Genomic DNA, 52,099 nt, shown 5'->3' with positions numbered 1-52,099 from the left:
CTTCGCAACCTCAGCTTCCTCGGTTCAGACCAGATGGACAACCTCCTGACAGACCACAGCTAGCGCGGCTTTTCCCCGGGGCCGTGTGCGTGGATCGCCAGCGCATGCACCGAGCCGGCGAGTTCCTGCGCCAGCGTCGCATTTATCATGCGATGGCGTTCGATCCGGCTCTTCCCTTCGAAGGCCGGAGACACAATATATACCCTGAAATGTGTCTCCCCGCCTGGCCTGTGGCCGGCGTGGCCCTCATGCAGATGTGACTCATCGACCACGTCGAGGCTTTCGGGCAAGAAAGCTTCACGCAACTTGTTTATGATAGCGTCTTTGGTGCTCATGGCGGCGGAGTTAGTTTCGCGGCGGCTTTTCGTCAATGGTACAAGCGGGAAACGAGGTCTGCGCAATGTCAAGACTTGAAGATTTGTGCATTGCGTAGTCAAAGAGATCATGCCGATCGATTCATCAAAATTCTTCGACTCCATTCGCATCAAGCCGACCAAGGTGAGTGCGAAGCGCCAGGCGCAGGCCGGCGAGCAGGCCGTGACCTGCGAGTGGGCGGGTTGCCAGAACAAGGGCGCGCACCGCGCCCCGAAGGGCCGCGAGAATTCGCGCGAGTATTGGCACTTCTGTCTCGATCACGTCCGCGAGTACAACCAGTCCTACAATTTCTTCCAGGGCATGAATCCTGACGACGTCGCGCGCTACCAGAAGGACGCGCTGACCGGCCATCGTCCGACCTGGAAGATGGGTGCCAACAACGGCAAGAAGGAGAGCGGTCTCGATGCCGCCTCCGATCCGTTCCACGTGTTCTCCGAGCTCAATGGCCGCGGCCGCTGGCGCCCCGGGCCGGGCGGCGCGGAGCCCAAGCCCGAGACCCGCAAGGTCATGAACGCCGAGCGCAAGGCGCTGCTGGTGATGGGCCTAGGCGCCGGGGCGACGCTGGAAGACGTCAAGTCGAAGTACAAGGCGCTGGTGAAGCAGCACCATCCCGACGCCAATGGTGGCGACCGCTCCACCGAAGATCGCCTGATCGAGATCATCAAGGCGTATAATTATCTGAAGACCGTGGTGCGCGAGGCCTGAGCTCTCGCTCTCGTCGCCCTTGCGAACGCAGGGGCCCATAACCTCCGTCTGCTATTGTCTGCACAAGGTGTCTGACCGACGGCCCTATTGATGGGCTGCGGCGTATGGGTCCCTGCGTTCGCAGGGACGACAGCGGAGAGCGTGGCTCCGCCGTCGTCCAACGGCGCAATTTTGTAGCCCGGATGAAGCGAAGCGTAATCCGGGACCCCTCTGACCGCGGTCACACCGTTCCCCGGATTTCGCTGCGCTCCATCCGGGCTACGGTTCGCGGTTAGCTCTCAACCCTTCGGCGCTGCGCCGACATACGAAGAACTCGGCCGGATCAGCCGCCCGGTGCGGCGCTGCTCCAGCGCGTGCGCGGTCCAGCCGGCGGCGCGGGCCACGGCGAAGATCGGCGTGAACGCCTGCCGCGGGATCTTGAGCCCATCGAGCAGGATCGCGGTGAAGAACTCGACATTGGTCTCGAGCGGCCGCTCCGGATTCTTCTTCCGCAACGCCTCGCGGATATAGGCTTCGACCTCGCCGGCAAACGGCAGGTCGGCGCCACTGGCCTCCAGGCGCTCGATCGCGACCTTCAGCACGTCGGCGCGCGGGTCGCGCACCCGATAGACGCGGTGGCCGAAGCCCATCAGCCGTTCGCCATGCGCCAGCGCGCCGTCGACCCAGGGCCTGATCCGCTCGCGGGTGCCGATCGCATCCAGCATCTCGAGCACCGGCTCGGGCGCGCCGCCATGCAGCGGACCGGTCAATGCGCAATAGCCACCGGTGATGGCCGCGAACAAATCGGCTTGGGTCGAGGCGATCACCCGCGTGGTGAAGGTCGACGCGTTCATGCCGTGGTCGCAGACCGTGACGAGATAGGCGTCGAGCGCGGCGACCTCGCGCGGCGCAGCCCTGCGGCCCAGCAGCATATGCAGCGTGTCGGCGGCGTGGCTGACATTCGGGTCCGGCGCGATCGGCGCCTGTCCCTTGGCTTGCTGCACCAGGGCGCCGGCGATCACCGGGAAGGCGCCGACAATGGTCGCCTCGTGTTCCAGCCCGTTCTCGCCGCGCAGGCCTGCGATCGCGGCCCGGAAGCCGTCGACGATCGACATGCCGCGCGTTGCCGGCAGCAGGTCGGCCAGCCGTGCGAAGGCGCGTTCGCGGGCAGCGCCGAGGCTGGCGCGGACGTTGGCTTCGCTCAGCGTCTTGCCGGTGGCGCCGTTCCACAGCCGCGCCGTGACGCCCTCGAAGCTCGACTTGCCGGCGAGGTTGGCGACGTGCTCGCCGGCGATGATGAGTTCGCCGCGCTCGCCGTCGACATGGCTCAACACGGTCTCGGCGGCGGGAACGCCGTCCAGACCGATCTGGCTCTTGGTGAGAATCATGTTCATGGCCCGATCTCCTTGCTTCACCTCTTCAAGGTCGGGCCTCTCGACGAGTTGATCAATCTTGATTATATAAATCAATATGAAAAAATCCGCCGAGCTTTACCTCTCCGCCCGGGAGGCCGCCGCCGAGCTCGCGATCTCGCCGGCGACCCTCTATGCCTATGTCAGCCGTGGCCTGATCCGCTCCGAGCCGTCGCCGGATTCGCGCAGCCACCGCTACCGCGCCGAGGACATCAGGGGTCTGAAGGAGCGCCGCGTGCCGTCACCGGAGCCGCGCGGCTTCCGCAATTTCGATGCGGATTTGCCGGTGATGGATTCGGCGATCTCGACCATCACCGAGCAGGGTCCGATCTATCGCGGCGTCAACTGCGTCGATCTCTCCCAGCGCGACACGCTGGAGCACACCGCGACGCTGCTGTGGGATGTCACCGGCGTCGATCCGTTTGCGCCGGACAATTGCCCGCATGTCTCCGATGAAATGCGTGCGATCGCCGAGGCCGCGCGGCGCGCCCAGCCGATCGACCGCACGGTCGCGGTGCTGGCGCTGGCGGCGAGTGCCGATCCCGGCGCCTTCACCCGCGCGCCCGATGGCCGCGCGATGGTCGGCGGGCGCATCTTGCGGCTGCTGGTCGCGACCATGCTGAACGCCGTGCCGTCGGCAGAGCCGCTCCACGAGCAGGTGGCGCGGGTCTGGACGCCCGACAACAAGCATGCGCCCGACCTGATTCGCCGCGCGCTGGTGCTGCTCGCCGATCACGAATTGAATGCCTCCACCTTCACCGCGCGCTGCGCGGCATCGACCGGCCTCAATCTGTACGACGCCGTGATTGCGGGTCTCGTCGCGTTGAAAGGCCCGATGCATGGCGGCGCCGGCGTGCTCGCCTCGCGCCTGGTCAAGACGATGATCGACAATGACGTTGCGCCTGTGGTGCGCGAGCGGGTCGCGCTCGGCGAGCGCTTCGCCGGCTTCGGTCACGGCGTCTACAAGAAGGGCGATCCGCGCGCGATCTCATTGCTCGAGGTGCTGACGCGGGCCGGCGCGCCGCGCAAATTCACCAGGGAAGTGCCGGACAGAATCGCGGAGGCGACCGGCGAATTCGTCAATATCGATTACGCACTGGCGGTGCTGGTGCATGCGCTGCGGATGCCCGCAGGCAGCGAGCTTGCGCTGTTCGCGATGGCGCGCAGCGTCGGCTGGATCGCGCATGCCAGCGAGCAGCTTCAGCTCGGCAAATTGATTCGGCCTCGTGCGCGCTATGTCGGCCCGGCGCCCGGGCGGGCCGGCACGACCAACAGCATTTAGGTCTTATTCTGCTGGCTTGGACGGCTCGATCAGGCCGCCGCCATGGCGGCGGCGGATGGTCCAGATCGCCAGCGCCACGATGACCGCGCCGCCCGCCACCGCGAACATCCATAGATGCTTGCCGACATGTTGATGATGCGGCAGGCCGGCATAGTCGTGCAGCGCGGTGACGGCGAGCACCCCGGGCAGCACGTGCGCCGGCGCCCAGAGCAGGATCGCGGGGATGTTGACCGCGTAGAAGCGCACCGGCGGCATGTCGAGCGCGCCGGCGGTGATCGGCACGAAGGCGCGAATCGGCGGCACGAAGCGGGCGAAGAACACCGCGAGCACGCCCCAGCGGTTGAAGAAGGCCACGCTCTGCGCGACCACGCGCGGGTAGTTGGAGAGCGGCCAGGCCGACAGTATCTCGCGCTGGCTGCGGTGGCCGATCAGATAGGCAGTGCCGTCGCCGAGCATGGCGCCGGCGGCCGCCGCGGCGAGCACCGGCGCGAGCTTCAATTCGCCGCCCGGGACCAGCGCGCTCAGCGCCAGGATAATGGTCGAGCCCGGCACCAGCGAGCCGACCACCGGGACGGCTTCCAGCAGGGCGGCCAGAAACAGCGTCAGGTAAGCGAGCCAGGCATGGGCCGAAACGAATGCGATCAATGGGTCAAGGAATGAAGTCACAGAATCCCTGGGTGGCGATGAAACAGGTCCGAGAGCTAACAACTCCGCGCCGGGTTGAAAAGTGCCCGGCCCGGATAGGCCGCCGTGGCGCTGCGGCGAAAGTACGGCGGGATTTGCAGAGCAGCCTTCCAAAAACCGAGTTTCGCGCCTATCTTTATGAAACAACGACGGAACTTTGATTTGCCCGTGGGCTTCTGCCGGCCGATGCTCTCTGCTAGGCTTGTGCGTAGCACCCCATCCGCAGCCAAATGACCTTAAATCTGGTTTCGGGAATGCCCGGGACCTCGGAGGATGAATGACGACCGCCGTCCAGACCAAAGAGCAAGAACCCGTCGGCTTGCCCGACATGAAGGTTTCGGTTCGGCAGGTCTTCGGGATCGATAGCGATCTGGAAGTTCCCGCCTATTCCGAAGTCGATCCGCATGTGCCGGAAGTCGACAGCGACTATCGCTTCGACCGCGCCACCACGCTCGCGATCCTCGCCGGCTTTGCCAAGAACCGCCGTGTGATGGTCACCGGCTATCACGGCACCGGCAAGTCGACTCACATCGAGCAGGTTGCGGCCCGCCTCAACTGGCCCTGCGTGCGCGTCAACCTCGACAGCCACATCAGCCGTATCGATCTCGTCGGCAAGGATGCCATCGTGGTCAAGGAAGGCAAGCAGGTCACTGAATTCCGTGACGGCATCCTGCCCTGGGCGCTGCAGCACAACATCGCGCTGGTGTTCGACGAATACGACGCCGGCCGTCCGGACGTGATGTTCGTGATTCAGCGCGTGCTGGAAGTCTCCGGGCGCCTGACGCTGCTCGACCAGAACAAGGTGATCAAGCCGCATCCGGCGTTCCGCCTGTTCTCGACCGCGAACACGGTCGGCCTCGGCGATACCTCGGGCCTCTATCACGGCACCCAGCAGATCAACCAGGGCCAGATGGACCGCTGGTCGATCGTCACCACGCTGAACTACCTCGCCCATGACGAGGAAGTCGAGATCGTGCTGGCCAAGGCGCGCCACTACCGCACGCAGGAAGGCCGCGACATCGTTAACAAGATGGTGCGGCTGGCGGATCTCACCCGCAACGCGTTCGCCAATGGCGACCTGTCGACGGTGATGAGCCCGCGCACGGTGATCACCTGGGCCGAGAACGCGGACATCTTCAACGACATCGGCTTCGCGTTCCGCGTCACCTTCCTCAACAAGTGTGACGAGCTGGAGCGGCCGCTTGTCGCCGAGTTCTACCAGCGCTGCTTTAACGTCGAGCTGCCGGAATCCTCGGTCAACGTGGCGCTCAGCTAGTCCATGCCGAAAATCTCCGTCGAGCGCACAGTCACACAGACGAAGAAGGCGGTGCTCGGCGGATTGCTCCGCTACAACAACGAGAAGATGGGGAAGCAGAAGTACAAGCGCTTCGCCATCTCGCTGCGGCAAGGCGACGAGATCGTCGGCGGCATCGTCGGCGAGGTCTGGACCGCGGTGTTGTTCATCCAGCTGTTCTGGATGGAGCAGAAGTTTCGCAACAAGGGCTTTGGCGCGAAGCTGATCAAGGCGATCGAAGACGAGGCGCGGCGCTTCGGAGCCACGCAATCCTATCTGGATACGATGAGCTTCCAGGCGCCGGGCTTCTACCGCGCCAATGGATATAAAGAGTTCGGTTCGATTGAGGGGTATCCCGGCGGCGTCACGCGCCACTGGTTTACGAAATCGCTATGACAACCTCCAATATCAAATTCCGTCCCGGGTCGAAGGAAGCGCCGACCGAGCCGTTCAAGCGCTCGGTGTCGGCGTGCCTGAAGGCGATCGCCAAGAAGCCGGAGCTCGAGATCTCTTTCGCCGCCGAGCGGCCCGGGCTTGCGCCCGGCAAGGCGCGGCTGCCGGAGCCGGCGCGCAAGATGACCAAGCGCGATGCGGCGATCGTGCGCGGCCACGCCGATTCGATCGCGCTCAAGATCGCCTGTCACGACCCCAAGGTGCATCGCAAGCTGATGCCGGGCAATCCGCAGGCGCGCGGCGTGTTCGAGGCGGTCGAGCAAGCCCGCGTCGAGGCGATCGGCTCGCGGCGGATGGCCGGCGTCGCCAAGAACCTCACCGCGATGCTCGACGATCATTTCCACCGCGGCAAGTATGACGAGATCACCGACCGCGCCGATGCGCCGCTGTCGGATGCGCTGGCGATGCTGGTGCGCGAGCGTCTCACCGGCATGGCGCCGCCCGCGGCCGCCAAGAAGATGGTCGATCTCTGGCGTCCGACGCTGGAGGACAAGATCGGCTCGCGGCTCGACCAGCTCAGCCGTTTCACCGAGGACCAGACGAGGTTCGGCGATCTCGTCCACGATCTGCTGTCGGCGCTCGATCTCGGCGACGACCGCAACATGGATTCCGACGACGACGAGGATCAGGACGAGAACCAGGACGGCGAGAGCGATCAGTCCGGCGCAGAGGGCTCGCCCGATTCGGACGCCGCGCAGGAGATGAGCGCCGATCAGGCCCAGACCACCGCGGACGAGATGAGCGAAAGCGCGATGGAGAGCGCGCAGGCCTCCACGTCAGACACGTTCGACGACGGCGAGCTCGGCGACGACGAGACGCCGGGCGAGGCGACGCGGCCGAATTCGCGCGGCCAGAACGAGCCGCGCGGCCCGGAATATCATGCGTTTGCGCCGAAGTTCGACGAGGTGATCGCGGCCGAGGACCTCTGCGACCACGACGAGCTCGAGCGCTTGCGCTCCTATCTCGACAAGCAGCTCGCGCATCTGCAGGGCATCGTGGCGCGGCTCGCCAACCGCCTGCAGCGCCGTCTGATGGCACAGCAGAACCGCGCCTGGGATTTCGACCTCGAGGAAGGCATCCTCGATCCGGCGCGGCTGTCGCGTGTCGTCACCGATCCCTATCATCCGCTGTCCTTCATGCACGAGAAGGAGGCGACCTTCCGCGACACCGTGGTGACGCTGCTGCTGGATAACTCCGGCTCGATGCGCGGCCGTCCGATCACGGTTGCCGCCACCTGCGCCGACATCCTGGCGCGGACGCTGGAGCGTTGCGGCGTCAAGGTCGAGATCCTCGGCTTCACCACCCGCGCCTGGAAGGGCGGACAGTCGCGCGAGGCGTGGCTTGCCGCCGGCAAGCCGGCCAATCCCGGCCGCCTCAACGATCTCAGGCACATCATCTACAAGTCGGCGGATGCCCCGTGGCGTCGTGCGCGGAAAAATCTCGGCCTGATGATGCGCGAGGGTCTCCTGAAGGAGAACATCGACGGCGAGGCGCTCGACTGGGCGCACAAGCGCCTGCTCGCGCGTCCCGAGCAGCGCCGCATTCTGATGATGATCTCCGACGGTGCGCCGGTCGACGACTCCACGCTGTCGGTCAATGCCGGCAACTATCTCGAGCGGCATCTGCGCCACATCATCGAGGAGATCGAGACCCGCTCGCCGGTCGAGCTGATCGCGATCGGCATCGGTCACGACGTGACGCGCTACTATCGCCGCGCCGTCACCATCGTGGATGCCGAAGAGCTTGGCGGTGCCATCACCGAAAAGCTCGCCGAGCTGTTCAGCGAGACCCACGGCTCGACGCCCGCACCGGGCACCCGACGCCGCCTCCACTCGTGAGACATGCGCTCACCCGTTAGCCGCCGCCATTTCCTGAGAGATGTGGCGGCGGGGCTGTCGGCCGCAGCATTGCCGCATCTCGCGCAGGCACAGGGCGCGAGCCAGCCGGCGCTGACGCCGGGACCGCCGGGCAGGCCGGGCCGTCACCGCGTCGATGAACCCGCCGCGGTCGAGGTCAACGCACGGCCGCTGCCGTCCTTCGACATCCGCGATCGCGCGCGGGTGCGGTTCGGTTCGCTGGAATACCGCAGCGGCCTGATCCTGACCTCGTCGTTCGCCGGCTTTGGCGGCCTCTCGGCGCTGCGGCTCGATCCCAAAGGCGAACGCTTCATCGCGGTCAGCGACCAGGGCACCTGGTTCACCGGCCGTATCCTCTATCGCGGCCGCGACATGATCGGGCTCGACGATGTCGAGGCGGCGCCGCTGCTCGGGGCCGACGGCCGGCCGATCACCGCGACCCGCGGCTGGTATGATTCTGAATCGCTCGCGCTCGACGGCTCCATTGCCTATGTCGGGCTCGAGCGGGTCAACCAGGTGCTGCGCTACGATTTTTCCAAGGGCTTCACCCGCTCGCGCGGCGAGGTGGTGCCGCTGCCGCCGGCGGCGCGCAAGCTGCCCATCAACAAGGGGCTCGAGGCGCTGGTCTTCGTGCCCAAAGTGATGGCCAAGGATCTGCCCAAGGGCAGGCGCTGGCCGGCACGCTGATTGCGATGTCGGAACGCGGGCTCGATGCGAGCGGCAATTTGATTGCCTTCCTGGTCGGCGGCAAGACGCCGGGCCAGTTCAGCGTCCGCCGCACCGAGAATTTCGACATCAGTGACGCGGTCCTGCTGCCGTCGGGCGATCTGTTGATCCTGGAGCGGAAATTCTCCTGGCTCGGCGGCGTCGGCATCCGCATCCGCCGCCTCGCGCTGTCCGACATGGCGCCCGGCGCCGTCGTCGACGGCCCGGCGATCTTCAATGCCGATCTCGGCAACGAGATCGACAACATGGAAGGCATCGATGCCCATGTCACCGCGGAGGGCGAGACCGTGCTGACCATGATCTCCGACGACAATTTCTCCCTGATCCAGCGCAATCTGCTGCTGCAATTCACGCTGGTCGAGTGAGGCTCACCTTCCCCCTCCAGGGGAGGGTGAACGGACGTCGTATCCGCATTGCTGATCTGCGCTCGGCCTGCGCGGCGTCCCCGCCTGTTGGTGATCGCAGCCGCGGTCTCTATCTTAAGCGCGCCCTTTCCCCGATCCGGATATCCCGCATGAGCACCCTGTTTTCCCCGATCGAACTGCGTGGCCTGAAACTCGCCAATCGCATCATGGTCGCACCGATGTGCCAGTATTCGGCCAATGACGGCTCCGCCAATGATTGGCATTTCACCCACATCAACACGCTGGCGCTGTCGGGCGCCGCGATGTTCTGCATCGAGGCCACCCATGTCGAGGATATCGGGCGGATCACGCCGGGCTGCCTCGGCCTCTACAGCGATGCCAATGAGGCAGCGCTGAAGCCGATCCTGGCCTCGGTGCGCAAGCACTCCAAGGCGGCGGTCGCGATGCAGCTCGCCCATGCCGGCCGCAAGGCCTCGAGCCAGCGTCCCTGGGAGGGCGGGCAGTTGATCCCAATTGCCGAAGGCGGCTGGCAGACGGTTGGACCTTCAGCTGTGCCGCACAAGGACGGCGAGGCTGCGCCGGTGGCGCTCGATGACGCGGGCCTGGCGCGCATCCGCGAGGCCTTTGTCGCCGCGGCGAAGCGCGCCGACCGGCTCGGCATCGACGCGCTCGAGCTGCACGCCGCGCACGGCTATTTGCTGCACCAGTTCCTGTCGCCGCTCGCCAACAAGCGCACCGACCGCTATGGCGGCTCGCTCGAGAACCGGATGCGTTTTCCGCTCGAAGTGTTCGACGCCGTGCGTGCTGTATTTCCGGACCGCAAGCCAGTCGGCGTCCGGGTGTCGGCGACCGACTGGGTCGAGGGTGGTTGGGACGTCGCGCAGACCATCGAGTTTACCAAGGAGCTGAAGAAGCGCGGCGTCGACTGGATGGATGTCTCCTCCGGTGGCGTCTCGGCGCTGCAGAAGATCCCGCTCGGGCCGGGCTATCAGGTGCCGGCGGCGCAGGCGGTGAAGGAGGCGACCGGCGTCACCACGATGGCGGTCGGCCTGATCACCGAAGCGAAGCAGGCGGAGGAGATCGTCGCGTCAGGGAAGGCCGACATGGTCGCGCTCGCCCGCGGCATGCTCTACGACCCGCGCTGGGGCTGGCACGCCGCCGCCGAGCTCGGCGGCGAGGTGAGCGCGCCGCCGCAATATTGGCGCTCGCAGCCCTCGACCCAGAAAGCGCTGTTCGGCAAGACCACGTTCGGCGCGCGGTAGGGATATATCGACCGCCAGGACCGCGATGTGACGAACATCGCGACGGCGTCATCGCGTTCGCAACTGGTGTCGCGATCGATCTCGCGGCAGCTCTTCGATGCGGGATGCTGTTCGACGCGAGGGCACGGATCGAGGCAGGCTAAAACGATCGATGCCGGCAGTGCTCTGCCGCAACGCGTTGAACCGGAACAATTGCCTTGCGGCATGGCCCCGTGCTAGAGGTCCGCTTGCATCAAGAGTTGGGGCGACGCCCAACGCCAACCTGCCAATCCGGGCAAGGTGGCACTCCCTTCAGGGAGGATGTGGCCGAGCCGGCAACCAAGCGGACCCCAGCCACCAGCGTCGTTCTCAAAGAAAGGAACGACGCGTCATGCCGATCAAGATCCCCGACGACCTCCCTGCTCGTGGAACGCTGGAAGCAGAAGGCGTCGTGGTCATGCGCGAGGCTGACGCGATACGGCAGGACATCCGTCCCTTGCGGATTGGGCTGCTCAATCTCATGCCGAACAAGATCAGCACCGAGACGCAAATCGCTCGCTTGCTGGGAGCCACCCCACTTCAGATAGAGCTGACGCTGGTACGGATCACCGATCATGTGGCGCGTCACACATCCGCCGACCATCTGGCGGCTTTCTATCGGCCATGGAGCGAAGTCAGCGCCGAGCGCTTCGATGGCTTCATCATCACAGGCGCGCCGGTCGAACGCCTGCCGTTCGAAGAGGTTCGCTACTGGCCCGAGTTGCGCATGATCTTCGAGTGGACGCAAACCCACGTCCACAGCTGCTTGACCATCTGCTGGGCCGCTCAGGCGGCTCTCCATCACTTCCACGCCGTGCCGAAGCACGAACTTCCCCGCAAGGCCTTCGGGATTTTCCAGCACCGCAACCTGATCCCGGCGTCGCCGTATCTGAGAGGTTTTTCAGACAGGTTCGACGTTCCCGTCTCGCGCTGGACGGAGGTCAGGATTTCAGACATTCCGGAAGGCAGCGGCCTGCACGTCCTGGCTGCTAGCGACGAGACCGGCCTTTGCCTCGTGAACGATCCGCATCGCCGTTCGCTTCATATCTTCAATCATTTCGAATACGAAGCCGACACTCTCGCGGACGAATATGCTCGCGATGGTAACGCTCAGCTGCCTACCAACTATTTCCCCGGTGACGATCCTTCGCGATGCTCGGAGAACGTCTGGCGCAGTCACGCCCACCTTCTGTTCGGCAACTGGATCAACGAAATTTACCAAACCACGCCCTTCGATGCCGCCGCGATCGGCCGCGCCTCGCCGGTGGTGTCCTAGCTCGTTACCTTTCACGACGTCGTCACGCCGGGTCTTCCTGTGCGCTGGAGCGAAGCCCCATCGCGACTATGCTGAAGGGGGCGCCCGACATGTGATTCCGGACCGGCCGTAGGTGACAAAACCATTGTTCTGCCGCAGCCAGGACAGGTACTCTTCGAGCGCGTGCGCAAGATACGCATCGAAACAAAGAGAGGAAACCCATGGAACTCGGATACTTCGCGATGCCGTCGCATCCGCCGGAGTGCGGACTGAAAGAGGGCCACGATTGGGACCTGCAGGTGCTGCGCTGGCTCGACGAGCTCGGCTATCAGGAGGCCTGGATCGGCGAGCACCACACCGCGCCCTGGGAGCCGCATCCGTCGCCTGATCTCTTGGTGGCGCAGGCGCTGCTGCAGACCAAGAACATCCGCATCGGCCCCGGTGGTTTCCTGCTGCCGTATCATCACCCGGCCGAGCTCGCGAACCGCGTTGCGATGCTCGATCACATCTCGAACGGCCGCTTGAACTTCGGCGTCGCCGCGTCGGGTCTGCCGAGCGACTGGGCGATGTTCAATGTCGACGGCATGTCCGGCCAGAACCGCGACATGACCCGCGAAGCGCTCGAGATTATCCTGAAGATGTGGACCGAGCCGGCACCCTGGACCCATAAAGGCAAGTTCTGGACGGTCACCAAGCCGGACACGATGTTCGATTTCCTGAAACCGCACATCAAGCCTCAGCAAGCGCCGCATCCGCCGATCGGCGTCGCCGGCCTGTCGAAGAACTCGGACACGCTGAAGCTCGCCGGCGAGCGCGGCTTCATTCCGATGAGCCTCAATCTCAATCCGGCCTATGTCGGCAGCCACTGGGACTCGGTCGAGGCCGGCGCCGCCAGGACCGGCCGCAAGCCGAGCCGCAAGGATTGGCGGATGGTGCGTGAGGTGTTCGTCGCCGACACCGACGCGGAGGCCTGGAAGCTGTCGACCGGCGACATGATGGGCCGGATGATGGGCGAGTATTTCCTGCCGCTGCTCGGCCACTTCGGCTTCAAGGATTATCTGAAGGCATCACCCGACGTGCCCGACAGCGATGTCACGGTGGAGTATTGCGCCCGCAACAACTGGATCGTCGGCTCGCCTGCGACCGTCACCGAGAAGATCGAGCAGATCTATCAGGAGGTCGGCGGCTTCGGCGTGCTCTTGGTGTTCGGCTTCGACTACAAGCACAAGCCCGAGGCCTGGCACAATTCGCTGCGGCTCTTGAAGCAGGAAGTGCTGCCGCGGCTGAAGCATCTCGACGCCTCGGTCGGCCGCGCGGCGTAGGAGGATGAGATCACGTGGGGCAGCGCAACGCTGCCCCACATTTCACGTCGTGACCCCGCCCGATGATCTTCGGACTCGGCATTGAAAGACGCTCGCTGAAATGCATGAGGCGGACGACGCAGCGTAGCAGCAGCCGGATCGATTGCTACCTTTGATCGATCAATAATCATTCCATGCCGCGATAGGTGTGAACTGGCGCACAAAAGCGTCACGAGGTCGCGGCCATTTGAGACGTGACGACTTTCGCGACGTGTCGAAAAGGCCTAGCTTGATTGGCGGCGCAATTCATTGATGAGGCATAGCGATGCGCAGCCGCGTCAGAAAATTTGCCCATGTCCTGGAGCGCTTCGGCCTTGCCCTGGCGGGCGCCGCAAGCGGCCTGTTCGTCGCCATCCATGTCGGCTCGAGCGTGTCGGCGCTGACCTCGCAGGCGTTCTTGCTGATCATGATGCTGGGCGGCGCGATCGGCTTCTATCTCGGCATCGACACGCCGCCAAAGCTCTTCCACCCGAAGGATGTCGCCTCGACGCGCAAGATCGACGCGGCGGAGCTGCTCAGCGCGATCGGCACCTTCCTCGCGACCATGGTGGCGTTCTTCTCGGTCGGTGTCGTGGTGCTGCGCAGCGAGCCGGACATCGCCTGGACCGCGGCGATCATGGCCGGTTGGGTGCTCGGCGTCGCCATGCAGATCGTCGCCGGCACGATCGCGCGCACCCGGATATGATTACACATCTCGTGTGATGCCCAATCCCGCGAGGTGCGTGTCGACGAACTGCGCGAGCCGCTCGCGCAGCTTTTCCGGCGGCACCGCGACCATGCGCTCCTCGAGGCCCAGCGAGATGATGCCGTGGACCGCGGAGAACATCATCCGCGACAGCAGCGCGACGTCGTCGGGATCGCGATCGGGCAATAGCCGCACCAGCGGCGCATGCATCAGCGCGAACGCATCCATCACCATCGCCAGGATATCCTCCGGAAACGGCCGGTCGTCCTCCATCCGGTGCTCGAACAGCGAGCGCAGCAGATTGGCGTGCTCGGTGGCGAAGCCGAGATAGGCCTCCGCGAGCCCGTGCAGCTGGCGCAGGGGATCGCCGGCCGGCACTGCCTTGAGTCGCGCGGTCAGGGCCTGAACGGTCTCCCGGTTCACGGTCAGGATCAGGCCGTCGAAGTCGCCGAACTCATTATAGACGCTGCCGATGGAGCAGCCGGTGGCCTCGGCGACGTCGCGAACCTTCAATGATCTCAAGCCTTTAGTTGCGATATGCCGACGCGCGATCTCGATCAGCAGAGCTCGGCGCTGAAGTTTTTTCCGGTCCCGTCGCGATTCTTCTTGAACAATGTTCATTTTCAAGCTACTAATTTGAGCGTTGCTCAAGTTGGCATAGGAGGCCACTCACATGCAGACCCTAGCACTTCAATTGACCACCACCTTCGTCGATGACGCGATCGAGCTCGTGAAGGGCTTTGGCCGCGCCATCCTCTCACTGGCGATGGAGCCGATCGAGCGGATCGCCCGTGCCTGCGACGTCGCAGGCGTGCTGGAGCAGCGGTGCGCCGATCGGCGCGCCAGGCGCCCGGCGGCACAGCGTGGCGGCCGCTGCAAGTCACGCAACTGCCGCTGGTCGCCGTTCGGCGGCCTGAGTGAACTGACCTGAAGCGCTCACCCCGCAATTGTCGCCGAAACCTCAACAAAGCGCTCACCATGTCCCCGCGACCCGATCTTGAGATCAATCAACCCAAGGTCTGGATAAGGTCTCGTACATCTCTGGCGGGCAATGTCTCCGCGGCCCGGCGCTTGCGGATGTGCGCCGGTTCGAACCGAACCATTGCGGAAAAGACTAAAGGCTGCGGGATATCAGTCATTTTCACCACGCCCACCATTCTCTGCCCCACGAATTCGCAGACCTGCCAGCGCCCTGCGCGCTAACCCAAGGAACCGGTCATGATCAAGGAATTGATGACGTCCCGCCGCTTCGCGCCGCTGTTCTGGTCGCAGTTCTGCTCGGCATTGAACGATAACGTGCTGAAGAACGCGCTGGTCATCATGCTGCTGTATGGCGTCGCCAATGAGCAGGGGCCGGCATTGGTCCAGCTCGCGGGTGCGATCTTCATCGCTCCGTTCTTCGTGCTGTCGGCGCTCGGCGGCGAGCTCGCCGACCGCTATGTCAAATCGGTCGTCGCGCGCCGGCTGAAGTTCTTCGAGATCTTCGCCGCGGCGTTTGCTGCCGCCGGCTTCTTCACCCATTCGATCCCGCTGCTGTTCATCGCGCTGGCGCTGTTCGGCATCGTGGCCGCGCTGTTCGGCCCGGTGAAATATGCTGTGCTGCCCGACCAACTGTCGGTGTCCGAGCTCGCGACCGGCAACGCGCTGGTCGAGGGTGCGACCTTCATGGCGATCCTGATCGGCACCATCGCGGGTGGCATGTTCGTCGCCGGCGCCAGCCACATGGGCTGGATCTGCGCCGCCGTGGTCGGCCTGTCGGTGCTGTCGTGGGGATTTGCATCGCGCATTCCCCTGACGCAGCCCTCCGCGCCCGATCTGCCGATCACCAAGAATCCCTGGACCTCGACCGTGCGCCTGCTGAAGTCGCTCTATGCCGAGCCGCGGTTGTGGGACGGCATGGTGATCGTGTCCTGGTTCTGGATGGTCGGTGCGATCGTGCTGTCGCTGCTGCCCGCGCTGATCAAGGAAGGCGTCGGCGGCACCGAGGGCGTGGTCACGCTGTGCCTGGCCGTGTTTGCGATCGGCATCGCCGCGGGTTCGCTGTTCGCCGCGCAGCTCAGTCATGTCCGCCCGAATCTCGCACTGGTGCCGATCGGCGCCATCGTGATGGGCATGGTCGGCCTCGACCTCGCCTGGGCGATTGCCACCACCTCGCTCGGCAAGGACGTCACCGCGGCCGCGTTCGCGACCTCGTTCGGTGGCTTCCGCATGCTGGCCGACTTCTTCCTGTTCGCGTTCGGCGGCGGCCTGTTCGTGGTGCCGTCGTTCGCCGCCGTGCAGGCCTGGACCGCGCCCTCCGAGCGCGCCCGCATCATCGCTGCCGGCAACATCCTGCAGGCCGGCTTCATGGTCGCCGGAGCGGTGTTCGTCGGCGCGCTGCAGGCTACCGGACTGCCGATCGCCTGGATCTTCTTCGGCCTTGCGATCGCGAGCTTCGGCGCCGTCTGGTTCGTGTTGACCAAGTGGGGCAAGGAGGGCGTGCGCGATTTCGGCGCGCTGCTGTTCCGCGCGCTGTTCCGTCTCGAGGTGCGCGGCATGGAGAACCTGCCGCCCGCCGGCACGCGGATGCTGATCGCGCCCAACCATGTCAGCCTGGTCGACGGTCCGCTGCTGCACGCCATGCTGCCGATCGACGCCAGCTTCGCCGTCGACACCGGCATCTCCAAGGCGTGGTGGGCCAAGCCGTTCCTGAAGATGATCAAGCACTACACGATGGATCCGTCCAAGCCGCTGGCCGCGCGCGACCTGATCAAGCTGGTCGCCGCCGGCGAGCCGGTCGTGATCTTCCCGGAAGGCCGCATCACGGTCTCCGGTTCGCTGATGAAGGTCTATGACGGCACAGCGATGATCGCCGACAAGGCCGATGCTGTGGTCGTCCCGGTCCGCATCGAGGGCGCGCAGCGTTCGCATCTCAGCTATCTCAAGAATGGCGAGACCAAGCGCTCCTGGTTCCCCAAGGTGACGATCTCGATCCTGCCGCCGGTGAAGCTGCCGGTCGACCAGGCGCTGAAGGGCAAAGCGCGCCGCAACGCCGCCGGCGCCGCGCTGCAGGACGTCATGATCAACGCCATGGTCCAGAACGCGATGCTCGACCAGACCCTGTTCGAGGGCCTCGGCCATGCCTATCGCGACCGCGACACCGGCAAGCCGATCATCGAGGACGCGCTCGGCACCAAGCTGACCTATCGCAAGCTGATCCTCGGCGCGCAGGTGCTGAGCCGCAAGCTCGAGCAGGGCACCGCTGTCGGTGAGAATGTCGGCGTGCTGCTGCCGAATTCGGCCGGCGTCGCCGTGGTGTTCATGGCGCTGCAGACCATCGGCCGCGTGCCGGCGATGCTCAACTTCTCGGCAGGTCCGGTCAACGTGCTGGCCGCGATGAAGGCGGCGCAGGTCAAGACCGTGCTGACCTCGCAGGCCTTTATCGAGAAGGGCAAGCTCGACAAGCTGATCGCGGCAATGGCCGGCCAGGCGCGCGTCATCTATCTCGAGGACGTCAGGGCCGGCATCAGCCTCACTGACAAGATCGCGGGTTTCCGCGCCGGCATCGCGCCGCGCGTTGCCCGCAACGCCAATGATCCCGCAGTCATCCTGTTCACCTCGGGTTCGGAAGGCACGCCGAAGGGTGTCGTGCTGTCCCACCGCAACATCCTCGCCAACGCGGCGCAGGCGCTGGCGCGGGTCGACGCCAACGCCAACGACAAGGTGTTCAACGTCCTGCCGGTGTTCCACTCGTTTGGTTTGACCGGTGGCATGATGATGCCGATTCTTGGCGGCATTCCGATCTTTATGTATCCGTCGCCGCTGCATTACCGGATCGTGCCCGAGCTGATCTACCAGACCGGCGCCACCATCCTGTTCGGCACCGATACCTTCCTCACCGGCTACGCCCGCTCGGCGCACGCCTATGACTTCCGCACGCTGCGGCTCGTCATCGCCGGCGCGGAAGCGGTGAAGGAGCGCACGCGGCAGGTCTACATGGAGCGCTACGGCATCCGTATCCTCGAAGGCTACGGCGTTACCGAGACCGCGCCGGTGCTGGCGATGAACACGCCGATGGCGAACCGCCAGGGCACCGTCGGCCGGATCTCGCCGCTGATGGAGTACCGCCTCGATCCGGTGCCCGGCATCGAGGAAGGCGGCCGCCTGTCGGTGAAGGGCCCGAACGTGATGCTCGGTTACCTCCGTGCGGAAAATCCCGGCGTACTCGAGCCGCTGCCGGAAGGCTGGCACGACACCGGCGACATTGTCACCGTCGATGCGCAAGGCTTCATCGCGATCAAGGGCCGCGCCAAGCGCTTTGCCAAGATCGCCGGCGAAATGGTTTCGCTGTCGGCGGTGGAGACGATGGCGACCGCGCTGTGGCCGCAGGCGATGTCGGTCGCGGTCACGCTGCCCGATCAGCGCAAGGGCGAGCGCATCGTGCTGCTCACCACGCAGAGGGATGCCGACCGCGCCGCCATGCAGCGCCAGGCCAAGAGCGTTGGTGCCTCCGAGCTAGCGGTCCCCGCCGACATCCGCATCGTCGACAAGGTGCCGCTGCTCGGCACCGGCAAGACCGACTATGTCGGCGCCACCGCGCTCGCCAAGGAACTCGCCGCCGCGCCTGCGCCGCAGGGCGAGCCCGCCGGCGAGGAGGGCGAGGCGGAGACGCTGCAGCAACACGTTGCATGAGTCCCGGCATGAGTCTTGGCATGAGTCTCGGCATGATGGTTGTGCTTTTCGGGAGCTTGTTGTCAGATAGACGGCAACTGCTCCCGAGAAAGCATGATCATGCTGGACAAACTGAACCCGGCTACGGCGGACGCGCCTGAACTCATCGCCGAGCGCTGGATCGGCGCGCTCGATGCGGCGCTTGCCGACCGCTCCGCTGAGGCTCTTTCCGCGTTGTTCGCGCCCGAGAGCCACTGGCGGAATATCTTCGGCATCTCCTGGCATTTTGCGACATTCAGCGGGCAACAGCGCGTCGTCGCCGAGCTGCTGGAGCGCGCTGCCGCGGTCAACGCGCGCGGATTTTGCCTTGATGGCCGTGCCTTGATACCGCGACGCGCCGTGGTAGCGGGGCGCGATGTGATCGAGGCCGTCTTCACCTTCGACACGTCGAATGGGCCGGGCACCGGCGCGGTCCGCCTGCTGCACGATGCGAGCGGAAATTCCGTGGCATGGACGTTCTCGGCGATGCTCGATTTCGATCGCATCTGCGACGCGCGCGCCGATCACGCCGGCGAAGAAACCCATGCGCGCGATTTCGCCGCACCCGACTGGCTGGAACAGCGCCAGGCCTCGCGCGCCTATGCCGACCGCGAGCCTTATGTGCTTGTTGTCGGCGGCGGCCATGCCGGCATCGCGGCTGCCGTCGAGTGCAAGCGGATCGGCCTCGACGCGCTGATCGTCGATCGCGAGCAGCGCATCGGCGACAATTGGCGGCTGCGCTATCGCGGCCTCAAGCTGCACAACAAAACGCCGGTCAACCTGTTTCGTTACCTGCCGTTCCCGCCGACCTTCCCGGACTACATCCCGAAGGACAAGATCGCGAACTGGCTGGAAAGCTATGTCGACATCATGGAGCTCGACTTCTGGACCGAGACGTCGTTCGAAGGCGCGCGCTATGACGACACGGCGCAACGCTGGACGGTGACGCTGCAACGAAGCGACGGTTCGCGCACGCTGCATCCGAAACACATCGTGCTCGCAACCAGCGTTAGCGGCACGCCGAACATCCCAACCATCCCCGGCATCGAGCGCTTCGACGGCAAGGTGCTGCATTCCAGTCAGTTCGCGGCGGGACGGGAATGGGCTGGGCGCTCGGTGATCGTGTTCGGCACCGGCACCAGCGCGCATGACATCTGCCAGGAGCTGCATGCGGCCGGCGCCGACGTCACCATGATCCAGCGCAGCCCGACCATGGTGGTCAATGTCGAGCCGGCACAGCTCTATGACAAGACCTATCTCGGCGACGGTCCGCCGATCGAGGTGCGCGACGTCCTCAATTCCGGCGTGCCGCTGCCGGTGATGAAGGTCGCGCACAAGATCATCACCGACGAGGTGAAGCGGCTCGATGCGGAGCTGCTGTCGCGGCTGGAGCGTGCCGGCTTCCGCCTCGAATTCGGCGAGGACGGCACCGGCTGGCCGCTCAAGTTCCGCTCGCGCGGCGGCGGCTACTATTTCAATGTCGGCTGCTCCGAGCTGATCGCCGACGGCAAGGTCCGCCTGATCCAGGCCGCCGACATCACTGATATCACCGCAACCGGCCTCGCGCTGAAGGACGGCACCTCGCTCGCCGCCGAACTGTTCGTGCTCGCCACCGGCTACAAGGGCCCCGACCACCTGGTCGGCAGACTGTTCGGCGAGGACGTCGCCGCGCGTGTCGGCCGTGTCTGGGGCTTCGACGATGCGACGCAGGAGCTGCGCAACATGTGGACGCGCACGCCGCAGCCCGGCCTCTGGTTCACCGGCGGCGCGTTCTCGCAGGCCCGCATCTACAGCCGCTTCATCGCGCTGCAGATCGCCGCGATCGAGGCCGGCACGCTTTCCAAGCACCTGACCTGAACTGCAAGCACTGACCTGAAGGACTCCCATGCCGCTCCCGCTCGATGCCATCATTGCCAACATCATCCCGCTGCTGCCGCTGCGCGATCCCGCCACCATGACGCCGCAGAGTGCGCGCGATTCGCTGCGCGCGCTGGCCGAGGCGCGCAAGGCGGTGCCGCCGCCGCCGGTCGATGTTGCCAGCGACATCGAGGTGCAGGGCGCCGGCGGCAAGCTCGCCGCGCGGCTCTATCGCAACGGCCGCGGCACGGCGCCGACCGTGATCTTCTTCCACGGCGGCGGCTGGGTCGCCGGCGATCTCGAGACCCATGACCGCCAGGCCCGCAACCTCGTGATCGAGACCGGCGCGGTGGTGATCTCGGTCGATTACCGCCGCCCGCCGGAGACGCGTTTTCCCGGTGCGTTCGAAGATGCGTTCGCCGCGGTCCGCGATGTGGTCGCGCGCATCGGCGAATTCGGCGGCGATCTCTCGCGCGTCGGTGTCGCCGGCGATTCCGCGGGCGGCAATCTCGCCGCCACCACGGCGCTCGCCTGCCGCGACACCGGCATCGCGCTCGCCGGGCAGCTGCTGGTCTATCCGGTCACCGACGTGGTCGGCAATTTCGCCGACGCCGTAGAGAACGCAAAATTCCCGTCGCGCGCCGAGAATGCGGAGGGCTACTTCCTGTCGCGCGCGGTGATGGAATGGTTCTGCGGACATTATCTCGCGAACCCTGCGCAGGGTGCCGACTGGCGCGTCTCGCCGCTGCGCGCGACGAGCCTCAAGGGTGCCGCGCCGGCGGTGGTCACCACAGCCTGGTTCGACCCGCTGCGCGACGAGGGCCATGCCTACGCCAAGGCGTTGCAGGCGGCCGGCGTGCCGGTGACGTATCACGCGGGCGAGGGGCTGATACACGGCTATTTCGGCCTCGGCGATGCCTCGGACGCCGCGCGCGCTGAGGCGCAGCGCGCGCGGGCTGATTTCCGGGTGCTGCTGGAGCGGGGGGTGTAACTCCTCCCTCACCTCCTCTGGACTCGCGGCGCGTTACCAAAATATCGAAAACAACCCCATGCAAAGGGCCGGCGGGGCAGGCGTCCGACCAGGCGGTTTGACACGTCGGGCAACTCACGGGTATATTTCTAATATTCCGAAATCGAGTTGGGGGGAGAGTCTAATTTCTCCCCGTCGTCCTGGCCAAGCCAACGGGTCGCGCGGACGCGCGCCCGATGACAGGCTCCGCGCGAGCTGGGACCCATAACCACAGGGCGTAGTTGTGGTGCGCCGCTGTGGCCCCAGCTCGCGCTATCCCTACGTCCTGGGGTAATGGGTCCCGGCCTTCGCCGGGACGACGATGTGGATGGTTTCGCGTTCTAAAACTTCCTCCTCAACAAGTCCCCCTCACTTCCCCCTCAATCATTCCCGATCGTGTCGCCGAACAGCTGCCAGGTTTCGCCGTTGAACTTCTGCAGCCGCATCGCTTCGACCGGGAAATAGTCGGTCGGGGAGGTCTTCACCTTGATACCGGGCAGGAACATCGGCAGCGCGATGTCGAGGTTGGCGGCCTGCTTCATGATGTTCTCATGGGTGAGGTCGTCGCCGCATTGCTTCAGCACCTGCACCGTCGCCTCCGCCACCACATAGCCGTAGACGATCAGCTGGTCCTGCAGATTGCCGTCCGGAAAGTAGCTCTTCATGAAGTCCTGCCAGGCGATCACGTCCGGATCCGTCTTCCATTGCGGATCGTTCGGATCCTTCAGCGAGTAGGACGAGATGATGTCCTTGGAGTATTCGAAGCCGGCCGGCTTCAGCACCGAGGACACCGACGTCGAGGTCGCGGCGAGGAAGAACAGGTCGGGCTTCCAGCCGATCTCGCCGATCTTCTTGATCGCCTGCGCCGCCTGTTTCGGGATCGCGTGCATGAACAGCACGTTGGCGCCGGAGGCTTTCAGCTTCACGATCTGGCTGTCGACGGTCGGGTCGGTCGATTCATAGGTCGTCTCCGCCACCACCATCTTCGCGGTGTTCTCTGCGCCCAGTCCCTTCTTGAAGCCGTTGCCGTAATCCTTGCCGGCGTCGTCGTTCTGATAAAACAGCGCGATCTTGGCGTCGGGCTTCTGGGTCAGCACATATTTGGCATAGACCGCGGTCTCGGCCTGGTATGACGGCTGGAAGCCGATCGACCATGGATAATGCGCGTAATCGCCCCACAGCGTGGCGCCGGCGCCGACGAACAGCTGCGGCACTTTCTTGTCGTTGAGATATTTGCGCACGGCAAGGCCCGTCGGCGTGCCCAGCGGATTGAGGATCGCGGCGACCTCTTCCTGCTCCACCAGCTTGCGGGTCTGCTCCACCGTCTTCGGCGGCGAGTAGCCGTCGTCGAGCGTGATCAGGTTGATCTTGCGCCCGTTCACGCCGCCCTTGTCGTTGATCATCTTGAAATAGGCGGCCTGCGTCTTCGCGATCACGCTGTAGGCCGACGCCGCGCCGGAGAACGGCGAGGTCTGTCCGAGCTTGATTTCGGTGTCGCTGGCGCCCGCGCCGTATTTCTTCTCGGCGGCGTGCACCTGCGTTGCGAGCGCAAGCGTGAGCGCTGCCGTGATGGCCTTCCAGATCATCGTGAGCCTCCCTGTGGCTTTTTTGTTTTGTTCGCGAGGGAGAGCTTACGCAGGTCGGGGGAGGCAGGCTTGCGACGAGGCGCCGGGGCAGGAATGCGAAAATGCGGCCGGGTGTAACTATCTACCGTCGTCCCTGCGAAAGCAGGGACCCATTACCACTAAAATGTGCCGTTCTATGGAATGTTGCCCCAGCGTCGCATCACATAAACAGCCGGGGGAATGGGTCCCGGCTCCCGTGCGGAATTGCGCACTCGGCCGGGACGACCATGAGGAGATAGCGCCCGCTCAGCGGTAGCGCACGCTGCCGGTGGTGACCGGATCGGTCGGCAGCACGGTGGCGCCGGCGCGGTTGGCGGCGGCGGAGGTGATCATGCCGGGCTCGCCCTTCAGCACATTGCGGGGCGGGTTGAATTCGAGGATGACGAGGGCGGCGGTCGCCAGCACCGCCACGGCGGCGGTTGCGAGCGCAGGCACCAGTCTTCCGCGCGTATCGGCTGCGCGAACTTGCATTGATCAATTCCTTTATCGGGATCGTTCTTTGGACGTGACATAAGAACGGCCAGGCTTCTTCCCAAGAGTGCGGCGCACATGCCTCACAATCAGTTGTACCGGCCGTGATGTCCCTCACGGTATTCGAGCCGCGCGGCTGAGCCGCGTCGAATCGCAATCGTGTCGGACGGCTTGTTTGCACACTAATATCTGGAAGAGATCGTGGCGTTTTGCATGCGCCTCATGCGCTCGTGATGATGCGGAGTGATGTTGTGATTAACGTCCCGCCTTCGCCAAGGCTTCGGCGCGACAAGGCCGCGCGAGGAGCCCGATTTGCCTTTATTTATAGGGTTTCTTTGTTGGCCGAGGCTCGTGCGTTAAGCGTTTCTTCACGGACGAACAGCGCCTCTGCACAGATTCGCTCCGCGGCAAGCGATGACACCGCTGTCATTGGTAGGCGCTGTCATTACGAACTCGCCGCGCGCATGCGAAATGATGGATGATTTTTCTTCAAAAATCATCATGCAAAGAAGAATCCACTCGCATCGTCACGGACGCGCCTCGTTCGGATCGATTCGCCTGTCAGACAGAAGGAGGGGTATGCGCTCGTGTTCTCAGTAGAGACGTGACGCTTCATCCAAGCTCGGAGTTATATCAATGAATATTCACATCTGCTTTAAGGCCAACGTTCGCAAGTTCAATCGAGCCGTCAATCCTCCGCCAAAACATAAGCCGGACTGCTTCGCCTGATTTTGTGATGTGCAGGCGCCAGCCAATGGCTCCATCTTGGCGTACGACATCTTCCCGTCGACCAGCACTGGATAGTTTGTACATCTTCTTCGGCTCTTCTGTTGGAGAGCCCGCGATTAGGCGCGCGATAGTATTGAACGTGGTTTGACCATATTTCTCGGACGGGGCCGACTGGCATGATCGCATCGTGTTCAGGAAGGATGGTCCCATCCGAAATTTTTCGCAGTTCTCCTTAGGCGCATGGCAACCCGATGCTCGCCGAATGGAGCGAGCTTTGACTGCGATTGCGGCCATCAGTTCCGTTTCATCTTCAGCGATTTGCCAAAGTTGGTCTGCGTCCAGTTGTTCAGCAAATGATGCCGCAGTTCGGCATACGCCAATAACACAGGCGAACGCGTGCCGCGTAGTTTCACCAAGGAATGGCGGCGTTATGTGCGAGAGGTTGGCTGAGAATTCGATTTCATCATCGGCATAGTAATCGGCCACAAGCCCTCTAATACTCGATTTTCCTACCACGTCGGTGACTAGGGCGACATGCGCCAGCGTTAGCTCCAAACCTTCCTTTAGAGGCGCTTCGACCCGTCTGGCCAGTAGATCAGGGTTCGTTGCGACAGACTCTGGAATTAAAAAATCGACGCCTGAGATACTTTCAAGCCGATTTGCCCTTTGGAGAATATTTTGAACGGAGCGTCGAATGTCCTCGGCCGTATAAACATGTGAAAGGCCACTAGCAGCGAGCGATTGGCTGATCGAATAGGAGCCAGGATATAACCCCGCTGCCGCTAAGTAACTCTCGGTCTCGCTCAAGAGGCAAATTCCTAATTCCTCATCTCTTAGCGCTCCAGAGAGTTGGACGATGGCCTCAATAGACTTCGCTATCGATTGCTCTTCCTTGGCCAAGGCAGGTGCGGCAAGCACCGCTGGCTCAAGCGCAAGCGTCGCTTTCATTAGTCGGAACCCTTCTTTCTCTCTTGGGCTCGCTTGATGGAAGCGGCGGCTAGAATATTTTCGGCTTCCATTTGAGATTGGTCAAAGAAGTCTGAGGGCCAGTCGAGGATTGCGCCGTATCTTGTGATGTCCACGGGCCTGCAATCGGTTGAATCGCCGCGTCTTTCGACAAAGTAGAGTTTAGATACGGACGTAAGCTGATCTCCCGGCGCTTCGGCAATACGTCGGCGGAGCCGATGAATGAGATACTCGCTATGGGTTTCGAGCAAACATTGCTTGCCGGACAATGCAATCGAGATGAAGAAGTCGGCAAGGCGAGTTTGTACACGCGGGTGTAGATGTAGCTCGGGCTGCTCGAAAATCAGCAGACTTCCCGCCGGGGCCAGAAGTGCCATTAGTATAATCGGAAGTACCTGGCTAACTCCAACGCCGACGTTAGTCAGATCATGAAACTTAGCGATGCCCGGAGTTCGCACCTGTAGCTCATGACCAATTTTCCCGCGATCATCGGTCAGAATTCCGTCGATTACACCCATGTATGAAAGCCAGTCGACAAGGGCGTCTCTGAGGGCGTCTTGCTTTGCACCGTCTGTTATATTGATTGAGTTCTCAGTAAATCGATCGGAACTCATGTAGTTGATTAGTCGGTATTGGTTCAGGTGCAGGACCGCAGCTGTGTGCTCTCCTCGATATCCGACGTCGGTCGGATTGCCGAGCGCTTCTAGCGGATAAAGAGGTTTCGGTTCATCACGAAGCGGCCCGAGATACTGAACGAAGTGTTCGAAATACTCTCGGGTGCGGTTGGTAGCCTCAGCGATCAGCCTCGGGCGTTCAAATTCGATATCGCTTTGACCTGGTTCGCCTGCCGTCAACGCCTCAATGATCTTTGGCTGAAGCTCCTGCAATGACGGGAAGCTGGGTGAGCGTGGACGGGATCTCCGCTGCAAGTCGAGCAGCGAATCAAGAACGTTCCCAATTGTCTGGGGTGTGCTAAACGTCTCTTCTTCTCGGAAGAATTGATACTGCTTCAGAATCTCCTGATTGACCATGAACCAGGCGCGCAACACTTCGAGAAGCTCTGCAGGTGCGGGCAACTGAGCAAACTCGCGTTGAAAGCGTATCGACTTTCGAAGGCTGCAAATCGCATCGGCGATTTGTGAAGCCCTTCTCAACGAGCTATCGAAGCGGACGCCCACGGAGAACGGAAGGAAATGTCGTACGATTGCACCTTCTATTTCTCCCTTCGGGTGATCTTCCAGCAGCGTTGCCCGGGTTTCGATATCTATGTCGGAAACACCGAAATGTTGGAGCTGTTGAGTTCTCGCGGGCATCGCTAGCGATGGCGGTGCCGCGACGGACGATTGCAGTACTGACGGCCCGGGCAGTCGATTGATCTCCAGATGAGCAGCTGATTGTTCTGAACCCAGTTCTCGCGCAGTTACTGTCAGACTGGTGCAAAGGAGAACGGGCTGGAGTCTCGAAAGCTCTGACTGAGCGCCCGGATCTACTCCAAATTCGGTGGCGCACCTGATCGCCGAAATAAAGTCGCGCCACGTGGCTGCACCGAGTCGTGGCTTTGGGAAAAGGTCTGCGGTGATTGGCAAGCGACCTTCGTCATACTGCCAGCCGATTCTAACGCCTTGACCGTCGGAACGAACGTTTCGAACATCGTCAAATGTTCCGAGCTTCAACAAAGGACCGTTTAGGGCAAATGATCGATCGGCGGTGGCATATTGGAGCGTCTGCTTAATCAGCAAAATACTCTGAATAATCGAGCTCTTGCCGGAGCTATTAGCGCCGACGAAGGCCGTTATTGGCGAAAGCGGGAGTACAAGCTCTTTGCCGATCGATTTGAAATTTTCGACAGTCCAACTGGTCAACATGAAAACGTACTCCTGAGTTGACCGTACCAACGATAAAATGGTGTGCGAAGCTCAACCAAATGCTTACTCAAATTAGAAGATGGAGGACATTCCGATAGGATAGAGCGTGGTCGACTAGTTCGAACACGAACCGGGCCGCATGATGTTGTTGCATTGCAATCCTAGGGTGCGCGCGCGCGATATGGAAGTGCATCCTCAAGATTGGCTTGGTATGCTCCAGTAAAAAAAACGGCCGGGTCATCGACCCGGCCGTTCAAAACTCTTCCCGCGAATTCCGCTCTCGCAGCTTCGCTCAGCTCGCCTTCTTCACCGGCGCCGGCTTGCCGACCTTCTTCTCGATCGCGCGCTTCAGGTCGAGGGCGCGGGGCGAGAGCACGTCGGCCTTGGCCTTGAGCAGATAGGCGTCGAGGCCGCCATTGTGGTCGACGCTCTTCAGCGCATTGGTCGAGACGCGCAGGCGCACGTTGCGGCCGAGCGCATCGGAGATGAAGGTCACGTTGGCCAGGTTCGGCAGGAAGCGCCGCTTGGTCTTGATGTTCGAGTGGCTCACCTTGTGGCCCGTCTGGGGGCCCTTGGCCGTCAGTTCGCAGCGCCGGGACATCTTACAAAATCCTTTTCCATCCCCGCCTCTCTGTCAGGCGTGCAATCACACGGCCCGCGCGGGGGTTTTGAATTCGCGTCCATTTTCCAGGAACCGCGGGTGTATAGGGGGAGAATACCCGAGCGTCAAGATTATATCGGCGCATGGCGGTACCGGAGAATGCCGGTTTATAAGGTCTTTCCAGCCACTTAACAGCTGAAATGGCAACCATATAAAGGGCGTATTCGGCTGCAAGTCTCGGTTCCATAAGAGATGCGCAAATTGTCCGGGCCGAATTGAAGGACCAAACGGACAACGAACAGAGCGCCGATAGCAGGACCGTCAGGTAGGTTAAGTGACCACCGCCATTGCCATTTTGCCCCCGCTCGGCCGGCTCCTCGGGCTGTGCGCGGGCGCCTTGCTGCTGTTTTGTGCCGAGCGCGCCAGCGCGCAGGGGCGGCTCGACGCCCAGTATGAGGCGACGCTCGCCGGTATCCCGGTCGGCAAGGGCAGCTGGACCATCGAAATCGGCGACGACACCTTCTCGGCCGCAGCCCAGGGCGGCACCGCGGGCCTCCTGAAGGCGTTTTCCGGCGGCACCGGCTCGGGCGCCTCGCAGGGTCGCGTCGTCAACGGCGCGCTGGCGGCCTCGTCCTACACTGCGACCACCACCACCTCGAAGAAGTCGGAGACGATCCGGATGGTGCTCGCCAATGGCGGCATCAAGGAATCCGCGATCGAGCCGGAGCCGCCTGTCGATGCCGACCGCCTGCCGGTGACCGAGGCGCAGAAGAAGAACGTGTTCGATCCGATGACCGGCTCGTTCCTGCGCGCGCCCGGCAATGCCGAATTGATGAGCCCGGACGTCTGCCGCACCGGCGCCGGCGTGTTCGACGGCCGCATGCGCTACGACCTCAAGCTGGATTTCAAGCGGGTCGAGATCGTCAAGGCCGAGCGCGGCTATCACGGCCCGGCGCTGGTCTGCGCGCTCTATTTCGTGCCGGTCTCGGGCTACATCCCGGATCGCCCCGTGATCAAATACCTCGCCGCCCAGCGCAACATCGAGATCGCCTTCGTGCCGATCGCAGGCACCCGCCTGCTGGTGCCGTTCCGCATGACGATCCCGACCCCGCTCGGCCAGGCCATGCTGGAAGCCACCTCGTTCGTGACGACGGCCGCGCCGCCGCGCGTCGCGAAGACGCAGTAGCTCACGCCGTCATTCCGGGGCGATGCGTAAGCATCGAACCCGGAATCTCGAGATTCCAGGTTCGCGCTGCGCGCGCCCCGGAATGACGGGTATTGAGCGACTTCGGGCATGCAACAAACGTCATGGAATCCAGTTGACTCTTGCCCGGTTCTGATTCGACTCGGCCACCCCTGGAACTTAAGGAATTCAGTCCGCATATCCCCTGCTTGTGGAGCCCTCTCAAACTTGATCTAGTGCCGCCGCCGTCGGCCTACCCGAGATGTTGCGGTGAACGTTTCGAGCCTGGAATGGAGTCAGCGATTCGGCCGCGATTCGTTCTAGACTCGTTCCGAAGCTTAAAGGCGGCGCGGAAAGCGTCGCATTGTGAGACAGATTTTGTGAAACACACTGCCAAACCGTCACCCTGAGGAGCCTGCGCAGCAGGCGTCTCGAAGGGCGACAGCCCGGCTCCATCCGCGAGAGGAAAGTCAGATCAAAACGCGCCGATAAATCTCGGCCGTTCATCCTTCGAGACGCGCTTCGCGCTCCTCAGGATGACGGATCGACTATCGCCAACAGTTCAAGAAACACCTGCAAAATATGGCTTTCTCAACTTCGTTCGGAAATGACCGCGCGCCCGGTGCAGGCGTCACCGCGGTGCTGGGGCCGACCAACACCGGCAAGACGCATCTGGCCATCGAGCGCATGCTGGCGCATTCGTCCGGCTTGATCGGCCTGCCGCTGCGGCTCTTGGCGCGCGAGGTCTACAACAAGATCGCGGACCGCGCGGGCGTCGACAATGTCGCGCTGGTGACCGGTGAGGAGAAGATCAAGCCGAAGGCGCCGCGCTTCTGGGTCTCGACCGTGGAAGCGATGCCGCGCGATCTCGATGTGTCCTTTCTCGCGGTCGACGAGATCCAGATCGCAGCCGATCTCGAGCGCGGACATGTCTTCACCGACCGCATCCTCAATCGCCGCGGCCGCGACGAGACGCTGCTGCTCGGCGCTGCGACGATGCGCCCCATGATCGAGCGGCTGTTGCCGGGCGCCTCGATCATCACGCGGCCAAGGCTGTCGCAGCTCGAATTCGCCGGCGACCGCAAGATCACGCGGCAGCCGCGACGCACCGCAATCGTCGCGTTCTCCGCGGACGAAGTCTACGCGATCGCCGAATTGATCCGCCGCCAGCATGGCGGCGCGGCCGTGGTGCTCGGCTCGCTGTCGCCTCGCACGCGCAATGCGCAGGTCGCGATGTTCCAGAACGGCGATGTCGATTATCTCGTCGCCACCGACGCCGTCGGCATGGGGCTCAATCTCGACGTCGATCACGTCGCCTTCGCCTCCGACCGCAAATATGACGGCTACCAGTTCCGACGGCTGACGCCGGCCGAATTCGCCCAGATCGCGGGCCGCGCCGGCCGCGCCACGCGCAACGGCACCTTCGGCACCACGGGCCGCTGCGCACCGTTCGAGCCCGAGCTCGTCAATGCGCTGCAGAACCACACCTTCGACAGCGTCAAGATGCTGCAATGGCGCAACGCCAAGCTGGATTTCTCCTCGCTCGGCGCGTTGCAGGTGTCGCTGGCGCTGTCGCCCAATCATGAGGCACTGACGCGCGCCCCGGTGGCCGAGGACCTGCGCGTGCTCGAGCATGTCGCGCGCGACACCGAGGTGCGGCAATGGGCGCATGGGCCTAAGGCCGTGGAGCGGCTGTGGGAGGCCTGCCAGGTTCCGGACTACCGGAAGCTGTCGCCGGCCGCCCATGCCGAACTCGTGACCACGCTGTATGGCTTCCTGATGCAAAAGGGTCGTATCCCTGACGCATGGTTTGCCGCCCAGGTCGACCAGGCCAACCGGACCGACGGCGATATCGACACGCTATCGGGCCGGATCGCGCAAATCCGGACCTGGACCTTCGTTGCCAACCGGCCGGACTGGCTCTACGACCCGGACCATTGGCAGGGGATCACGCGCGAGCTCGAAAATAAATTATCCGATGCGCTGCATGAACGGCTCACGGAGCGTTTCGTTGACAGGCGGACCAGTGTATTGATGCGCCGCCTGCGGGAGAACTCAGTTTTGAATACGGAAATTGGCAAGACCGGTGAAGTGATCGTGGAAGGCCATGTGATCGGCCGGCTCGATGGTTTCACCTTCGCACCTGATGCGGCCGAGGCCGGCAGCGACGCCAAGGCGCTGCAGGCCGCCGCCCAGCAGGTGCTGGCGCGCGAGATCGATGCGCGCGCCGAGAAACTGGGTGCGGCGCCCGACGAGCAGTTCGTGCTGACCTCCGACGGCACCATCCGCTGGACCGGCGATGCGGTCGCCAAGCTGGTCGCCGCCGACGATGCGCTGCATCCGCGCTTACGCATCATTTCCGACGAGCGGCTGACCGGCGCCTCGCGCGAGGCCGTGCAGACGAGGCTCGACCTCTGGCTCAAGACGCATATCGAGAAGCTGCTCGGGCCGCTGTTCGAGCTGTCCAAGGCTGAGGATCTGCAGGGCATTGCCCGCGGCATCGCCTTCCAGCTCGTCGAGGCGCTCGGCGTGCTCGAGCGTACCAAGATCGCGGCCGAGATGAAGGATCTCGATCAGCCCTCGCGCGCGGCGCTGCGCAAATACGGCGTGCGCTTCGGCGCCTACCACATCTATTTCCCGCAGCTCTTGAAGCCCGCGGCGCGCTCGCTGGCCTCGCTGCTGTGGGCCGAGAAGCAGAGCAATGTCGACATGGCTGCGCTGTCGAATGTGCAGCATCTGGCCTCCAGTGGCCGCACCTCGTTCCCGGTCGACAAGACCTTGCCGCGCGATGGCTATCGCGTGCTCGGCTATCGCCAGTGCGGCGAGCGCGCGGTGCGCGTCGACATCCTGGAGCGGCTCGCTGATCTGATCCGCCCGGCGCTGGCCTGGCGCGAGACCTCGCCCGGCGAGAAGCCGGCCGGTGCGTTCGACGGCCGCGGCTTTGTCGTGACCCAGGCGATGACCTCGCTGACCGGCTCCGCCGGCGAGGACTTCGCCTCGATCCTGCGCGCGCTCGGCTACCGCATGGACCGCCGTCCGCCGCTGCCGCCGAAGCCTGTCGAGGCCGCGCCGGTCGAGGCGGTGCCCGCCGAGACGACCGAGACGGTCGCCGCCGAAACGCCCGTCGAGGCGGCATCCGATGCCGCCGTGGATGCGCCGGTCGAGGTGGCTGCCGAAGTCACAGCCGACGCGCCGGAAGCTGCTGTCGATCAGCTGGTGTCCGGCGATCCCGCACCGTCAGCCGCGCTGCTGCCCGATGTCGGCTTTGCCGAGGTGGTGTCCAGCGAAGCGACGCCCGTGGTCGTTGAGACGACGTCCGCGGTCGTCGAGACCAGGCCCGAGCCAGTGGCGGAGGTTGCCGCTGCCGCCGCAGAACCCGCTCCTGAGGCGCCCGCAGCCGAAACCGTCACCGAGCCCGCGCCTGCCGCGGAAGCCGCTGTGGAGACGACGTCCGAGGCCGCCGCCGAAGCGCCTGCAGAGGCCGCGAGCGCTGATGCTGCACCCGCCGAAGCCGCCACTGCCGAAGCCGCTCCCGCCGCTGCGGAGACGCCGGCCGAGCCGCAGCTGGTCGAGGTCTGGCGGCCCGGCGGCCGCTCCGACGAGCGCCGCCCGCACCATCGCGGCCACGACCGCAACCGCGGCCGCCATCAGGGCAAGCCCGCCGAAGGCGCGCAGGCGGCTGAAGGCGGCGGCGAGGGCGAGAAGCGCGAGCATCATCGCCGTCCGCGCCGCCACCAGGATTTCCGTACGCCGCGTCCCGGCGCGCCGGCCGATGCGACGGCAGCCGCCGCCGCGCCTGCCGACGGCGCACCGGCGCGTGACAATCGCCAGGATAATCGTGAGGACCGCGGCCAGCGCCGCGAGCGCTTCGAGGGCAAGGGCTTCGAGGGCAAGGGCCGCGATCGCGACAACAATGAGCGTCGTCGCGACAACAAGTTCGGCGGCGGCGATCGCAAGGGCGAGCGCGGTGACCGTGACCGCGGCGGCCGCGATTTCGGCAAGGGCGGTCGCGACAAGCGCGAGAGCGGTCCGTCGCATCGGCCCTATGCCTCGAGCGCACCGCGCGAGCGCGACCGTCCGATCGATCCGAATTCGCCATTCGCCAAGCTCGCTGCCCTGAAGGAGCAGCTCGCCGGCCGGAAGGAATAGTCCAACCCTTGGTCTGAAGCTTGGATCGACAGCGGCTCGACAAATGGCTGTGGCACGCGCGGGTGGTGAAGGCCCGCACCAGCGCGGCTGAACTCGTCGCGTCAGGTCATGTCCGCCTCAACGGCACGCGCGAGAAATCGCCGGGCCATGCGGTGAAGGTGGGCGATGTCGTCACCGTCGCGCTCGACAACAGCGTCCGGGTGCTCAAGGTGATCGGCTTTGCCGAGCGGCGCGGCGATGCCAGCTCGGCGCGCGAGCTGTACGAGGATTTGCAGGCCGGCGCTTTGCAAGCCGGTAAGGAGTAGTTATCTCACGTTTGTTGTTTCGACCGGAGCATGATCCGGATGTGTGGGGCCGGACTGGCGATAGGATCATGCTCCCAACAAAACCGGCTGGCAGGGTCGCCAGAACGCAGGTGTTTTTCGGAGCCGGCTTCCCTTGCGGCTCCGGTATTCCTGCGCTACGCAACCCCAGAAAAAGTGGATCGTTTCGGAGTTTTGGATGACCTACGTCGTCACTGAAGCCTGCATCAAGTGCAAATATACCGACTGCGTCGAGGTCTGCCCCGTCGATTGCTTCTACGAGGGCGAGAACATGCTGGTCATCCATCCGGACGAATGCATCGATTGCGGCGTGTGCGAGCCGGAATGCCCCGCTGACGCCATCAAGCCGGACACCGAGCCGGGCCTGGAAAAGTGGCTCGAGGTCAACCGCGACTACGCCAAGAGCTGGCCGAACATCACCCAGAAGAAGGACTCGCCCGAAGACGCCAAGGAGTGGGAGGGCAAGGAAGGCAAGTTCGAGAAATATTTTTCCCCGAATCCGGGCAGCGGCGACTGATTCGCCTGGGCTCTTCGGGACTACCCCGATAAGGGCGGGCTCCGGCCCGTCGCGGCCTTCCGTTCGGCCGCCTAATTAACACTAATGACGGACATATGACCTGAGCGGCCCCCGTTATGCCCGGAATCGGGCGTAAACCATTGATTTTTGCGGAAAATGTGCTATATTCAGCACATTACAGGCCAAGAACCCCCTGCCATGCGTACCTTGTGGCTTCGAGGTTCCCGCAACATCGAACAGGGGCGTGGCAGTTTCCGCGCGCAGGCTGTGTCACAGAAAACGCGTAAAAAGAGTGCTTCAAAGACGACGAAAAAAGCCGCTGTCGTTGCTCGCAGCGCAACCAAGGGCCGTGCCAAGGCGTCCGTGAAGGGTGCGAAGAAGGCGGCGGCTGCAAAGTCCTCAAAGAACAAAAGAAGCGTGATGCCAGAAAAGACTGCCAAGACTGCCGCGAAAGCGGCAGCTGCGAAGCCCGCTGCTGCGAAGGTCGCCCCCAAGACTGCTGCGGCGCCGAAGCCGGCCGCCCCGAAGGCTGCCGTCCCCGCCGCTGCTCCGAAGGTTGCCGCCAAGCCGGCCGCCCCGTCGCGTCCGGAAGAGAAGAAGGTCGTGACCCAGCGCCAGGGCTTCAAGGCCAACGAATTCGTCGTCTATCCCGCTCACGGCGTCGGCCAGATCCTGGCGATCGAGGAGCAGGAGATCGCGGGCGCCAAGCTCGAGCTGTTCGTGATCAATTTCATGAAGGACAAGATGACGCTGCGCGTCCCGACGGCGAAGGTCGCCAATGTCGGCATGCGCAAGCTGTCGGAGCCGGCGCTGGTCAAGAAGGCGCTAGAGACGCTGAAGGGCCGCGCCCGCGTCAAGCGCACCATGTGGTCGCGCCGCGCCCAGGAATACGAAGCGAAGATCAACTCGGGCGACATCGTCGCGATCGCCGAGGTGGTCCGCGATCTCTATCGTTCGGAATCGCAGCCCGAGCAGTCCTACTCGGAACGCCAGCTCTATGAAGCGGCGCTCGACCGTCTGTCGCGCGAGATCGCCGTGGTCCAGCACTCGACCGAGACCGAGGCGATCAAGGAGATCGAAGGCCAGCTCGCCAAGAGCCCGCGCCGCGGCGCCAAGGCCGAATCCGCTGAAGGCGACGCCGAGGGCGATGCCGACGGTGAGGATCTCGACAACGACGGCGACGACACCGCCGTCGAGGACGAAGCCGCCTGAAAGGGCTCGACGGATTGAAAACAAAAGCCCGGTCGCAAGACCGGGCTTTTTGTTTTGGTGGCGAGGTGCGCTGCCGCCGCGATCATCGTGGTGTCGTCGGCGCCATCTGGCCAAGTCAGCCGCAACGGCGCCCGACTTGGCCTTTGTAGCCCGGATGGAGCGAAGCGAAATCCGGGGCCGCTGCAACCGCGGGAGAAGCTGTCCCGGATTGCGCTGCGCTTCATCCGGGCTACGCACCTTCTTTCCCGTCATCCCCGCGCAAAGGCTTCGCCTTTGTCGCTGGAGGTGCGAGCGGAGCGAGCCTCGAAGGATCCACGGCCCCGCTGGTGGCCGTCGACCCTTCGAGACGCGCTGCGCGCTCCTCAGGGTGACGGTGCGGCACGCTTCATGGGGCCGCTTCGTAACGCGTGTTGCGCGCCGCCTCACTTCACCCGCTGCTTCTCGAGCTTGCGCGCGAGTGTCCGGCGATGCATGCCGAGGCGGCGGGCGGCTTCGGAGATATTGAAGTCGGTCTCCATCAGCGTCTGGTGGATGCGTTCCCATTCCAGCGTCTTGATCGAGGTCGGCCGCGCGCCGACCTCGATGGCGGCGTTGCCTTGCGCTTTAAGGAATGCGGCCTCGATGTCGTCGGTGTTCGACGGTTTTGCGAGGTAGTGGCAGGCGCCGAGCTTGATGGCCTCGACGGCGGTCGCGATGCTGGCGAATCCGGTCAGCACCACGATCAGCATCTCGGGATCATGCGCGTGCAGCGCCTCGACGCAGGCGAGGCCCGACGCGCCGCCGGCGAGCTTGAGGTCGACGACGGCATAGCCGGGCGATTGCCGCTCGAGCAGCGCGCGGACCTCGTCGAGCGAGGCCGACACGGCGACATCGTAGCCGCGGCGCTCGAACGAACGCTTCAGCGTGCGGGCAAAGCCTGAATCGTCCTCGACGATCAGAAGCTGGCGTTCATCCGTCAAGATGATCTCCGATCGCGAGCGTCGAGAGCGGCAGCTCGAGCCTGACCGCGGCGCCGATGTCCGGCCGGTTGCGCGCCGTCACCACGCCGCCGAGCTTGCGCACGACATTGACGACCAGGAACAGGCCGAGGCCGCTGCCGGGGCTGCCCTTGGTGGACTGATACGGCTTGCCGATATGCGCCAGCATCTCGCGCGAGAAGCCGGGGCCGCGATCGGTCACCGACAGCAGCAGCGTGTCGGCATTGCGCTCGGCCATCAGCTCGATCCAGTCGCGCGAGACCTCGGCGGCATTGTCGAGCACGTTGAAGATCGCCTGCTTGAGCGCGATGTCGGAGACGATCGCCAGGTCAGTGCCGAAGGCGTTGCGGAAATACAGCGTGGCCGACGGCCGCGTGGTCCGCCATTCCTCGACCAGCGCGGTCAGGAAAGCGGCGACCGTGGTCGGCGAGGAACCTTCGCCACGCGCTTCGCCGGCCGACAGCAGGATGCCTGTGACGATCGACTTGCAGCGCTGCACCGAGATTTCCATCTCGCCGAGGTCCTGCGACAACTCGGGATCGGAGGCGAGCGCGGGCATCCGGCGCCAGTCGCCGAGGATGACCGAGAGCGAGGCGAGCGGCGTGCCGAGCTCATGCGCGGCGCCGGAGGCCAAGAGCCCGATCCGGACGATGTGGTCCTGCTCGGCGGCGTGCTGTCGCAGTGCCGCGAGGCGCAGGTCGCGGTCGCGCAGATTGCGGTTGATCCGGGTCATGAACACCACGAGCAGCACGGCGTCGAGCACAAGGCCGATGAAGGTGCCGGCGATATACAGATTGAACGCGTCGGCAAAGCCCTGCTGCGGCAGCTCCAGCGGCCGGTAATAGCTGGTCAGCCAGGCGAAGTTCATGCAGACCAGCGCCACCAGCGACCAGGTGGATGGCGCATCGAGCAGCACCGCGCCAAGCGTCACCTGCAGCAGATAGAGCGACGTGAAGGGATTGGTGGCGCCGCCGCTGAGATAGAGCAGGGCGGTCAGCGCCGCGACGTCGAGCGCCAGCGCGACCAGGAGCTCGCGGTTGTTGATGTCGGCGCGGTAGCGCAGCCACAAGAGGCTGACGACATTGAGCGCAACGAGGCCGGAGATCACGGCCGCCAAAGGCAGCAGCGGCAAGGCTACGCCCATCCAGAACTGCACGAAGCCGATGGTGACGATCTGGCCGATCACGGCGATCCAGCGCAGCTGGACCAGCAGGGCCATGTTCTTGCGATTGGTCGCGATGTCGGCGGGCGCTGCGAGATCGTACGGCATGCCGGCGGCCGCGCTCACGGCGGACGGCATCACGGCCGTGCCGGTCGCGGCATTCTCCTCATGCAGATCCGATGTGCGCTCGAGCATCTGGGCCTGTGTCGCGAGACAGATTGCGGGCTGCGCCGATCAGGCGGCGCACGGCGGCGCGCCTTGAACTCCACCTTGGATCGGAGGCGCCGGTGCGGCTCCTGGCGCTGGCGATGCGCAGGAGCGCGCCCGCCAGCATAAGGGCCAGCGCGAACCATGTCAGCGCGTAAATCAGGTGGTTGTTCGGAAACCGCACGATCGTGAGCCCGCCGACGGGGTAGCCGCCAGGGTTTGGCGTCGCATCGGCGTCAATGAAGAAGGGGGCGGTGTGCGACAATCCGTGCACGGCCGCGATCGCGGCGACGTCGCGGGAATACCAGCGGCCGGCCGAAGCGTCGTTGCTGCGCAGGAAGCCACCCTTCGGCTCCGACATCCGCAGCAGCCCGGTGACGCTGACGGTGCCTAGCGGGTCGCCGTCGCGCCGGGTCGCGGGATCGCGCCGGTCAGGTGGAACAAAGCCGCGATTAATCAACACAGTGGTTCCGTCGGCCATCCGCAGCGGCGTCAGCACCCAGAAGCCGGGACCTTCGTTCGTCACGGCCTGCACCAGCGTCTCGTCGGCGTTCAGGAAATTGCCGCGCACGGTGACGCGGCGGTATTCATCGCTCGCGGCGCTGACCTCAGGCCATGACGAGGGCGGCGGCGGCGCGACCGGTGCTGCATGCATGCGCTGCTCGACCCGTTCGATCAGCGCCAGCTTCCAGGTCCTGCGTTCGACCTGCCAGATCCCGAGCGCGCTCAGCAGCACCACGCCCAGCATGCCGAGCGTGAGCAACACTAGCGAGGGTCTGGCAGACCGCATCGTCACGGCATCTGGCTCATGTCGTGCATCGGCATCATGTTGATGTTGAGGTGATGCATGACCCACAGCGAGCCGGTCAGCGCGATCACCACCATGACCACGGTGAAGATCATCGCCATCATGGTCCAGCCGTTCTCGGACCGGGTGTTCATGTGCAGGAAGTACACCATGTGCACGACAATCTGCACCGCTGCGAGCACCAGCACGATCAGTGCGGTGACCGCCTTGTCGGCGATGGTTCCCGTCATCACCAGCCAGAACGGCACCGCGGTGAGGATCACCGAGAGGCCGAAGCCGATCAGATAGCTCTTCAGCGACCCGTGGGCGGCGCCGCCATGGTCATCATGGCCGTGACCGTCGTTGGAGTGCAGGGCGTGAGAGTCTGTTGTCATCGCAGCATTCCCAGGAGATAGACGAAGGTGAAGACGCCGATCCAGACCACGTCGAGGAAGTGCCAGAACATCGAGAGGCACATCAGGCGGCGCCGGTTGGCCGTGGTCAGGCCGAAGCGCGCGGTCTGCACCATCAGCGTCACCAGCCAGACCAGGCCGAAGGTGACGTGCAGGCCGTGGGTGCCGACCAGCGTGAAGAACGACGACAGGAAGGCGCTGCGCTGCGGCGTCGCGCCCTCATGGATCATGTGGGCGAACTCGGTGAGCTCGATGCCGAGGAAGGCGAGGCCGAACAGTCCGGTGATCGCGAGCCAGAGCTGTGTCTGGCCGATCTTCGACTTCTCCATCGTCAACATGGCAAAGCCATAGGTGATCGAGGAGAGCAGCAGCATCGTGGTGTTGAGCGCGACCAGCTTGAGGTCGAACAGGTCCTTCGGCGCCGGGCCGGCGGCGTAGTTGCCGCCGAGCACGCCATAGGTTGCGAACAGCATCGCGAAGATGAGGCAGTCGCTCATCAGGTAGATCCAGAAGCCCAGCATGGTGCTGGCGCCTTCCGGATGATCGTGCTCGTCGATCACGTGGAAGACCGGCTCGGAGCCTTGGACGGAGATTCGGCTGGTTGCTACGCTCATGTTTGGGCTCCCGCGGCGAGAACGCGCGTCCGCGCATCTTCGGTCCGCACCACCTCATCCGCCGGGATGTGGAAGTCGCGGTGATAGTTGAAGGTGTGGCCGATCGCGACCGCGAGCAGCGCAACGAAGCTGACGGCGGCGAGCCACCAGATGTACCAGATCAGCCCGAACCCCATCGCGGTGGCGAGGCCGGCGAGGATGATGCCGGTGCCGGTGTTGGACGGCATGTGGATCGGCCTGAAGCCGGTCAGCGGACGCTTGTAGCCGCGGCGCTTCATGTCCCACCAGGCGTCGTTGTCGTAGACGACGGGCGTGAACGCGAAGTTGTAGTCCGGCGGCGGCGACGAGGTCGCCCATTCCAAGGTGCGGGCGTTCCAGGGATCGCCGGTGGTGTCCTTCAACTGCTCGCGTCTGAGGATGCTGACCGCGAACTGCACCAGCATCGCGCCGATACCGAGCAGGATCAGGAAGGCGCCGAAGGCGGCGATGACGAACCAGATCTGCAGGGACGGGTCGTCGAACACGCGGAGCCTTCGGGTCACGCCCATCAGGCCGAGCACGTAGAGCGGCATGAAGGCGAAATAGAAACCCGAGACCCAGAACCAGAACGACAGCTTGCCCCAGAACGGATCGAGCCTGAAGCCGAACGCCTTCGGGAACCAGTAATTGATGCCGGCGAACAGGCCGAACAGCACACCGCCGATGATCACGTTGTGGAAATGCGCGATCAGGAACAGGCTGTTATGCAGCACGAAGTCGGCCGGCGGCACCGCGAGCAGCACGCCGGTCATGCCGCCGATCACGAAGGTCAGCATGAACGCCACCGTCCACATCATCGGCAGCTCGAAGCGGATGCGGCCGCGATACATCGTGAACAGCCAGTTGAACATCTTCGCGCCCGTCGGGATCGAGATGATCATGGTGGTGATGCCGAAGAACGAGTTGACGCTGGCGCCGGAGCCCATCGTGAAGAAGTGGTGCAGCCAGACCAGGTAGGACAGGATGGTGATGACGACCGTGGCGTAGACCATCGAGGTGTAGCCGAACAGCCGCTTGCCGGAGAACGTCGCGGTCACTTCGGAGAAGATGCCGAACGCCGGCAGCACCAGGATGTAGACCTCGGGGTGACCCCAGATCCAGATCAGGTTCACGTACATCATCGGGTTGCCGCCGAAGTCGTTCGTGAAGAAGTTGGTGCCGACGTAACGGTCGAGCGACAGCAGCGCCAGCACCGCGGTCAGGACCGGGAAGGAGGCGACGATCAGGACGTTGGTGCAGAGCGAGGTCCAGGTGAACACCGGCATCTTCATCATCGTCATGCCCGGCGCGCGCAGCTTGACGATGGTGCAGATCAGGTTGATGCCCGATAGCGTGGTGCCGACGCCGGCGACCTGTAGTCCCCATATGTAATAGTCGACGCCGACATCAGGACTGTAGCCGATGTTCGACAGCGGCGGGTAGGCGAGCCAGCCGGTGCGGGCGAATTCGCCGACGAACAGCGACATCATCACCAGCACGGCGCCGCCGACCGTCATCCAGAAGCTGAAATTGTTGAGGAAGGGGAAGGAAACGTCGCGGGCGCCGATCTGCAGCGGCACCACGTAGTTCATCAGGCCGGTCACCAACGGCATCGCCACGAAGAAGATCATGATCACGCCGTGGGCGGTGAAGATCTGGTCGTAGTGATGCGCCGGGAGGTAGCCGTCGGAGCCGCCAAAGGCGATCGCCTGCTGCAGGCGCATCATCAGCGCGTCCGCGAAGCCGCGCAGCAGCATCACGATGCCGAGGATCATGTACATGATGCCGATGCGCTTGTGGTCCACGGTGGTGAACCACTCGCGCCACAGATAGCTCCAGAGCTGGAAGTAGGTGACGATGGCGAACAGCGCGAGCCCGCCGGTCGCCACCACCGCGAAGGTGCCGACCAGGATCGGCTCATGCAGCGGCAGCGCTTCCAGATTGAGGCGGCCGAAGATCATCTTGACGAGATCGGGATTCATGCGGTCCTCCTCAGGACTCTGATTTCGGACGCTGGCCGAGCAGCTGGGATGTCGATGACGCGGGGGAGAACGGCGGGCGCTTCAGCCCGAAGCCGCGCAGCGGCGTCAGGTCGAGCGGCGCCGTGACTTCGCGCGACGGCGCATCCTTGATCTCGTCCATCGAGCAGATGCCGGCGACGAAGGTCGGCTCCGTGCCGAGCGGCGCGCCGCGGCGGGCGTATTTGTCGTAAGTGAGCGGCAGCGTGTTGTTGAGGCCTTCGCGGCCGAGGCCGCCCTTGGCGTCGATCGCCATCATCTCGCTCATGCACATCTTGCCGGGCTCGACGCACATGTTGAGGATCGCCTTGTAGAGATCGCGATCGACCGAGCGGTAGAGCCGGATCGGATCGTTCTGGCTCGGACGCTCGAGCTGCAGATAGTCGGTGCGGCCGAGCATGTTGGCGCTGGCCTTGGCGGTGCCGATCCACTTGTCGAAATCGGCGTTCGACAAGCTCTTGAACTCGAAGTGCATGCCGGAGAAGCCGGCGCCGCTGTAATTGGCGGAGAAGCCGCGGAAGGTGCCTTCCTTGTTGGCGACCGCGTGCAGCTTGGTCTCCATGCCGGGCATCGCGTAGATCTGGCCGGCAAGGGCGGGGACGTAGAACGAGTTCATCACGGAAGAGGCCGTGATGCGGAAGCGGATCGGGCGGTCGACCGGAGCTGCGAGTTCGTTGACGGCGGCGACGCCGTAATCCGGGTAGATGAACAGCCACTTCCAGTCGAGCGCGACCACCTCGACATTGAGCGGGGCCTCCTTGCTCTCGATCGGCTTGTCGGCGGCGATGCGGCCGAGCGAGCGGTAGGGATCGAGGAGATGGGTGCCCATCCAGGTTAGCGCACCTAAGCAGATGATGATCAGCAGCGGTGCCGACCAGATCACGAGCTCGAGCTGGGTCGAGTGATCCCACTCCGGCTCGTAAGGGGCCGCGGTGTTGGACTGGCGGTAGCGCCAGGCGAAGAAGACGGTCAGCGCCATCACCGGAAGCACGATGATGAGCATCAGGACGGTGGAGATCACGACGAGGTCGCGCTGCTGGACGGCGACGTCCCCGGCAGGGGCCAGGACGACGAAATCGCATCCGCCAAGAAGCGCCGCGAACGGCAATAAGGCCAATAATTTCAAGGCGCGCACGGCTCACCCCACTGGAATTTTATGAGTTCCGCCAAGGGGTAGCTGCGATGCAGCAAAGTTGACATTGGACAATTTGTCCAATGTTGCACTGCGGGATAAGAGGCCAGAAGGTGAGGTGGACTGCGTGGCGAAGAGCCCGTGGCCTCATCTCTTGCTTGAGCATGCTGTTCGGAAAACCGGTTTCCACTTTTCCGAATCATGCTCCAAAGGACGGTTCTCCGGCGATGGCACAGGCCCCAGCAATGGCTCACGGCACCCCGACCGCATCAGGTCACGGGCAGGCGAAACCCGGTGAAATCGCCATCGGCGTCATCATCGGACGCACGTCGGAGTTCTTCGATTTCTTCGTCTACGCGATCGCCTCGGTGATCGTGTTCCCGAAGCTGGTGTTTCCGTTCGTCAATGAGCTGACCGGCACGCTCTATTCATTCGGCATCTTCGCGCTGGCGTTTGCCGCGCGGCCGCTCGGCACCGTCATCTTCATGGCGGTCGACCGCCGCCACGGCAAGGGCGCCAAGCTCGTCATTGCGCTGTTCCTGCTCGGTACCGCCACGGTCGCGCTCGCCTTCCTGCCCGGCTACGACACGATCGGTGTCGCGGCGATCTGGCTCCTGGCCGCCGCACGCGTGCTGCAGGGCATCGCCTGGGGCGGCGCGTGGGACGGGCTCGCCTCGCTGCTCGCGATGAATTCCCCGCCCAACAAGCGCGGCTGGTACGCGATGGTGCCGCAGCTCGGCGCGCCGCTCGGGCTGATCGTCGCGAGTGCGCTGTTCGCGTTCTTCGCCGGTAACCTCTCGGCGGATGATTTCTTCGACTGGGGCTGGCGCTATCCGTTCTTCGTCGCCTTCGCCATCAACGTGGTGGCGCTGTTCGCGCGGCTGCGCATGGTGGCGACCGACGAGTATTCCGAGCTGTTCGAGAGCCGCGACCTCGAGCCGGCGCGGGTCGGCGAGACCATCGCGCAGGAGGGCCGCAACATCCTGCTCGGCGCCTTTGCGCCGCTGGCAAGCTTCGCCCTGTTCCACATGGTCACGGTGTTTCCGCTGTCCTGGGTGTTCCTGTTCACCAAGGAGAGCCCGGTGCGCTTCCTGATCATCGAGATGATCGGCGCCATGGTCGGCGTCGTCGCGATCATCGCCTCCGGCATGATCGCCGACCGCGTCGGACGCAAGCCGCTGCTGCTGGGCTCGGCGGTTGCGATCGCGGTGTATAGCGGCTTCGCCCCGCAGCTGCTCGATGCCGGCGCGTTCGGCGAAACCGTCTACATGGTGCTCGGCTTCGTGCTGCTCGGCCTGTCGTTCGGCCAGTCGTCGGGCGCGATCGCCTCGAGCTTCGCGCGCAACTATCGCTACACGGCCTCGGCGCTGACCTCGGATTTCGCCTGGCTGTTCGGCGCCGGCTTCGCGCCGCTCGCCGCACTGCTGCTGGCGACGCATTTCGGCCTGATCTCGGCCGGCGCGTATCTGCTGTCGGGCGCGGTGTGGACGCTGCTGGCGCTGTGGCTGAGCGGCCTGCGCGAAGCGGAAAGTTGATCTCGCGCTTCTCGTCTCTCTTGTAGCCCGGAATGAAGCGAAGCGAAATCCGGGGCTGCTTTCACCGCGGATAGTCCTCCCCGGATTGCGCTGCGCTGCATCCTACGGAATTTCACTACCGGAAAAATCCGTCGACACGGAACGAATAGCCCAGGCCGACGATGTAGTTCGGCGAGTTGCGGTTGAGCCCGAACGCGACGTGGAGATCGAGCTGCTGGGTCGGCGTGATCCGGTAAACGCCGCCGGAGTTGATCAGCTGGATCGGCCGCGCGCCGTCGGGATAGTCGCCGACATATTCGGTGAACATGCTGACCCGCTCGGTCAGCTTCTTCTCGACCACGAACGTCGCTTCCGACATGCGCTGGCCGGTCAGTTCGGCGGGGCGGAAGAATTCCGTGAGCATGCCGCTGACGCCCCAGCCGTCATGCAGCTCCCATGACCATGGCAGCTGGATGTAGGGCTGCGCACCGCGCCCGGCGATCGCGGCCGCGCCGGTCGGTAGCGCGACGCCGGCGGTGATCGACAGGTCGATCTTCCCCGGCAGCGGGCTGATCTGCCATTTGATCGCGGGCGCGACGTCGGAGAAGCCCGAAGCGCCGGCCGATTTAACGCTGCCGAACCAGGTCGGCAGGTCGACTAGCACCTCGAGGCAGGGCGCAATCCCGAGCCGCCAGCGGCTGTTGCTGCCGTCGATGCTGCGGCCGGCGTCGCGGCCGGTCAGGTTGACGCCGTTCTCGCTCTGAAGGCTCCCGACCGGCACGACGATACTTGAATTGGTCACGTCGGGCCGGTCGGTCGCAATTTCGTCGCCCGGCTTGGGGCAGCCGTCCGCGCGTGCGGCGGTGGTGGCTGCTGCGGCTGTGAGCGCAGCGAGCAGCATGCACGCGAGTCCGGCAAGTCGAGCGACGGCGCCGAGCCGATTGCGAAACACTGGGGATGCTCCAATAGCCCGGCGCCGCTGCGGAGGTGGCAGCTGCGAATCGAGATCGGCGGGGCCGCGCGGATATTCCACGCGGGCGGGAATAAACTTCAGCAACAACTGGCATTCTCGGCGGTCGATGCGGCTCGCGTCCAGCACAATTGCGAACCCGCGGAATTTCCGGGAATAGATCGCCGGTGAGACTGCTCCTGTTGCGGTGACCAACAGGAGACCCCGGGAATGACCATCCGTTCGATCGCAGGCGTCCTGGCGCCGCGGCATGCCAAAACAGCCGCAATGGCGGCGATCGCGATCCTGCTCGCCCTGAACAGCGCCCGAGCGGCAGGCGATGCCGCGCGCGGCGCCACCCTGTACCAGGGCTGCGGCGATTGCCATTCGATCGAGAAGAACGACGTCGGGCCGATGCACAAGGGTGTCGTCGGCCGCCTCGCCGGCTCGGTCGCGGGCTACAATTACTCGCCGGCGCTGAAGAACTCGAAGATCGTCTGGACCGAGGCCAATCTCGACAAATGGCTGACCGGTCCCGACGCGATGGTTCCGGGCACCAAGATGTTCTACGAGGTTCAGGATCCGAAGGATCGGGCCGACATCATCGCCTTCCTCAAGGAGAAGGCGAAGTAGGGCGTTCTCTCTCTATGTCGTCCCTGCGAAAGCAGGGACCCATAACCACAGGGTTGCGTTGTTCGAACGCGCTGTGGCCCCAGCTTTTTCCAACAATGAACGACGGTGGTAATGGGTCCCGGCTCCCGTGCGCAATTGCGCACGAGGCCGGGACGGCGGCGGTGATTGCTGAGGCGTGAGCGCGCTTCTCGGTAGCCCTCAATCCACCACGATCTTGACGCGGTCGCGCGGCTTCACCTGGGCGTGGGCGTCGAGGCCGTTGAGCACCCGGAAGCGCTCCGCCGGATGATCGACGCCGGCCATGCGGTGCGAGAGCGATTCGACGGTGTCGCCGGGCTGCACGTTGATGACCTTGATGCGCAGCGGGCGCGCGGCCTGGATCTCGTCGAGGGTCAGGCGACGGAATGAATTGACGGTCTCGCGCGCGTTGCGCTCGCTCTCGGTGGATTTCTGCTTGGCGGCGAAGATGAAGCGGTAGACGTCGCTGCCGAAGCGCAGCGCGTAGACCTTGAATTGCCACTGGTCGCCATGCGCGGTGGCCGAGGCCGCCGGAAAGCCGTTGATGTTGAGGTCCTCGGTCGAGGATCGCTCGACGCCTTCCATCCAGCCGGAGTTCAGATAGTCGCCGAGCGTCTGTTCGGCCGGCACCCGCACCACGTCGAAGCGCATCGCCTGGCTGCCGCCCTCGCGCACGCCGATCACCGCCTGCGCGGTGTTGTCGAGCGTGAAATTGTCCGGCGCGGTGAAGGTGAAGCCGAGCTTGGGATGCAGGAATCTGCGGCCGCGCACGAAGCCTTCGCTGGGATCCTCGCCATAGACGATGTTGTCGATCGCGGCGAGATAGGTCTCGCGGTCGCGCTCGTTGTTCTCGGGCGACGAATATTGCCGCGCGGTGGTCTGCGCATTGTTGATGCGTTCCGGCGTCGCCGGATGCGAGGAGGTGAAGTCCTGCGCGCGCGGATCGAGCGCGGTCTTGCCGATCTTGAGCGCGGCGTTGCGCTCCATCGCGGTCAGGAAGCGCGACGCGCCGTAGGGATCGAAATGCGCGCGCGCGGCGATCCCGACGCCGATGCCGTCGGCCTCGAACTCCTGCTGCCGCGAGAAGCTCGCCAAGGTCAGCTTGGTCTTGGCGAGCGCCAGCGCCGTGAGGTCGGGATCGGTGCTCATGTCGGTGACGACGCGCGTCACCACCGCCGCCTGGCGTGCCTGGTCCTCGCGCATCGCGGCGTGCTTGGCCAGCACATGCGCCATCTCGTGGCTCAGCACCGAAGAGAGCTCGGAAGTGTCGCTGGCGAGCGCAATCAGGCCGCGCGTGACGTAGAGCTGGCCGGTCGGCAGCGCGAAGGCGTTCACCGCGCCGGAATTGAGGATCGTGACCTTGTAGGCCTGGTCGGGCCGTTCGGAGGCGGCGACCAGCCGCTCGACGGTCTTGCTGATCAGGGCCTCGAGCTTGGGGTCGTCATAGGCGCCCCCATAGGACGACAGGATCCGCTCGTGCTCGCGCTCGCTGTTGGGGGTCTGCTGCACCACCCGATTCGGCTTCACCGGCGCCGCAGTTGCGGTCGGCGCGACCTGCTCGAACCGGCCGACATTGCCGCAGGCCGACAGCGTCAGGGCCGCGCAGACGAGCACAGGCGCCGCCGAAAGGCGGCGGCCAGTCCCATCTTCACGCCGTCCTGCGCGCTCAATCACGTCAAAAACTCACAAATTTTGTCCCGTGAATCGGCCGGGGTGTGGCCGAAGGCCCCCCTAGTTCCCGCCGAGCAGTTCAATCTGCCCCACCCGGAGCAGTTCGATTCGCGGCCCACGTCGTGCTTCCACCCAGCCTCGCACACGAATCCTGCGATTTTCCAGAGACTTGGGCGCAAGCCCGGCCGCCTCGAACGCAGGGACTATGCGCCTTGAAATAGTCAGAGCAAAGTCCCTAGTCCAGTTCCGGCCGAAATTCAGGTAGGTCGTCGCGCCCGCCTGGCGCACGGACAAAACCCTGCCCTCGACCACTGTAAAACGCCCGATCCCGGCCAAAATATCGTCCGGACTTTCTGCGTTTTTTATGACCTTAGCCTCCGCCCAGGTTCCCGATCGGGCGGTCCGCGCCTCGCTTTCCGCCGCTATCAGCGCCGCGGCGCAGTCCTTGTCGGCGATCTCGGACGACACCAGCGCGAGGCCCTGGCGCAGCAGCTCGCTCTGCACGGGCGTCTCGCTGCCTTTGAGGAATGTGTAGGCCGGCTGCCGGCCGTAGCGATCCGGCGTGTCGTCCTGTCCGCGCAACGTCACCTCGCGACCGACCAGCAGTGCCGACAGCGTTGCGGTGGCCTTCGCCTTATCCGCCACCTCGATGCCGGCGAGCTTGATCTCACGGCCGTCGTCGAGCCGCAGGCTGCGCGCATCGACAACGGCGGCGACGCGACCTTCGCCCTGAATCTCGAAATTGCACCCCGCTGCATGGCTTGCGCCGCAAGCAATCAACGTCGTGCACGCGAGGAGGGTGCTGCGAGCCAGCGTCGGTAGAATCTGCATCGATAAGATCTGCATGGACCGATCTTCGCACATCTTGACCATTCCGTTCAGCGGAAAACACGTGTCAGCTCCGCGGCTTGCCGCTGTGCATGGCATGCGGCATGATCCCGCGCGCGAAACGGACCGGCCACGACGGAATGAGGTCCGCATCTCAAGGGAGGATTTGAATGAGACGGGTTTTGGCCGGCGTGTTGGCCTGTGTGTTTGCGATCTCGGCGAATGCGTCGCTGGCGCAGGACAAGCCTCCGCTGAAGCTCGGCGGCATCCTTGATATGTCGAGCCTTTATGCCGACATCACCGGCTCCGGCAGCGAGACCGCGGCCAAGATGGCGGTGGAAGACTTTGGCGGCACGGTGCTCGGTCGCAAGATCGAGATCGTGGTCGGCGACCATCTCAACAAGGCCGACCTTTCCGCCAACATCGCCCGCGACATGATCGACAACCAGGGCGTCGAGATGATTTTCGACGTCGCGGCATCTGCAACGGCGCTCGCCGCGGCCGAGATTGCCAAGGCGCGCGGCAAGATCATCATGTTCAACGGCCCGGGCTCGATCCGCCTCTCCAATGAGGCCTGCGGCCTCTACACCGTGCACTATGTGTTCGACACCTTCGCGCAGGCCAATGTGACCGGCCTTGCCGCGGTGAAATCGGGCCTCGACACCTGGTTCTTCCTGACCGCGGATTATGCGTTCGGCCAGGACCTGGAGAAGGACACCAGCAACGTCGTGGTGAAGTCCGGCGGCAAGGTGCTCGGCAGCGTGCGGCATCCGATCAACACCTCGGACTTCTCCTCCTTCCTGCTGCAGGCGCAGGCCTCGAAGGCCAAGGTGATCGGGCTCGCCAATGCCGGTGGCGACACCATCAACGCGATCAAGCAGGGCGCCGAGTTCGGCATCACCAAAGGCGGCCAGAAGATCTCGCCGCTGCTGGCTTTCGTGACCGACATCGACAGCGTCGGGCTCGAGACCGCGCAGGGGCTGCTGCTCGCGGAAGCGTTTTACTGGGACCTCAATGACGACACCCGCGCGTTCTCGAAGCGCTTCATGGAACGCACCAAGCGGGTGCCGACCTCGGCGCAGGCCGGCGTCTACTCTTCGGTGATGCATTATCTGCAGGCGGTGAAGGCCGCCGGCACCACGGATGCCGCCGCCGTCATGAAGGTGATGAAGGAGACCCCGATCAACGACATGTTCGCCAAGAACGGCCGGATTCGCGAGGACGGCCGCATGGTGCACGACATGTATCTGTTCGAGGTCAAGAAGCCCTCGGAATCGAAGGGCCGCTGGGACGACTACAAGCTGCTCGCGACCGTGCCGGGCGACCAGGCGTTCCAGCCACTGTCGGAGTCGCGCTGTCCGCTGGTGAAGAAGTGACGCGAAGCGTCATTCCGGGATGGTCCGAAGGACCAGATCCGGAATCTCGAGATTCCGGGTTCGATGCTGCGCATCGCCCCGGAATGACGCTCTAACCAACAAACAACGAAAGGCAAAACGCCATGAGCGACAATCAGATGGTTCTCCAATCCCTCGACAAGGGCCTGCTCACCATCACCATGAACCGCCCGGATCGGCGCAATGCGCTCAATCCCGACATGACGCGCGGCCTTGTCGAGGCGGCGCGGCGGGCGCAGGACGATACCGAGGTGCGCGCGGTGCTCATTCGTGGCGCCGGCGGCACCTTCTGCGTCGGCGGTGACGTCAAGTCGATGGCCGAAGGCCGCGCGCCGCTGCCGTTCGAGGCCAAGATGGCCAATCTGCGCCGCGGCATGGAGGTCTCGCGCATCCTGCACACGATGCCGAAACCCGTTGTGGCACAGCTCGACGGCGCGGCGGCCGGCGCTGGGCTCTCGATCGCGCTGTCCTGCGATCTCCGCGTCGCCAGCGCCTCCTGCAAGATCACGACCGCCTTCGCCAAGGTCGGCTTCTCCGGCGACTACGGCGGCACTTATTTCCTGACCAAGATGCTCGGCAGCGCCAAGGCGCGCGAGCTCTACATGATGTCGCCGGTGCTGTCGGCGCAGGAGGCCTACAACCTCGGCATGGTCTCCAAGGTGGTGCCCGATGCCGACATCGAGGCCGAGACGCTGGAGCTCGCGCGCTCGCTGGCGCAGGGCCCGTCGGTGGCGCTCGGCTACATCAAGCGCAACATCAACAATGCCGAGACCATGACGCTGGAGGCCTGCTTCGACGGCGAGGCAATCCATCACACCCGTGCCGGCGAGACCACCGACCACAAGGAAGCGGCCAAGGCCTTCGTCGAGAAGCGCAAGCCCACCTTCCAGGGTCAGTAAGCCGTGACCAATCACATGGCCGATTACATGCGGCTGCGGCAGATCTGCCTGGTGGCGCCGCAGCTCAAGCCCGTGATCGCTGATATCTCGGCGATCATGGGCCTCGATGTCTGCTATCGCGACGGCAACGTCGCCAAATATGGCTTGGAGAACGCGCTGCTGCCGGTCGATACGATCCTGCTGGAAGTGGTCGCGCCATTCCAGCCGGGGCCGGGCACGGCGGCCGGGCGCTTCATCGAGAAGACCGGCGGCCGCGGCGGCTACATGGCGATCTTCTGCTGCGAGGATCCCGACGCGCGCGGCGCGAAAGCCAATGCGATGGGCGTGCGCACCGCGAACGTGATCACGCATGCGCCGTATCACGGCGTGCAACTGCATCCGCGCGACTGCCGCGCCGCCTTCATCGAGTTCAACCACACCGACGGCAGCGACGACATCTTCGGGCCATATCCGCCGGCCGGCCCGGACTGGCAGAAGTCGATCCGCAAGGACACGACCTTGGCGCTGACCGAGGTCGAGATGCAGAGCCCGGAGCCGGAAGCGCTGGCGGCGCATTGGGGGAAGATCGTCGGCGTGCCCGCTGACGGCGCCGTGGTGAAGCTGCCGAACAGCACCTTCCGCTTCGTCAAGGGCGACAGCGAGATCATGAGCGGTTTGACATTCAAGGTCGCCGACAAGGCCAAGGTTCTGGAGGCCGCAAAAGCCAGGGGCTGCACGGTTGATGGCGATGAGTTCCAGCTTTGCGGCGTGACGTTCAAGCTAGTGGCGTGATGTTGTAGCCCGGATGGAGCGTAGCGAAATCCGGGGCAGCGCTCTCCGTGGACAAACTGTCCCCGGATTGCGCTCCGCTCCATCCGGGCTACGCGACTGCGCGACCCCGTCATCCTGAGGTGCGAGCGGAGCGAGCCTCGAAGGATGCACGGCCACGGACCGGGCCGTTCATCCTTCGAGACGCGCGTTCCGCGCTCCTCAGGATGACGGGATGAGCGATTGAGCTCGCTGCGGCGATCCAATACCGTGGCTCACAATAACAACAAACGGAACGTCCCCATGCCGCATCCGCTCGATTCCTTCTTCGCCCCAAAGAGCATCGCGCTGATCGGCGCCTCGCGCGATCACGAGAAGATCCCGGGACGGCTGCTCGCGATGCTGCGCAAGAACGGCTATCCCGGCGCGCTCTATCCGATCAATCCGAACTATGGCGAGATCGACGGCTTGAAATGCTTCAAGTCGATCGCCGAGATCGGCGCGCCGATCGATCTCGCCGTCATCGTGATTCCCGCGCGTGCGGTGCTGCCGGCGCTGGAACAGTGCGCGGCCGCCGGCGTCAAGAACGCGGTCATCATCTCCTCGGGTTTTGCCGAGGAGGGCGGCGACAGCGCAGCGATGCAAGACGCGATCGTGGCGCTGGCGAAGCGGACTGGGATGCGAATCAGCGGTCCGAACGCCGAAGGATTCTACAGCCAGGTGCAGAAGGTCGCCGCGACCTTCAGCCCGACCGTCGACGTCAAGCCGGATGTGCCCGATCTGGTCGCGAGCAGGCGACGGATCGGCATCGTCGCGCAGAGCGGCGGCATCGGCTTTGCGATCTATCATCGCGCCAAGGCGCTCGGCGTTGCGCTCAGCTATGTCGTCAGCGCCGGCAATGAGAGCGATCTCGGCGCCGGCGAATTCCTCGACTACATGGTGCAGGATTCTTCGACCGACGTCATCCTGCTGTTCATCGAGGGCATCCGCGACGTCGACAAGTTCCTGGCGGCGGCAAAGCGCGCGGCAGAGCTCAGGAAGCCCGTCATCGTCACCAAGGTCGGCCGCTCCGGCGCCGGCGAGCGCGCGGCGGCCTCGCACACCGCGAGCATGGCCGGCTGGTCGGCGGCCTATGACGCGGTGTTCGCGAAGTACGGCTTCATCGTCTCCAACGATCTTGACGAGGCCGTGACGATTGCCGCCGTGTTGA

43 protein-coding genes, 1 pseudogene and 1 riboswitch (1 of these 45 cut by a window edge) are annotated in these 52,099 nt (G+C 64.3%); of the genes and pseudogenes, 25 read left to right on the top strand and 19 right to left on the bottom strand.

What is annotated here, in order from left to right; all coding sequences use genetic code 11:
- Positions 1–59: 59 nt before the first annotated feature.
- Complete coding sequence (locus QDT69_RS29685; protein WP_028338206.1) at positions 60–335, bottom strand: BolA family protein; 276 nt, start codon at positions 333–335, stop codon at positions 60–62.
- A gap of 109 nt (positions 336–444) precedes the next feature.
- Between QDT69_RS29685 and QDT69_RS29680 the strand changes: the two genes are divergently transcribed.
- Entirely contained in the window at positions 445–1,080 is a 636-nt protein-coding gene (locus tag QDT69_RS29680) for a DnaJ domain-containing protein (RefSeq protein ID WP_021082239.1), read from the top strand.
- Positions 1,081–1,358: 278 nt separating this feature from the next.
- Here QDT69_RS29680 and QDT69_RS29675 read toward each other — a convergent pair whose 3' ends face one another.
- Positions 1,359–2,453, bottom strand: coding sequence for a citrate synthase/methylcitrate synthase (locus QDT69_RS29675; RefSeq protein ID WP_279710014.1), 1,095 nt, complete (start codon positions 2,451–2,453; stop codon positions 1,359–1,361).
- A 76-nt stretch (positions 2,454–2,529) separates the two neighbouring features.
- Between QDT69_RS29675 and QDT69_RS29670 the strand changes: the two genes are divergently transcribed.
- Positions 2,530–3,753, top strand: a complete 1,224-nt coding sequence (locus QDT69_RS29670; RefSeq protein WP_279710013.1) for a citrate synthase family protein — start codon at positions 2,530–2,532, stop codon at positions 3,751–3,753.
- A 3-nt stretch (positions 3,754–3,756) separates the two neighbouring features.
- Here the strand turns inward: QDT69_RS29670 and QDT69_RS29665 are convergent, their stop codons facing one another.
- The gene (locus tag QDT69_RS29665) at positions 3,757–4,419 is read right to left on the bottom strand and encodes a DedA family protein (RefSeq protein WP_279710012.1); all 663 of its coding nucleotides are present in this window, start codon (positions 4,417–4,419) and stop codon (positions 3,757–3,759) included.
- 295 nt (positions 4,420–4,714) lie between these two features.
- On the opposite strand from QDT69_RS29665, the gene cobS reads away from it, so the two are divergent.
- The 8 genes and pseudogenes from cobS (at position 4,715) to QDT69_RS29625 (ending at position 13,712) form a co-directional block, all read left to right on the top strand.
- The gene (cobS, locus tag QDT69_RS29660) at positions 4,715–5,713 is read left to right on the top strand and encodes a cobaltochelatase subunit CobS (RefSeq protein ID WP_279710011.1); all 999 of its coding nucleotides are present in this window, start codon (positions 4,715–4,717) and stop codon (positions 5,711–5,713) included.
- A gap of 3 nt (positions 5,714–5,716) precedes the next feature.
- Positions 5,717–6,127 (top strand): GNAT family N-acetyltransferase, encoded by a 411-nt coding sequence (locus QDT69_RS29655; RefSeq protein ID WP_095731654.1) that lies wholly within the window; start codon positions 5,717–5,719, stop codon positions 6,125–6,127.
- The gene (gene cobT, locus QDT69_RS29650) at positions 6,124–8,022 is read left to right on the top strand and encodes a cobaltochelatase subunit CobT (protein WP_279710010.1); all 1,899 of its coding nucleotides are present in this window, start codon (positions 6,124–6,126) and stop codon (positions 8,020–8,022) included. The genes QDT69_RS29655 and cobT overlap by 4 nt, the downstream gene beginning before the upstream one ends.
- Before the next feature lie 3 nt (positions 8,023–8,025).
- Positions 8,026–9,131 (top strand): annotated as a pseudogene (locus QDT69_RS29645) (esterase-like activity of phytase family protein).
- Between the two features lie 149 nt (positions 9,132–9,280).
- On the top strand, positions 9,281–10,393 hold the full coding sequence (locus QDT69_RS29640; RefSeq protein ID WP_279710009.1) for an NADH:flavin oxidoreductase/NADH oxidase: 1,113 nt from the start codon (positions 9,281–9,283) through the stop codon (positions 10,391–10,393).
- 224 nt (positions 10,394–10,617) lie between these two features.
- A riboswitch (SAM-I-IV-variant riboswitch) is annotated at positions 10,618–10,725 on the top strand.
- 38 nt (positions 10,726–10,763) lie between these two features.
- Positions 10,764–11,687 (top strand): homoserine O-succinyltransferase, encoded by a 924-nt coding sequence (gene metA, locus QDT69_RS29635; RefSeq protein ID WP_279710008.1) that lies wholly within the window; start codon positions 10,764–10,766, stop codon positions 11,685–11,687.
- Positions 11,688–11,887: 200 nt separating this feature from the next.
- Entirely contained in the window at positions 11,888–12,988 is a 1,101-nt protein-coding gene (locus QDT69_RS29630) for an LLM class flavin-dependent oxidoreductase (protein WP_279710007.1), read from the top strand.
- Between the two features lie 304 nt (positions 12,989–13,292).
- Entirely contained in the window at positions 13,293–13,712 is a 420-nt protein-coding gene (locus tag QDT69_RS29625; RefSeq protein ID WP_279710006.1) for a hypothetical protein, read from the top strand.
- Here the strand turns inward: QDT69_RS29625 and QDT69_RS29620 are convergent, their stop codons facing one another.
- Positions 13,713–14,333, bottom strand: a complete 621-nt coding sequence (locus QDT69_RS29620; RefSeq protein WP_279710018.1) for a TetR/AcrR family transcriptional regulator — start codon at positions 14,331–14,333, stop codon at positions 13,713–13,715. It abuts the gene before it with no gap.
- A gap of 52 nt (positions 14,334–14,385) precedes the next feature.
- Here QDT69_RS29620 and QDT69_RS29615 point away from each other — a divergent pair, with 52 nt between their 5' ends.
- From QDT69_RS29615 to QDT69_RS29600, 4 genes are all read left to right on the top strand, one after another.
- Positions 14,386–14,643, top strand: coding sequence for a hypothetical protein (locus tag QDT69_RS29615; RefSeq protein WP_279710005.1), 258 nt, complete (start codon positions 14,386–14,388; stop codon positions 14,641–14,643).
- Positions 14,644–14,930: 287 nt separating this feature from the next.
- A complete protein-coding gene (locus QDT69_RS29610; protein WP_279710004.1) occupies positions 14,931–18,383 on the top strand; it encodes an acyl-[ACP]--phospholipid O-acyltransferase in 3,453 nt (1,150 codons plus the stop codon).
- A gap of 99 nt (positions 18,384–18,482) precedes the next feature.
- Entirely contained in the window at positions 18,483–20,258 is a 1,776-nt protein-coding gene (locus QDT69_RS29605) for an NAD(P)/FAD-dependent oxidoreductase (RefSeq protein WP_279710003.1), read from the top strand.
- Positions 20,259–20,286: 28 nt separating this feature from the next.
- The gene (locus tag QDT69_RS29600) at positions 20,287–21,249 is read left to right on the top strand and encodes an alpha/beta hydrolase (protein WP_279710002.1); all 963 of its coding nucleotides are present in this window, start codon (positions 20,287–20,289) and stop codon (positions 21,247–21,249) included.
- A 398-nt stretch (positions 21,250–21,647) separates the two neighbouring features.
- Here the strand turns inward: QDT69_RS29600 and QDT69_RS29595 are convergent, their stop codons facing one another.
- From QDT69_RS29595 to rpmB, 5 genes are all read right to left on the bottom strand, one after another.
- Positions 21,648–22,853, bottom strand: coding sequence for an ABC transporter substrate-binding protein (locus QDT69_RS29595; protein ID WP_279710001.1), 1,206 nt, complete (start codon positions 22,851–22,853; stop codon positions 21,648–21,650).
- Positions 22,854–23,138: 285 nt separating this feature from the next.
- Positions 23,139–23,363 carry a hypothetical protein gene (locus QDT69_RS29590; RefSeq protein ID WP_050423900.1) on the bottom strand — a complete coding sequence of 75 codons (225 nt, stop codon included), beginning with the start codon at positions 23,361–23,363 and terminating at the stop codon, positions 23,139–23,141.
- A gap of 633 nt (positions 23,364–23,996) precedes the next feature.
- Positions 23,997–25,040 (bottom strand): hypothetical protein, encoded by a 1,044-nt coding sequence (locus QDT69_RS29585; RefSeq protein WP_279710000.1) that lies wholly within the window; start codon positions 25,038–25,040, stop codon positions 23,997–23,999.
- Entirely contained in the window at positions 25,040–26,923 is a 1,884-nt protein-coding gene (locus QDT69_RS29580) for a DUF3696 domain-containing protein (protein WP_279709999.1), read from the bottom strand. Before QDT69_RS29580 ends, QDT69_RS29585 begins: the two co-directional genes overlap by 1 nt.
- Before the next feature lie 292 nt (positions 26,924–27,215).
- Positions 27,216–27,524, bottom strand: a complete 309-nt coding sequence (rpmB, locus tag QDT69_RS29575; protein ID WP_021080171.1) for a 50S ribosomal protein L28 — start codon at positions 27,522–27,524, stop codon at positions 27,216–27,218.
- A gap of 382 nt (positions 27,525–27,906) precedes the next feature.
- On the opposite strand from rpmB, the gene QDT69_RS29570 reads away from it, so the two are divergent.
- From QDT69_RS29570 to QDT69_RS29550, 5 genes are all read left to right on the top strand, one after another.
- A complete protein-coding gene (locus QDT69_RS29570) occupies positions 27,907–28,710 on the top strand; it encodes a DUF3108 domain-containing protein (protein WP_279710017.1) in 804 nt (267 codons plus the stop codon).
- A 579-nt stretch (positions 28,711–29,289) separates the two neighbouring features.
- A complete protein-coding gene (locus QDT69_RS29565; RefSeq protein ID WP_279709998.1) occupies positions 29,290–32,856 on the top strand; it encodes a helicase-related protein in 3,567 nt (1,188 codons plus the stop codon).
- 20 nt (positions 32,857–32,876) lie between these two features.
- The gene (locus tag QDT69_RS29560; RefSeq protein ID WP_279709997.1) at positions 32,877–33,161 is read left to right on the top strand and encodes an RNA-binding S4 domain-containing protein; all 285 of its coding nucleotides are present in this window, start codon (positions 32,877–32,879) and stop codon (positions 33,159–33,161) included.
- 196 nt (positions 33,162–33,357) lie between these two features.
- On the top strand, positions 33,358–33,696 hold the full coding sequence (fdxA, locus tag QDT69_RS29555; protein WP_016844914.1) for a ferredoxin FdxA: 339 nt from the start codon (positions 33,358–33,360) through the stop codon (positions 33,694–33,696).
- Positions 33,697–33,894: 198 nt separating this feature from the next.
- Positions 33,895–34,908, top strand: a complete 1,014-nt coding sequence (locus QDT69_RS29550; protein WP_279709995.1) for a CarD family transcriptional regulator — start codon at positions 33,895–33,897, stop codon at positions 34,906–34,908.
- A 422-nt stretch (positions 34,909–35,330) separates the two neighbouring features.
- On the opposite strand, the gene QDT69_RS29545 is transcribed toward QDT69_RS29550, so the two are convergent.
- Genes QDT69_RS29545 through cyoA form a run of 7 tightly spaced genes read right to left on the bottom strand, consistent with a single transcriptional unit; the run spans position 35,331 to position 42,239 of the window.
- On the bottom strand, positions 35,331–35,867 hold the full coding sequence (locus QDT69_RS29545) for a response regulator transcription factor (RefSeq protein WP_279709994.1): 537 nt from the start codon (positions 35,865–35,867) through the stop codon (positions 35,331–35,333).
- Positions 35,857–37,185 (bottom strand): ATP-binding protein, encoded by a 1,329-nt coding sequence (locus tag QDT69_RS29540; RefSeq protein ID WP_279710016.1) that lies wholly within the window; start codon positions 37,183–37,185, stop codon positions 35,857–35,859. The genes QDT69_RS29545 and QDT69_RS29540 overlap by 11 nt, the downstream gene beginning before the upstream one ends.
- Positions 37,186–37,213: 28 nt before the next feature.
- Positions 37,214–38,044 carry an SURF1 family protein gene (locus QDT69_RS29535; protein WP_279709993.1) on the bottom strand — a complete coding sequence of 277 codons (831 nt, stop codon included), beginning with the start codon at positions 38,042–38,044 and terminating at the stop codon, positions 37,214–37,216.
- 2 nt (positions 38,045–38,046) lie between these two features.
- Entirely contained in the window at positions 38,047–38,436 is a 390-nt protein-coding gene (cyoD, locus tag QDT69_RS29530) for a cytochrome o ubiquinol oxidase subunit IV (protein ID WP_279709992.1), read from the bottom strand.
- Positions 38,433–39,068 carry a cytochrome o ubiquinol oxidase subunit III gene (gene cyoC / locus QDT69_RS29525; RefSeq protein ID WP_279709990.1) on the bottom strand — a complete coding sequence of 212 codons (636 nt, stop codon included), beginning with the start codon at positions 39,066–39,068 and terminating at the stop codon, positions 38,433–38,435. The genes cyoD and cyoC overlap by 4 nt, the downstream gene beginning before the upstream one ends.
- On the bottom strand, positions 39,065–41,068 hold the full coding sequence (gene cyoB, locus QDT69_RS29520; protein WP_279709989.1) for a cytochrome o ubiquinol oxidase subunit I: 2,004 nt from the start codon (positions 41,066–41,068) through the stop codon (positions 39,065–39,067). Before cyoB ends, cyoC begins: the two co-directional genes overlap by 4 nt.
- Before the next feature lie 10 nt (positions 41,069–41,078).
- Positions 41,079–42,239, bottom strand: coding sequence for a ubiquinol oxidase subunit II (gene cyoA / locus QDT69_RS29515; protein ID WP_279709988.1), 1,161 nt, complete (start codon positions 42,237–42,239; stop codon positions 41,079–41,081).
- 242 nt (positions 42,240–42,481) lie between these two features.
- On the opposite strand from cyoA, the gene QDT69_RS29510 reads away from it, so the two are divergent.
- Positions 42,482–43,771 (top strand): MFS transporter, encoded by a 1,290-nt coding sequence (locus QDT69_RS29510; protein ID WP_279709987.1) that lies wholly within the window; start codon positions 42,482–42,484, stop codon positions 43,769–43,771.
- A gap of 115 nt (positions 43,772–43,886) precedes the next feature.
- Here the strand turns inward: QDT69_RS29510 and QDT69_RS29505 are convergent, their stop codons facing one another.
- Positions 43,887–44,651 (bottom strand): transporter, encoded by a 765-nt coding sequence (locus QDT69_RS29505; protein ID WP_279709986.1) that lies wholly within the window; start codon positions 44,649–44,651, stop codon positions 43,887–43,889.
- A 279-nt stretch (positions 44,652–44,930) separates the two neighbouring features.
- On the opposite strand from QDT69_RS29505, the gene QDT69_RS29500 reads away from it, so the two are divergent.
- Entirely contained in the window at positions 44,931–45,332 is a 402-nt protein-coding gene (locus QDT69_RS29500; protein ID WP_279709985.1) for a c-type cytochrome, read from the top strand.
- A gap of 198 nt (positions 45,333–45,530) precedes the next feature.
- Here QDT69_RS29500 and QDT69_RS29495 read toward each other — a convergent pair whose 3' ends face one another.
- Both QDT69_RS29495 and QDT69_RS29490 read right to left on the bottom strand, forming a co-directional pair.
- Positions 45,531–47,024, bottom strand: coding sequence for a M48 family metalloprotease (locus tag QDT69_RS29495; protein WP_279709984.1), 1,494 nt, complete (start codon positions 47,022–47,024; stop codon positions 45,531–45,533).
- A 57-nt stretch (positions 47,025–47,081) separates the two neighbouring features.
- Positions 47,082–47,867, bottom strand: coding sequence for a thermonuclease family protein (locus tag QDT69_RS29490; RefSeq protein WP_279709983.1), 786 nt, complete (start codon positions 47,865–47,867; stop codon positions 47,082–47,084).
- A 152-nt stretch (positions 47,868–48,019) separates the two neighbouring features.
- On the opposite strand from QDT69_RS29490, the gene QDT69_RS29485 reads away from it, so the two are divergent.
- From QDT69_RS29485 to QDT69_RS29470, 4 genes are all read left to right on the top strand, one after another.
- On the top strand, positions 48,020–49,225 hold the full coding sequence (locus QDT69_RS29485) for an ABC transporter substrate-binding protein (RefSeq protein ID WP_279709982.1): 1,206 nt from the start codon (positions 48,020–48,022) through the stop codon (positions 49,223–49,225).
- 122 nt (positions 49,226–49,347) lie between these two features.
- Positions 49,348–50,142, top strand: coding sequence for an enoyl-CoA hydratase (locus tag QDT69_RS29480; protein WP_279709981.1), 795 nt, complete (start codon positions 49,348–49,350; stop codon positions 50,140–50,142).
- Positions 50,143–50,157: 15 nt separating this feature from the next.
- The gene (locus QDT69_RS29475; protein ID WP_279709980.1) at positions 50,158–50,913 is read left to right on the top strand and encodes a hypothetical protein; all 756 of its coding nucleotides are present in this window, start codon (positions 50,158–50,160) and stop codon (positions 50,911–50,913) included.
- Positions 50,914–51,192: 279 nt separating this feature from the next.
- Positions 51,193–52,099, top strand: partial view of an acetate--CoA ligase family protein gene (locus QDT69_RS29470; RefSeq protein ID WP_279709979.1) — the 5' portion only. 1,205 nt of this gene lie beyond the right edge of the window; the window shows 907 of its 2,112 coding nt (coding positions 1–907); the start codon lies at positions 51,193–51,195; its stop codon lies beyond the right edge, outside the window.

Origin of the sequence: Bradyrhizobium sp. CER78 (assembly GCF_029846235.1) — a bacterium.
Classification (GTDB): domain Bacteria; phylum Pseudomonadota; class Alphaproteobacteria; order Rhizobiales; family Xanthobacteraceae; genus Bradyrhizobium.
This window is presented reverse-complemented; position numbering and strand designations above follow the sequence as displayed.

Coding starts and splice junctions, on each gene's coding strand:
- QDT69_RS29685 (WP_028338206.1), bottom strand. CDS start 335: ATGAGCACCAAAGACGCTATCATAAACAAGTTGCGTGAAGCTTTCTTG.
- QDT69_RS29680 (WP_021082239.1), top strand. CDS start 445: ATGCCGATCGATTCATCAAAATTCTTCGACTCCATTCGCATCAAGCCG.
- QDT69_RS29675 (WP_279710014.1), bottom strand. CDS start 2,453: ATGAACATGATTCTCACCAAGAGCCAGATCGGTCTGGACGGCGTTCCC.
- QDT69_RS29670 (WP_279710013.1), top strand. CDS start 2,530: ATGAAAAAATCCGCCGAGCTTTACCTCTCCGCCCGGGAGGCCGCCGCC.
- cobS (WP_279710011.1), top strand. CDS start 4,715: ATGACGACCGCCGTCCAGACCAAAGAGCAAGAACCCGTCGGCTTGCCC.
- QDT69_RS29655 (WP_095731654.1), top strand. CDS start 5,717: ATGCCGAAAATCTCCGTCGAGCGCACAGTCACACAGACGAAGAAGGCG.
- cobT (WP_279710010.1), top strand. CDS start 6,124: ATGACAACCTCCAATATCAAATTCCGTCCCGGGTCGAAGGAAGCGCCG.
- QDT69_RS29640 (WP_279710009.1), top strand. CDS start 9,281: ATGAGCACCCTGTTTTCCCCGATCGAACTGCGTGGCCTGAAACTCGCC.
- metA (WP_279710008.1), top strand. CDS start 10,764: ATGCCGATCAAGATCCCCGACGACCTCCCTGCTCGTGGAACGCTGGAA.
- QDT69_RS29630 (WP_279710007.1), top strand. CDS start 11,888: ATGGAACTCGGATACTTCGCGATGCCGTCGCATCCGCCGGAGTGCGGA.
- QDT69_RS29625 (WP_279710006.1), top strand. CDS start 13,293: ATGCGCAGCCGCGTCAGAAAATTTGCCCATGTCCTGGAGCGCTTCGGC.
- QDT69_RS29620 (WP_279710018.1), bottom strand. CDS start 14,333: ATGAACATTGTTCAAGAAGAATCGCGACGGGACCGGAAAAAACTTCAG.
- QDT69_RS29615 (WP_279710005.1), top strand. CDS start 14,386: ATGCAGACCCTAGCACTTCAATTGACCACCACCTTCGTCGATGACGCG.
- QDT69_RS29610 (WP_279710004.1), top strand. CDS start 14,931: ATGATCAAGGAATTGATGACGTCCCGCCGCTTCGCGCCGCTGTTCTGG.
- QDT69_RS29605 (WP_279710003.1), top strand. CDS start 18,483: ATGCTGGACAAACTGAACCCGGCTACGGCGGACGCGCCTGAACTCATC.
- QDT69_RS29600 (WP_279710002.1), top strand. CDS start 20,287: ATGCCGCTCCCGCTCGATGCCATCATTGCCAACATCATCCCGCTGCTG.
- QDT69_RS29595 (WP_279710001.1), bottom strand. CDS start 22,853: ATGATCTGGAAGGCCATCACGGCAGCGCTCACGCTTGCGCTCGCAACG.
- QDT69_RS29590 (WP_050423900.1), bottom strand. CDS start 23,363: ATGCAAGTTCGCGCAGCCGATACGCGCGGAAGACTGGTGCCTGCGCTC.
- QDT69_RS29585 (WP_279710000.1), bottom strand. CDS start 25,040: ATGAAAGCGACGCTTGCGCTTGAGCCAGCGGTGCTTGCCGCACCTGCC.
- QDT69_RS29580 (WP_279709999.1), bottom strand. CDS start 26,923: ATGTTGACCAGTTGGACTGTCGAAAATTTCAAATCGATCGGCAAAGAG.
- rpmB (WP_021080171.1), bottom strand. CDS start 27,524: ATGTCCCGGCGCTGCGAACTGACGGCCAAGGGCCCCCAGACGGGCCAC.
- QDT69_RS29565 (WP_279709998.1), top strand. CDS start 29,290: ATGGCTTTCTCAACTTCGTTCGGAAATGACCGCGCGCCCGGTGCAGGC.
- fdxA (WP_016844914.1), top strand. CDS start 33,358: ATGACCTACGTCGTCACTGAAGCCTGCATCAAGTGCAAATATACCGAC.
- QDT69_RS29550 (WP_279709995.1), top strand. CDS start 33,895: ATGCGTACCTTGTGGCTTCGAGGTTCCCGCAACATCGAACAGGGGCGT.
- QDT69_RS29540 (WP_279710016.1), bottom strand. CDS start 37,185: ATGCCGTCCGCCGTGAGCGCGGCCGCCGGCATGCCGTACGATCTCGCA.
- QDT69_RS29535 (WP_279709993.1), bottom strand. CDS start 38,044: ATGCGGTCTGCCAGACCCTCGCTAGTGTTGCTCACGCTCGGCATGCTG.
- cyoD (WP_279709992.1), bottom strand. CDS start 38,436: ATGACAACAGACTCTCACGCCCTGCACTCCAACGACGGTCACGGCCAT.
- cyoC (WP_279709990.1), bottom strand. CDS start 39,068: ATGAGCGTAGCAACCAGCCGAATCTCCGTCCAAGGCTCCGAGCCGGTC.
- cyoB (WP_279709989.1), bottom strand. CDS start 41,068: ATGAATCCCGATCTCGTCAAGATGATCTTCGGCCGCCTCAATCTGGAA.
- QDT69_RS29510 (WP_279709987.1), top strand. CDS start 42,482: ATGGCTCACGGCACCCCGACCGCATCAGGTCACGGGCAGGCGAAACCC.
- QDT69_RS29505 (WP_279709986.1), bottom strand. CDS start 44,651: ATGCTGCTCGCTGCGCTCACAGCCGCAGCAGCCACCACCGCCGCACGC.
- QDT69_RS29500 (WP_279709985.1), top strand. CDS start 44,931: ATGACCATCCGTTCGATCGCAGGCGTCCTGGCGCCGCGGCATGCCAAA.
- QDT69_RS29490 (WP_279709983.1), bottom strand. CDS start 47,867: ATGCAGATCTTATCGATGCAGATTCTACCGACGCTGGCTCGCAGCACC.
- QDT69_RS29485 (WP_279709982.1), top strand. CDS start 48,020: ATGAGACGGGTTTTGGCCGGCGTGTTGGCCTGTGTGTTTGCGATCTCG.
- QDT69_RS29480 (WP_279709981.1), top strand. CDS start 49,348: ATGAGCGACAATCAGATGGTTCTCCAATCCCTCGACAAGGGCCTGCTC.
- QDT69_RS29475 (WP_279709980.1), top strand. CDS start 50,158: ATGGCCGATTACATGCGGCTGCGGCAGATCTGCCTGGTGGCGCCGCAG.